Annotated in this window: 49 protein-coding genes and 1 tRNA gene (1 of these 50 cut by a window edge); 31 read left to right on the forward strand and 19 right to left on the reverse strand. The window is 52.4% G+C overall.

Annotated features, from left to right (window positions below; translation table 11 throughout):
- The 5 genes from dnaJ to greA form a co-directional block, all read left to right on the forward strand.
- Positions 1-874, forward strand: partial view of a molecular chaperone DnaJ gene (gene dnaJ, locus ONV78_RS19745; RefSeq protein WP_279505751.1) — the 3' portion only. Its footprint begins 254 nt before the window's first position; only the last 874 of its 1,128 coding nucleotides appear in the window; its start codon lies off the left edge, out of view; its stop codon occupies positions 872-874.
- 106 nt (positions 875-980) lie between these two features.
- The gene (gene dapB, locus ONV78_RS19750) at positions 981-1,784 is read left to right on the forward strand and encodes a 4-hydroxy-tetrahydrodipicolinate reductase (RefSeq protein ID WP_279505753.1); all 804 of its coding nucleotides are present in this window, start codon (positions 981-983) and stop codon (positions 1,782-1,784) included.
- A gap of 270 nt (positions 1,785-2,054) precedes the next feature.
- Positions 2,055-3,194: a glutamine-hydrolyzing carbamoyl-phosphate synthase small subunit gene (gene carA / locus ONV78_RS19755; RefSeq protein WP_279505986.1), complete on the forward strand. Its 1,140-nt coding sequence runs from the start codon at positions 2,055-2,057 to the stop codon at positions 3,192-3,194.
- Positions 3,195-3,313: 119 nt separating this feature from the next.
- On the forward strand, positions 3,314-6,541 hold the full coding sequence (gene carB, locus ONV78_RS19760; protein ID WP_216736904.1) for a carbamoyl-phosphate synthase large subunit: 3,228 nt from the start codon (positions 3,314-3,316) through the stop codon (positions 6,539-6,541).
- Positions 6,538-7,014, forward strand: coding sequence for a transcription elongation factor GreA (gene greA / locus ONV78_RS19765; protein ID WP_216736905.1), 477 nt, complete (start codon positions 6,538-6,540; stop codon positions 7,012-7,014). The genes carB and greA overlap by 4 nt, the downstream gene beginning before the upstream one ends.
- A gap of 48 nt (positions 7,015-7,062) precedes the next feature.
- On the opposite strand, the gene yhbY is transcribed toward greA, so the two are convergent.
- A complete protein-coding gene (gene yhbY, locus ONV78_RS19770) occupies positions 7,063-7,386 on the reverse strand; it encodes a ribosome assembly RNA-binding protein YhbY (protein ID WP_127973275.1) in 324 nt (107 codons plus the stop codon).
- A gap of 128 nt (positions 7,387-7,514) precedes the next feature.
- On the opposite strand from yhbY, the gene rlmE reads away from it, so the two are divergent.
- The 14 genes from rlmE (at position 7,515) to pnp (ending at position 22,787) form a co-directional block, all read left to right on the forward strand.
- Entirely contained in the window at positions 7,515-8,135 is a 621-nt protein-coding gene (gene rlmE, locus ONV78_RS19775; RefSeq protein WP_279505756.1) for a 23S rRNA (uridine(2552)-2'-O)-methyltransferase RlmE, read from the forward strand.
- 157 nt (positions 8,136-8,292) lie between these two features.
- Positions 8,293-10,215 carry an ATP-dependent zinc metalloprotease FtsH gene (gene ftsH / locus ONV78_RS19780; protein ID WP_279505989.1) on the forward strand — a complete coding sequence of 641 codons (1,923 nt, stop codon included), beginning with the start codon at positions 8,293-8,295 and terminating at the stop codon, positions 10,213-10,215.
- Positions 10,216-10,307: 92 nt separating this feature from the next.
- Positions 10,308-11,135 carry a dihydropteroate synthase gene (folP, locus tag ONV78_RS19785; RefSeq protein ID WP_279505757.1) on the forward strand — a complete coding sequence of 276 codons (828 nt, stop codon included), beginning with the start codon at positions 10,308-10,310 and terminating at the stop codon, positions 11,133-11,135.
- Between the two features lie 6 nt (positions 11,136-11,141).
- Positions 11,142-12,479: a phosphoglucosamine mutase gene (glmM, locus tag ONV78_RS19790; RefSeq protein WP_279505758.1), complete on the forward strand. Its 1,338-nt coding sequence runs from the start codon at positions 11,142-11,144 to the stop codon at positions 12,477-12,479.
- A 101-nt stretch (positions 12,480-12,580) separates the two neighbouring features.
- On the forward strand, positions 12,581-13,327 hold the full coding sequence (gene tpiA / locus ONV78_RS19795) for a triose-phosphate isomerase (protein ID WP_279505759.1): 747 nt from the start codon (positions 12,581-12,583) through the stop codon (positions 13,325-13,327).
- Positions 13,328-13,337: 10 nt separating this feature from the next.
- Positions 13,338-13,736: a preprotein translocase subunit SecG gene (secG, locus tag ONV78_RS19800; RefSeq protein WP_279505760.1), complete on the forward strand. Its 399-nt coding sequence runs from the start codon at positions 13,338-13,340 to the stop codon at positions 13,734-13,736.
- 8 nt (positions 13,737-13,744) lie between these two features.
- Positions 13,745-13,830: transfer RNA gene (locus ONV78_RS19805), tRNA-Leu, on the forward strand.
- 211 nt (positions 13,831-14,041) lie between these two features.
- Entirely contained in the window at positions 14,042-14,494 is a 453-nt protein-coding gene (rimP, locus tag ONV78_RS19810; RefSeq protein ID WP_279505761.1) for a ribosome maturation factor RimP, read from the forward strand.
- Between the two features lie 18 nt (positions 14,495-14,512).
- Positions 14,513-16,006, forward strand: a complete 1,494-nt coding sequence (gene nusA / locus ONV78_RS19815) for a transcription termination factor NusA (protein WP_279505762.1) — start codon at positions 14,513-14,515, stop codon at positions 16,004-16,006.
- A 24-nt stretch (positions 16,007-16,030) separates the two neighbouring features.
- Complete coding sequence (gene infB, locus ONV78_RS19820; protein WP_279505763.1) at positions 16,031-18,613, forward strand: translation initiation factor IF-2; 2,583 nt, start codon at positions 16,031-16,033, stop codon at positions 18,611-18,613.
- Positions 18,614-18,666: 53 nt separating this feature from the next.
- The gene (rbfA, locus tag ONV78_RS19825) at positions 18,667-19,071 is read left to right on the forward strand and encodes a 30S ribosome-binding factor RbfA (protein WP_279505764.1); all 405 of its coding nucleotides are present in this window, start codon (positions 18,667-18,669) and stop codon (positions 19,069-19,071) included.
- 35 nt (positions 19,072-19,106) lie between these two features.
- Positions 19,107-20,021 carry a tRNA pseudouridine(55) synthase TruB gene (gene truB / locus ONV78_RS19830; RefSeq protein ID WP_279505765.1) on the forward strand — a complete coding sequence of 305 codons (915 nt, stop codon included), beginning with the start codon at positions 19,107-19,109 and terminating at the stop codon, positions 20,019-20,021.
- Positions 20,022-20,082: 61 nt separating this feature from the next.
- Positions 20,083-20,352 (forward strand): 30S ribosomal protein S15, encoded by a 270-nt coding sequence (gene rpsO, locus ONV78_RS19835; RefSeq protein ID WP_127973264.1) that lies wholly within the window; start codon positions 20,083-20,085, stop codon positions 20,350-20,352.
- A gap of 323 nt (positions 20,353-20,675) precedes the next feature.
- Positions 20,676-22,787, forward strand: a complete 2,112-nt coding sequence (gene pnp / locus ONV78_RS19840; protein WP_279505767.1) for a polyribonucleotide nucleotidyltransferase — start codon at positions 20,676-20,678, stop codon at positions 22,785-22,787.
- Between the two features lie 100 nt (positions 22,788-22,887).
- Here the strand turns inward: pnp and ONV78_RS19845 are convergent, their stop codons facing one another.
- Positions 22,888-23,868: an alpha/beta fold hydrolase gene (locus tag ONV78_RS19845; RefSeq protein WP_279505768.1), complete on the reverse strand. Its 981-nt coding sequence runs from the start codon at positions 23,866-23,868 to the stop codon at positions 22,888-22,890.
- 140 nt (positions 23,869-24,008) lie between these two features.
- Between ONV78_RS19845 and ONV78_RS19850 the strand changes: the two genes are divergently transcribed.
- The gene (locus tag ONV78_RS19850; RefSeq protein WP_279505769.1) at positions 24,009-24,491 is read left to right on the forward strand and encodes a DUF3015 domain-containing protein; all 483 of its coding nucleotides are present in this window, start codon (positions 24,009-24,011) and stop codon (positions 24,489-24,491) included.
- Between the two features lie 83 nt (positions 24,492-24,574).
- Positions 24,575-26,467, forward strand: a complete 1,893-nt coding sequence (locus ONV78_RS19855) for a DUF4105 domain-containing protein (RefSeq protein WP_279505770.1) — start codon at positions 24,575-24,577, stop codon at positions 26,465-26,467.
- A gap of 56 nt (positions 26,468-26,523) precedes the next feature.
- Here ONV78_RS19855 and ONV78_RS19860 read toward each other — a convergent pair whose 3' ends face one another.
- The 7 genes from ONV78_RS19860 to ONV78_RS19890 all read right to left on the reverse strand — a co-directional run bounded on the left by ONV78_RS19860 (position 26,524) and on the right by ONV78_RS19890 (position 34,959).
- Positions 26,524-27,225: an ATP-binding cassette domain-containing protein gene (locus ONV78_RS19860; RefSeq protein ID WP_216736920.1), complete on the reverse strand. Its 702-nt coding sequence runs from the start codon at positions 27,223-27,225 to the stop codon at positions 26,524-26,526.
- Positions 27,225-27,980, reverse strand: coding sequence for a high-affinity branched-chain amino acid ABC transporter ATP-binding protein LivG (gene livG / locus ONV78_RS19865; RefSeq protein ID WP_279505771.1), 756 nt, complete (start codon positions 27,978-27,980; stop codon positions 27,225-27,227). Before livG ends, ONV78_RS19860 begins: the two co-directional genes overlap by 1 nt.
- Before the next feature lie 4 nt (positions 27,981-27,984).
- Positions 27,985-29,280 carry a high-affinity branched-chain amino acid ABC transporter permease LivM gene (locus ONV78_RS19870; RefSeq protein ID WP_279505773.1) on the reverse strand — a complete coding sequence of 432 codons (1,296 nt, stop codon included), beginning with the start codon at positions 29,278-29,280 and terminating at the stop codon, positions 27,985-27,987.
- On the reverse strand, positions 29,280-30,206 hold the full coding sequence (gene livH, locus ONV78_RS19875; RefSeq protein WP_279505775.1) for a high-affinity branched-chain amino acid ABC transporter permease LivH: 927 nt from the start codon (positions 30,204-30,206) through the stop codon (positions 29,280-29,282). The genes ONV78_RS19870 and livH overlap by 1 nt, the downstream gene beginning before the upstream one ends.
- A gap of 110 nt (positions 30,207-30,316) precedes the next feature.
- Complete coding sequence (locus ONV78_RS19880; protein ID WP_256446002.1) at positions 30,317-31,438, reverse strand: branched-chain amino acid ABC transporter substrate-binding protein; 1,122 nt, start codon at positions 31,436-31,438, stop codon at positions 30,317-30,319.
- Between the two features lie 464 nt (positions 31,439-31,902).
- Positions 31,903-34,323 (reverse strand): endopeptidase La, encoded by a 2,421-nt coding sequence (lon, locus tag ONV78_RS19885; protein ID WP_279505778.1) that lies wholly within the window; start codon positions 34,321-34,323, stop codon positions 31,903-31,905.
- 165 nt (positions 34,324-34,488) lie between these two features.
- Positions 34,489-34,959, reverse strand: a complete 471-nt coding sequence (locus ONV78_RS19890) for a YbaK/EbsC family protein (RefSeq protein WP_279505781.1) — start codon at positions 34,957-34,959, stop codon at positions 34,489-34,491.
- Positions 34,960-35,221: 262 nt separating this feature from the next.
- On the opposite strand from ONV78_RS19890, the gene ONV78_RS19895 reads away from it, so the two are divergent.
- The 3 genes from ONV78_RS19895 (at position 35,222) to ONV78_RS19905 (ending at position 37,428) form a co-directional block, all read left to right on the forward strand.
- The gene (locus tag ONV78_RS19895) at positions 35,222-36,085 is read left to right on the forward strand and encodes a co-chaperone YbbN (RefSeq protein WP_279505783.1); all 864 of its coding nucleotides are present in this window, start codon (positions 35,222-35,224) and stop codon (positions 36,083-36,085) included.
- Positions 36,086-36,115: 30 nt separating this feature from the next.
- Positions 36,116-36,463, forward strand: coding sequence for an HNH endonuclease (locus ONV78_RS19900; RefSeq protein ID WP_216736927.1), 348 nt, complete (start codon positions 36,116-36,118; stop codon positions 36,461-36,463).
- An 80-nt stretch (positions 36,464-36,543) separates the two neighbouring features.
- Positions 36,544-37,428 carry a transporter substrate-binding domain-containing protein gene (locus tag ONV78_RS19905; protein ID WP_216736928.1) on the forward strand — a complete coding sequence of 295 codons (885 nt, stop codon included), beginning with the start codon at positions 36,544-36,546 and terminating at the stop codon, positions 37,426-37,428.
- Positions 37,429-37,442: 14 nt separating this feature from the next.
- Here the strand turns inward: ONV78_RS19905 and ONV78_RS19910 are convergent, their stop codons facing one another.
- Genes ONV78_RS19910 through ONV78_RS19925 form a run of 4 tightly spaced genes read right to left on the reverse strand, consistent with a single transcriptional unit; the run spans position 37,443 to position 41,734 of the window.
- Positions 37,443-38,639, reverse strand: a complete 1,197-nt coding sequence (locus ONV78_RS19910; RefSeq protein ID WP_279505786.1) for an ABC transporter permease — start codon at positions 38,637-38,639, stop codon at positions 37,443-37,445.
- Position 38,640: 1 nt separating this feature from the next.
- Positions 38,641-39,855: an ABC transporter permease gene (locus tag ONV78_RS19915; protein ID WP_279505787.1), complete on the reverse strand. Its 1,215-nt coding sequence runs from the start codon at positions 39,853-39,855 to the stop codon at positions 38,641-38,643.
- 2 nt (positions 39,856-39,857) lie between these two features.
- Positions 39,858-40,604 (reverse strand): ABC transporter ATP-binding protein, encoded by a 747-nt coding sequence (locus tag ONV78_RS19920; protein ID WP_279505788.1) that lies wholly within the window; start codon positions 40,602-40,604, stop codon positions 39,858-39,860.
- Entirely contained in the window at positions 40,601-41,734 is a 1,134-nt protein-coding gene (locus ONV78_RS19925) for an efflux RND transporter periplasmic adaptor subunit (protein WP_279505789.1), read from the reverse strand. The genes ONV78_RS19920 and ONV78_RS19925 overlap by 4 nt, the downstream gene beginning before the upstream one ends.
- 259 nt (positions 41,735-41,993) lie before the next feature.
- Between ONV78_RS19925 and ONV78_RS19930 the strand changes: the two genes are divergently transcribed.
- Positions 41,994-42,335, forward strand: coding sequence for a PilZ domain-containing protein (locus ONV78_RS19930; RefSeq protein ID WP_279505790.1), 342 nt, complete (start codon positions 41,994-41,996; stop codon positions 42,333-42,335).
- A gap of 2 nt (positions 42,336-42,337) precedes the next feature.
- On the opposite strand, the gene ONV78_RS19935 is transcribed toward ONV78_RS19930, so the two are convergent.
- The 4 genes from ONV78_RS19935 to ONV78_RS19950 are packed head-to-tail and all read right to left on the reverse strand — an operon-like array spanning position 42,338 to position 48,062.
- Positions 42,338-45,178 carry an FAD-linked oxidase C-terminal domain-containing protein gene (locus ONV78_RS19935; protein WP_279505792.1) on the reverse strand — a complete coding sequence of 947 codons (2,841 nt, stop codon included), beginning with the start codon at positions 45,176-45,178 and terminating at the stop codon, positions 42,338-42,340.
- Complete coding sequence (locus ONV78_RS19940) at positions 45,171-45,851, reverse strand: lactate utilization protein (protein ID WP_279505793.1); 681 nt, start codon at positions 45,849-45,851, stop codon at positions 45,171-45,173. The genes ONV78_RS19935 and ONV78_RS19940 overlap by 8 nt, the downstream gene beginning before the upstream one ends.
- The gene (locus ONV78_RS19945) at positions 45,844-47,316 is read right to left on the reverse strand and encodes a LutB/LldF family L-lactate oxidation iron-sulfur protein (protein ID WP_279505795.1); all 1,473 of its coding nucleotides are present in this window, start codon (positions 47,314-47,316) and stop codon (positions 45,844-45,846) included. Before ONV78_RS19945 ends, ONV78_RS19940 begins: the two co-directional genes overlap by 8 nt.
- The gene (locus tag ONV78_RS19950; protein ID WP_279505797.1) at positions 47,313-48,062 is read right to left on the reverse strand and encodes a (Fe-S)-binding protein; all 750 of its coding nucleotides are present in this window, start codon (positions 48,060-48,062) and stop codon (positions 47,313-47,315) included. Before ONV78_RS19950 ends, ONV78_RS19945 begins: the two co-directional genes overlap by 4 nt.
- A gap of 580 nt (positions 48,063-48,642) precedes the next feature.
- Between ONV78_RS19950 and pdhR the strand changes: the two genes are divergently transcribed.
- The 4 genes from pdhR to ONV78_RS19970 all read left to right on the forward strand — a co-directional run bounded on the left by pdhR (position 48,643) and on the right by ONV78_RS19970 (position 54,901).
- Positions 48,643-49,410, forward strand: coding sequence for a pyruvate dehydrogenase complex transcriptional repressor PdhR (pdhR, locus tag ONV78_RS19955; RefSeq protein WP_011395212.1), 768 nt, complete (start codon positions 48,643-48,645; stop codon positions 49,408-49,410).
- Between the two features lie 152 nt (positions 49,411-49,562).
- Positions 49,563-52,217 (forward strand): pyruvate dehydrogenase (acetyl-transferring), homodimeric type, encoded by a 2,655-nt coding sequence (gene aceE, locus ONV78_RS19960; RefSeq protein WP_216736938.1) that lies wholly within the window; start codon positions 49,563-49,565, stop codon positions 52,215-52,217.
- A gap of 15 nt (positions 52,218-52,232) precedes the next feature.
- On the forward strand, positions 52,233-53,867 hold the full coding sequence (gene aceF, locus ONV78_RS19965; RefSeq protein ID WP_279505799.1) for a dihydrolipoyllysine-residue acetyltransferase: 1,635 nt from the start codon (positions 52,233-52,235) through the stop codon (positions 53,865-53,867).
- 320 nt (positions 53,868-54,187) lie between these two features.
- A complete protein-coding gene (locus ONV78_RS19970) occupies positions 54,188-54,901 on the forward strand; it encodes a tetratricopeptide repeat protein (protein WP_279505802.1) in 714 nt (237 codons plus the stop codon).
- A gap of 3 nt (positions 54,902-54,904) precedes the next feature.
- On the opposite strand, the gene ONV78_RS19975 is transcribed toward ONV78_RS19970, so the two are convergent.
- A complete protein-coding gene (locus ONV78_RS19975) occupies positions 54,905-55,819 on the reverse strand; it encodes a hypothetical protein (RefSeq protein ID WP_347815424.1) in 915 nt (304 codons plus the stop codon).
- 190 nt (positions 55,820-56,009) lie between these two features.
- On the opposite strand from ONV78_RS19975, the gene ONV78_RS19980 reads away from it, so the two are divergent.
- Both ONV78_RS19980 and ONV78_RS19985 read left to right on the forward strand, forming a co-directional pair.
- Positions 56,010-56,426 carry a hypothetical protein gene (locus ONV78_RS19980; protein WP_279505804.1) on the forward strand — a complete coding sequence of 139 codons (417 nt, stop codon included), beginning with the start codon at positions 56,010-56,012 and terminating at the stop codon, positions 56,424-56,426.
- Positions 56,427-56,467: 41 nt separating this feature from the next.
- Complete coding sequence (locus ONV78_RS19985) at positions 56,468-56,722, forward strand: zinc ribbon domain-containing protein (protein ID WP_279505806.1); 255 nt, start codon at positions 56,468-56,470, stop codon at positions 56,720-56,722.
- Between the two features lie 92 nt (positions 56,723-56,814).
- On the opposite strand, the gene ONV78_RS19990 is transcribed toward ONV78_RS19985, so the two are convergent.
- On the reverse strand, positions 56,815-57,627 hold the full coding sequence (locus ONV78_RS19990) for a hypothetical protein (protein ID WP_279505808.1): 813 nt from the start codon (positions 57,625-57,627) through the stop codon (positions 56,815-56,817).
- Positions 57,628-57,671 lie beyond the last annotated feature (44 nt).

A 57,671-nucleotide genomic window follows, 5' to 3' on the forward strand; every position in this document is an offset into this window, starting at 1 on the left:
TGGAGCCAGTTTCAGTGATATATTCGGCGACGTATTCGGCGATATATTTGGCGGGGGCGGCGGAGGTCGCACTCGGGCGAATCGCGGCTCAGATTTAAGGTATACGCTGGATCTCGACTTGGAAGAAGCGGTTCGCGGCACAACCGTGAAGATTCGCGTTCCTTCTCAAGTAGAGTGTAATGGTTGCGGCGGAAGCGGCGCAGAAAAAGGCACGCAGCCTGAAACCTGCGGCACTTGTAACGGCGCTGGTCAGGTCCGCATGCAACAGGGCTTCTTCTCTATCCAGCAGACTTGCCCTCGCTGTCGTGGCGCAGGAAAGATTGTTCGCAACCCATGTCGCTCCTGTCACGGCAGCGGCTATGTGGAAGAGCAGAAGACGCTTTCGGTTAAAGTTCCCGCCGGTGTGGATACTGGCGATCGCATTCGCTTATCCGGTGAAGGCGAGCCGGGAGTAAACGGCGGCCCGCCGGGAGATTTGTATGTTCAGGTCGCTGTGCGTGAGCATAAGATATTTACCCGCGATGGCAGAAATCTGTATTGCGAAGTGCCAATCTCCTTTGTCGACGCAGCATTGGGTGGTGAGCTTGAAGTGCCCACGCTTGATGGGCGGGTGAAGCTCAAGATTCCAGAGGAAACGCAAACTGGCAGGCTGTTCCGTCTGCGCGGAAAGGGTGTAACTCCAGTTCGTGGTGGCGCGCCAGGAGATTTGCTGTGTCGGGTAGTGGTGGAAACTCCTGTAAACCTGACCAAGAAACAGAAGGATTTGCTGCGCGAGTTTCAAGCCTCAATGGAGGAGAGCGGCGGACAGCAAGCGCCAAAAAAGCATAGTTGGTTTGAAGGCGTGAAAAGCTTTTTTGACGATATGAAGTTCTAGCAGTCTGCATGCGCAACGAAAAACCGGCGAACGCCGGTTTTTTTGTATTGGAGCGGTGGCGGAACGCCTATAACAGTAATATTCCAGAGAAAACAAAGGAATAAGCATGACCAGAGTAGCGATAGTGGGCGCTTCCGGGCGCATGGGCAAAGTGTTGGTTGAAGCGGTCTGCGATAACCCGGATGCTTCTTTGGGAGCTGCTTCTGTGCGAGTTGGCAGCTCTTTGGTTGGCGCTGATGCCGGAGAAATCGCTGGCGTGGGCAAAAAAAGCGTGGCCTGCGTCGATGACTTGGCGCAAGTGCTGGACGACTTTGATGTGATTATCGACTTCACTTCACCGGAGACCACGCTTGAGTTACTGGCGCTTTGTCGTAAAGAGGGTAAAGCGATAGTGATTGGTACGACGGGATTCAGTGAGTCGCAAAAAACGCTCTTGTCTGAAGCGGCGAAGGACTGTCCGGTAGTATTTGCCCCCAATATGAGCGTGGGTGTGAATTTACTGTTGAATATTCTTGCGCTGACCGCAAAAACGCTGGGTGACGATTACGATGTGGAAGTAATCGAGGCGCATCATCGTTTTAAAAAGGATGCGCCGTCGGGTACTGCGTTGAGATTAGGTGAGGTTGTAGCTGAGGCGCTGGGGCGCGACTTGAATGAGTGCGCCGTTTATGGTCGTGAAGGCATCACCGGGGAGCGGGATAAAAAGACTATCGGTTTTGAGACGATTCGCGCGGGCGACATCGTTGGCGACCATACGGTGATGTTTGCGACGATGGGGGAGCGTATAGAAATAACGCACAAGGCGAGCAGTCGCATGACTTTTGCAAAAGGCGCCGTTAAAGCGGCCTTATGGCTGCATGGCGTGGCTCCGGGGCTGTATGACATGCAGGATGTGCTGGGTCTGAAATAGGTCAATCTGTCTTCGTATTGGCTTGTATGCGCACTGGGTTTCGGGTGCGCGGAACTTGATAAAGAATAAAATTGCCAAAGATTATTGGAAAATAAATAGACAGTCATGACCCAATCCACTAGAATATTGGGGTTTGTGCGCAAGTTGCCCATACACATCGGACATCACTAAAAAGCGGGACGGAGTTTAAATCTCCCTCTCGCTTTTTTGCAAGTTGAGTCCACCTTCATAAGTGTTTGATTAGACGTTTTCAACTGGCGAGCTATGGAATTGACTACACCCGCAATACTAGCACTTGAAGACGGAAGCATATTTCATGGGATATCTATCGGCGCAGCCGGCGAAACCACCGGCGAAGTGGTTTTCAATACTGCGATGACCGGATACCAGGAAATTCTTACCGATCCTTCCTACGCAAAACAAATTGTCACTCTCACATACCCCCACATAGGCAACACCGGAATTAACGAAGAAGATGTCGAATCAGATCAAGTCTGGGCGGCAGGTCTGGTGATTCGCGATCTTTCAATGACAGTTAGCAACTGGCGCAGCCAAAAGAGTTTGTCGGAGTATCTCCGGGAAAACGGTATTGTCGCCATCGCTGACATCGATACCCGTCGCCTGACTCGTATTTTAAGGGAGAAAGGCGCGCAGAACGGATGCATCATGGCGGGCGAAGGGGCTTCGGCGGAAGCGGCGTTGGCTGCGGCTAAAGCCTTTCCCGGACTGAAAGGGATGGATCTCGCCAAAGAGGTGACTCGTACGGACGTCCTGAATTGGACAGAGTCGACTTGGGTTCTTGGAGAAGGATATCAGACTCTGGAGGATGCCGAGTTTCACGTTGTTGCGTACGACTTCGGCGTGAAAAAGAACATTTTGCGTATGCTCGCTGAGCGCGGCTGCCGCGTAACCGTGGTGCCGGCGAAAACGCCTGCGCAGGATGTATTGGCGATGTCTCCAGACGGCGTGTTCCTATCTAATGGACCAGGCGACCCTGAGCCTTGCGACTACGCTATTGAGGCCATTGCTGAGATTTTGAAATCCCAGACGCCTGTATTTGGCATCTGTTTGGGGCACCAGCTACTGGCGCGGGCCAGCGGAGCGCGCACAGAGAAGATGAAGTTCGGGCATCACGGCGCTAACCATCCAGTGCAGGACCTGCGCACGGGGCAAGTGATGATCACTAGCCAAAACCATGGCTTTGCGGTGGATGAATCCTCGTTGCCCGCCAACCTGGAGACTACGCATAAGTCTCTGTTTGACGGCTCATTGCAAGGAATTCGACGCACTGACGTCGCCGCCTTCAGTTTTCAGGGGCACCCTGAAGCGAGTCCGGGCCCGCACGACGTGGCTCCCTTATTTGACCAGTTCATTGACTCCATGCGGGAAGTCAAATACCGATCAGTCTAATACTCGGATTTCAGCGTCGGCGCCCGACGGCGCCGCGTCTGAACCGAAACAGGCGTAATTCTGGGTGATGTCGGCGGCCTGCGGGGCGTCGCAAGATTCGAGCGAGTAGAAGAGCACACATGCCAAAACGTACAGACATCAATAGTATCCTGATTATTGGGGCCGGTCCTATCGTCATCGGACAAGCCTGTGAATTTGACTATTCCGGGGCGCAGGCGTGTAAAGCACTGAGAGAAGAGGGATACCGCGTTATCCTTGTGAACTCCAACCCCGCGACCATCATGACTGATCCGGCTATGGCCGACGCGACTTACATTGAGCCGATTAACTGGCGCACAGTCGCGAAAATCATTGAAAAAGAACGTCCGGACGCGTTGTTGCCAACCATGGGCGGGCAAACTGCTTTGAACTGCGCGCTCGACTTGGCTCGTGAAGGCGTCCTTGAACAATATGGCGTAGAGATGATTGGCGCCACACAGGACGCCATTGATAAAGCGGAAGATCGTGAGCGTTTTGACAAGGCGATGAAAGCCATTGGCCTGGAGACTCCTCGTTCCGCTATTGCGCATAGCATGGAAGAAGCTCTGCAAGTGCTGGATCAGATCGGCTTCCCCGCTATTATTCGCCCCTCCTTCACAATGGGCGGCTCTGGCGGCGGCATTGCTTATAACAAGGAAGAGTTTACTGAGATTTGCGAGCGAGGTCTGGAGTTGTCGCCGACTCGTGAGCTGCTGATTGACGAATCGTTAATCGGTTGGAAAGAGTATGAGATGGAGGTTGTTCGTGATAAGAAGGACAACTGCATTATCATCTGCGCGATAGAAAACTTTGACGCAATGGGCGTGCACACTGGTGATTCCATTACCGTCGCGCCTGCGCAGACGTTGACGGATAAAGAGTACCAAATCATGCGTAACGCCTCGGTAGCTGTGTTGCGTGAAATTGGCGTAGAGACAGGCGGCTCCAACGTTCAGTTTGGTATGGACCCCGAAACTGGTCGCATGGTGGTGATTGAGATGAATCCCCGTGTGTCCCGTTCATCAGCGTTGGCGTCCAAGGCGACGGGCTTCCCTATTGCTAAGGTCGCTGCAAAACTGGCGATTGGATATACCTTGGATGAGCTGAGTAACGACATCACTGGTGGCGTCACGCCAGCTTCTTTTGAGCCGAGCATTGACTATGTGGTCACCAAAGTGCCACGTTTCACATTCGAGAAGTTCCCGCAAGCCAATGCGACACTGACTACGCAAATGAAGTCAGTGGGCGAGGTGATGGCGATTGGTCGTAACTTCCAGGAGTCGCTTCACAAGGCGCTGCGCGGTTTGGAAGTTGGTTCAGCTGGCTTTGAGCCCATAGTTGATCTTGGGTCTGAAGACGCTAGTGATGTTTTAACCCGTGGATTGAAAGTGCCCGGCGCCGAACGGATGTGGTTCATTGGCGATGCGTTCCGAGCAGGAATGAGCGTCAAGGAAGTCTATGAGTACACCAAGGTTGACCCATGGTACTTGGTGCAGATCGAAGATTTGATCAAAGATGAAGTAGCGCTCGGCAATATGGCGCTGTCCGACTTGACTGCGGACCGTTTGCGTCGACTGAAACGTAAAGGCTTCTCTGATCAGCGTCTTGCTGAGCTGCTGGGCATCAACGAAAAAGCGTTGCGTAAGCAGCGTTTGGAATATGGCATCAAGCCGGTATTCAAGCGTGTAGATACCTGTGCGGCGGAATTTGCTTCCTCTACGGCTTACATGTATTCCTCTTACGACGAAGAGTGTGAGGCGCAACCGAGCGATCGTGAAAAAATCATCGTGATCGGTGGTGGCCCTAACAGAATTGGTCAGGGGATTGAGTTCGATTATTGTTGCGTTCACGCCGCCTTTGCATTGCGCGATGACGGCTATGAAACCATCATGATCAACTGTAATCCTGAGACCGTTTCTACGGATTACGACACTTCTGACAGGTTGTATTTCGAGCCAATTACCTTGGAAGACGTTCTGGCTATTGTCCATTTGGAAAAGCCGCGTGGCGTAATTGTTCACTACGGCGGTCAGACTCCGCTTAAATTGGCGAGAGGGCTGGAAGAAGCGGGCGTACCAATTATCGGAACGACTCCTGATGCGATTGACCGTGCGGAAGACCGCGAACGGTTCCAGCAGATGGTGGTTCGCTTGGGCTTGCGTCAGCCGCCGAATGCGACAGCTCGCAGCCAGGAAGAAGCGTTGAGCAAGGCGAAGGAAATTGGTTATCCCTTGGTTGTCCGTCCTTCTTATGTGTTGGGCGGCCGCGCCATGGAAATCGTCTACGACGAAGTTGAACTGCAGCGCTATATGCGAGATGCGGTGCGTGTCTCCAACGATAGCCCTGTATTGTTGGATCACTTCCTGAATGCTGCGATCGAGGTTGATATCGATGCGGTTTCTGATGGCGAGAAAGTGGTGATCGGCGCCATTATGCAGCACATCGAACAGGCGGGAGTTCACTCTGGTGATTCGGCTTGTTCGCTGCCTCCGTACAGTTTGCCGGCGGATGTTCAGGACAAGATGCGCGAAACGGTCATCAAAATGGCCCTTGAGCTGCAGGTTGTGGGCTTGATGAATGTGCAGTTAGCCTACCAGGACGGCGAAATTTATGTGATAGAGGTGAACCCCAGAGCCTCTCGTACCGTGCCGTTCGTTTCCAAGGCGATCGGCGTATCGCTCGCCAAGGTGGCTGCACTGTGCATGGCGGGTAAATCTCTTGAAGCGCAGGGCTTTACCAAGGAAATCATTCCAAGCTTTTACAATGTGAAAGAGTCTGTGTTCCCGTTTAATAAGTTCCCAGGCGTAGATCCGATACTTGGCCCGGAAATGAAGTCCACTGGCGAAGTTATGGGGGTTGGGAAAAGCTTTGATGAAGCCTTTGCCAAGGCTGCGGCGGCTGGCGGAGACTTTTTGCCAACTGGCGGAACTGTGTTCCTGAGCGTCAGGGATGCGGATAAAGCGGGAGCGGTGTCTTTAGCTAAAGAGTTAAATGCTGTAGGCTTCGAGATTATGGCGACTGCGGGAACTGCAAAAGCGATCGAAGAAGCGGGCATTCCCGTAAAACGGATCAATAAAGTGCGAGAAGGCAGACCTCATATCGTAGACGCCATAAAAAATGAAGAAGTAGATTTGATTATCAATACTACGGAAGGCCGGAAGGCGATTGCGGATTCTGCGGAAATCCGTAAGTCGGCCCTACAATACAAGGTGACCTATACCACCACCCTGACGGGAGGTGAGGCATTCTGCCGTGCTATCAAGGTTGGGCAGGATCACGCTGTGAATCGTCTTCAGGATATTCATGCAACCATTCAAGGCGACAAATGAGCAAAATACCTATGACAAAAGCGGGGGAGCAAGCCCTGCGTGAAGAGTTGAATCGTCTGAAGACTGTGGATCGGCCGCGAGTAATCACGGCCATCGCGGAAGCCAGAGAGCACGGAGACTTGAAAGAGAACGCTGAATATCACGCTGCGCGTGAACAACAGAGCTTTATCGAGGGTCGCATTGCGGAAATCGAAAGTAAGTTGTCCATGTCCCAGGTGATTGACGTTACCTCTATTGAGAATACAGGGAAGGTCATTTTTGGCGTAACCGTGAATATCATCAATTTGGATACAGACGACGCCAGCTCTTATCAGATCGTGGGTGATGACGAAGCGGATATTAAGAAAGGCAAAATTTCAGTGTCTTCTCCGATTGCGCGCGCATTGATTGGGAAAACTGTTGGCGACGTTGTCGTTGTGCAGGTGCCAAGCGGCATGGTTGAATATGAAATTGATGGCGTGCAGCACCTGTAATCAGGGCGGCGCGTAAATAAAAAGCCGGCGTTAGCCGGCTTTTTTAATTTACTTGCTTGCGCCAGATTGATGACGTAAAAGGTTGGAAAGCTTGGGGTTGGGTCTGGGATTCTTGCGAAGCAATATCGCTGTGCGCCCAATCACTTGAACTAATTCCGAGCGGGACATCTCGCAAAGCTCTTTGATGACCTCGGCTCTTTCTTCTTTTTCGCCGACAGCAATTTTAATTTTGATCAGCTCATGGTCGTTCAATGCGCGCTCAAGCTCATTGATAACGCCTTCGGTAATGCCCGCGCCGGCGATAGTGACGATCGGCTTCAAGTGATGTGCGATAGCGCGGTACTGCTTGCGTTGCTCTATGGGTAGAGTCATGTCTGTGTGGAAACCTTCTTGCGTATGAAAAGCGTGTATAGTAGCGCACTATGGCGCACTTTCTGAACAAAAAAACACAGTATCAGCAAATGTGCCTATACTAAAATAATCGTGTCAGAGGCAATAAAGTGGGACGTTCTAAATCCAGCTCTCGGTGGCTGAATGAGCATCATAGCGATGTCTATGTAAAAAAATCCAAAGAGGACGGATTTCGTTCGAGAGCCAGCTATAAATTAATTGAGCTCGACCGGCAGGACAAATTGTTGAAGCCGGGAATGACCGTAATAGATCTCGGGGCGGCTCCTGGAGGTTGGTCTCAAGTCGTTGCTGACATAGTGGGGGATCAGGGAAAAGTAATCGCCTGCGACCTATTGGCAATGGACAGTATTGCTGGCGTGACGTTTTTTCAGGGGGACTTCACTGAGGAAGAAATGCTGGATGCGATTCTTAACGAAGTAAACGGTCGGCCTGTTGACCTTGTAATTTCCGATATGGCCCCCAATATGAGTGGGATGAAATCGGTCGATATACCTAAAGCGATGTATCTGGTTGAATTAGCGCTTGATTTGGCGTGTCGCGTTCTTAAGAAGAATGGATGCTTTGTCGCCAAGGTCTTCCAGGGGGAAGGCTTCGATCAGATTATGCAGGAGTCCAGGGGCAGGTTTAGTAGCGTGAACATACGCAAACCTGACGCGTCCCGTGCTCGGTCACGTGAGATTTACCTAGTTGCCAAAGGGTTCCGAGGATAAACTTTCGTAATCGTCCTGTTTAGTAAAATTAATGTAAATAGCGGCGATAATGGACATATAGTATGGTTTGGTGTTATCTAAACCCTGCGAATGCATAGAACCGAGCGACAAATCACTATTCGAGTCTGTAAGAAAAGAGGGATGGCCCTTGAACGATATGGCTAAAAATTTATTACTTTGGTTGATTATCGCAGCAGTGCTGCTGACGGTATTTAACAATTTCAATGTCCCCTCGTCCGCCCAAAAGCTCAATTACTCTGAATTTCTACAGATGGTCAACAGTGGCCAGGTGAAAAAAGTAGTCATAGACGGCGTGGCGATTGACGGGGAAAGACAAGATGGGTCTAGGTTCGCAACCATTCGCCCTGAAATTCCCGACTTGGGTTTAATTGGCGACCTTATGAAAAATGAGGTGGTCGTCGAGGGGCGCGAACCAGAAACTCAAAGTATCTGGACTCAACTATTAGTCGCCTCGTTCCCGATATTGGTCATTATTGCGGTCTTTATGTTCTTCATGCGGCAGATGCAGGGGGGGGCTGGCGGCAAGGGCCCGATGTCATTTGGCAAGAGTAAAGCCCGGCTTATGGGCGAGGATCAGATCAAGACGACCTTTGCTGATGTGGCTGGTGTTGATGAAGCTAAAGAAGAAGTAAAGGAAATCGTAGACTTCTTGCGTGACCCTAGCAAATTCCAACGCCTTGGCGGAAGAATTCCCCGTGGCGTACTGATGGTAGGCAACCCCGGAACTGGTAAAACTCTACTGGCGAAGGCCATTGCTGGTGAAGCGAAAGTTCCTTTCTTCTCAATTTCTGGCTCCGATTTCGTTGAGATGTTTGTCGGGGTTGGCGCCTCGCGTGTCAGAGATATGTTCGATCAGGCGAAGAAGCAGGCGCCTTGCATCATCTTTATCGATGAGATTGATGCTGTCGGTCGTCACCGTGGCGCAGGTCTGGGTGGTGGACATGACGAGCGCGAACAGACTTTGAACCAGTTATTGGTTGAAATGGACGGTTTTGAAGGTAATGAAGGCGTAATTGTAATCGCTGCGACCAACCGTCCTGATGTTCTCGACCCTGCGTTATTGCGTCCTGGTCGCTTTGACCGTCAAGTGGTTGTGGGGCTTCCAGATATTGTTGGGCGTGAACAGATTTTGAAAGTGCACCTCCGTAAAGTGCCGCTTGAGGATGATGTGAATGCGTCCGTTATTGCACGTGGAACGCCCGGGTTTTCCGGCGCGGATCTTGCGAACTTGGTAAATGAGGCTGCGCTATTCTCGGCTCGCGCTAACAAGCGCACTGTAGGCATGCATGAAATGGAGTTGGCGAAAGACAAAATCATGATGGGTGCAGAGCGCAAATCTATGGTTATGTCAGAGAAAGAGAAGCGTAACACGGCTTATCATGAGGCCGGCCATGCTATTGTTGGCAGATTGGTGCCTGAGCACGATCCTGTTTACAAGGTGAGCATCATTCCGCGTGGTCGTGCTTTGGGTGTGACGATGTTTTTGCCAGAAGAGGATCGTTACAGTCATAGCCGACAGTATCTCATCAGTAATATATGTAGCTTGTTTGGTGGTCGTATCGCCGAGGAGCTGACATTGGGAGTTGAGGGGGTTACGACCGGCGCTTCCAATGACATCAAGCGCGCCACTGGCCTTGCTCGCAATATGGTTACGAAATGGGGGTTGTCGGATAAGTTGGGGCCTCTACTATATGATGATGACAACGAAGAGGTGTTTTTAGGGCGTTCGGCTGGTCATGCTCAGAAGGTATACTCTCCCGAAACGGCGCAGCGTATTGATGATGAAGTAAGAACCATTATTGATGACTGCTACGAGCATGCGCGCAAATTGCTCGTTGAAAACATGAGTAAGCTGCACATGATGGCGGATGCTTTGATGAAATACGAAACGATAGATTCGGAGCAAATTGACGCTATCATGGCTGATCAAGAGCCGCCGCCCCCGAAAGGGTGGGGCGACTCTAATCCGCCTAGTGGCGCTCAGCCTGTAAAAGATGTCGAAGCAAATGCGAACCCTCCGAAAGGTGGTGAGATTGGCGGAGCGGCCGGATCTCATTAATTCAATAAGCATTTCAGTCTAGCTAAAAGACCCGGTTTTACCGGGTCTTTTTATTTTGTATAACCCTCTCCAGATTTCGAATGAGATAACGAATGAAGCTGACACTTCCAAACTCTATATTGGACTTGAGCGCCCCTGTGGTAATGGGGGTATTGAATGTCACTCCTGATTCTTTTGCTGACGGGGGACGGTTTTTGTCCCCGGATGACGCTTTAAGGCAGGTTGAAAAGATGGTTTCTGATGGCGCCGTCTTTATAGATATTGGTGGTGAGTCCACCAGACCGGGAGCAGCTCCGGTGACGGTTAGTCAAGAGTTGGATAGAGTTTGTCCTTTAGTTGAGGTTGTTCGCGCGCGTTTTGATGTGCATATTTCCGTAGACACCAGCACCCCGGAAGTAATGACTGAATCTGTGGCGCTCGGGGCGGACTTAATTAATGACGTGCGTGCATTGACTCGGGATGGCGCTTTGGAGGCGGCAGCATCTTCAAAGGCGGCTATTTGTCTGATGCATATGAAAGGCGAGCCCGGGGCTATGCAGGATAATCCAACCTATACTGATATTGTTAATGAAGTCTCGTCATATTTGGATGCGAGGCGCTCCGCCGCCCTCGAGGCTGGAATCGATATAGATAGAATAATGTTAGATCCGGGGTTTGGTTTTGGCAAAACCTTGGAGCACAACCTCACCTTAATGAAGCATTTGCAAGCGTTTGTGGACATGGGGTCCCCGGTATTGGTGGGAGTATCACGCAAAAGCATGCTGGGAATGATAACCGGTAAAGCGGTGGAGGAGCGCTTAATTGCAAGCGTTTCCGCTGCGGCAGTCGCCATATATAACGGCGCTCGAATAATTAGAGCGCATGACGTCGGAGCCACTGTCGATGCAATTAAAGTGGCTGCAGCGATTAGAGGAGTCTAAACAGATATGAGTAAAGAGTATTTTGGTACTGATGGGATACGTGGAAGAGTAGGTGAAGGCCCTATTACCCCGGAGTTTATGTTGAAACTGGGGTGGGCGGCTGGACGTGTTTTTCGTCAGGAAGGGCGTCGTAACCGGGTCCTCATCGGTAAGGATACTCGTATATCTGGATACATTTTTGAGTCCGCGCTGGAGTCTGGGCTGGCTGCAGCTGGTGTGGATGTGGCGATGCTAGGGCCGATGCCAACCCCTGCTATTGCGTACCTTACTCGTACATTTCGCGCTTGCGCTGGAATTGTCATCAGTGCGTCACACAACCCTTTCAATGACAATGGGGTTAAATTTTTCTCAGCAGAAGGAACCAAACTTCCTGACTCAACGGAAGAGCAGATTGAGCATTTCATTCGGCAGCCCATGGAGATCGTGCCGTCAAGCCAGTTAGGTAAGGCAGCTCGGTTTGAAGATGCAAAAGGCCGATATATAGAGTTCTGTAAAAGTACAGTTCCGTTTCATATGTCTTTTGCTGGGATGCGTGTTGTTCTGGACTGCGCGCAAGGTGCAACCTATCAGGTCGCGCCCAGCGTGTTTAAGGAGCTTGGCGCCAAAGTAGAAACTATTGGTGTGACGCCTGATGGTTTGAACATTAATCATGAAATAGGTTCTACGCACCCTGATCAGCTGGCGGCCAAAGTTGTTGAAACCTGCGCAGATCTGGGGATTGCCTTCGACGGTGATGGGGATCGTGTTGTCATGGTTGATCACAAGGGTGAGATTGTTGATGGCGACGAGATTCTGTATATCATTGCGCGGGATAAGATGCGTAAGGGGCGCTTAAAAGGTGGGGTTGTTGGAACGCTGATGACGAACTTCGGCGCAGAACTTGCGTTTGGTGAGTTGGGGATTCCCTTTGAGCGCGCTAATGTTGGCGATAGATATGTTATGGAAGCGTTGTTGCGCAACGACTGGTGCTTGGGTGGCGAAGGCTCCGGCCATATTGTTTGTTTGGACAGGACTACAACGGGAGATGGTATTATTTCCTCTCTGCAGGTTTTGGCTGCGCTTTCTGACTTAGGAATTACGCTCCACGAAGCTAAAAAAGGTATGAGTAAGCTCCCCCAGCATATGATAAATGTAAGGGTGAGCCAGAAAGTGGATATAAAAGGACATGCGACAATCCAGTCTGCAATTGCTAGTGCAGAAAAACAATTTGCAGGCAAGGGGAGGGTGTTGCTGAGGGCGTCAGGGACAGAGCCAGTTATTAGGGTGATGGCTGAGGGCGAAGATGAGACGAAAGTCCGCGCTATAGTTGCGGAGCTGGCCAAAATAGTTGAAGGGTCTGTGTGAATACCTCGAGCGCATTGGGTTGTTAGATAATAACGGCGCGCTACTTGTAACTTATAGGGAGTTTGGTTAGTATGTGCGCCTCGCGCGAACTGGAGGGTTGAATGCGAAAAAAACTGATTGCCGGAAACTGGAAATCTAATGGAAGTCTTGAGCGTAATGCGGATCTATTAGACGGTATAGTTGGCGCTAAGGTGCTAGGCTCAGTGGACGTAGTGGTTTGTCCTCCTTTTCCGTATCTTCCAAGTGTTGGGGATGCAGTTTCTGGCTCGAAGATCGAGTTAGGGGCTCAGAATTGCTCCGCCACTGAAGATGGTGCTTATACAGGTGAAGTTAGTGCAAGGATGTGCGCCGATATAAAGTGTTCGTGGGTAATCTTGGGGCATTCGGAGCGCAGGGCGTTATACGCTGAAAGCGATGATGTCATCGCCTGTAAAGTTAAGCGAGCCGTTGATTCAGGATTGAAGCCGATACTGTGTATTGGTGAAACGTTGGAAGAGCGCGAGTCGGGACAAGCTGAAGAGGTTGCGCTTAAGCAACTTGATGCTGTCTTCTTATCTGTACCGCCCGATGATTCTTGGGTGGTAGCATATGAGCCGGTATGGGCTATAGGTACAGGTAAAACTGCGTCGCCAAATGACGCGCAGAGTATGCATAAAGCGTTGCGGGATAATATCCGCAAACATTTTCCGCAGATTGCGGATAAAATTAGAATTTTGTATGGCGGCAGCGTTAAGTCGTCAAATGCGAAAGAACTGTTCTCAATGCCGGATGTAGATGGGGCGCTGGTTGGTGGCGCCTCGTTAGTCTCGGAAGAATTCGTCTCTATTATCGAGGCTGCGGTAGAGTAAGGTAGATTAAATGGAACTGTTTGAAACCCTGATTGTTATAGTTCATGTGATCGTTGCAGCTGGCGTTATTGGCTTGGTGTTGATTCAGCAGGGTAAAGGCGCTGACATGGGCGCTTCCTTTGGCGGCGGAGCCTCTCAAACAGTTTTTGGTTCTGGTGGTAGTGGTTCTTTTTTGACGAAAATGACAACTACGTTAGCCATTGTTTTCTTTCTGAGTAGTTTTGCATTAGCTTATGTTGCTAAGCAGAAAGCTGGTCAGGTCACTGCAAGCGGAGTTCCTGTTGTTGAAACGGTTTCTGGCTCTTCCTCAGAGTCTGATGAGCCTTCAACTGAAGCAGGATCTGCAAATGCTGGTGACTCTCAGAGCGCTTCGGAAGCTCCTTCCGATAGCAAGCCTGAGTTAGAATAAAGGTTTATGCCGAAGTGGTGAAATTGGTAGACACGCTATCTTGAGGGGGTAGTAGCTTATGGCTGTGCCGGTTCAAGTCCGGCCTTCGGCACCATATTAAAGACAGGCGAGCCCGTTGCTCGCCTTCTTTGCAGCAACTATAATTTTGCTGCCGTATTTTCTGGGATACGCGTTGTAAAACCCCTTTTCAGGGGTTTTTTATTAACTGCACTATGGTGTGGTCGGAGGATGGGCTTAGTGCCCATTTTTTGTTTGGCGACTTAGCGTAGGTTACGCTGGGTGTGCTCCCTATCGGAGATAATCTATTGGCTCGTAAAGACGATCTATACCAACTTCTCAAGCCTGTGGTAGAGGGAATGGGCTGCGACTTTTGGGGGATGGATTTCATTGCCCAAGGGAAGAGAAGTTTGTTGCGAATCTATATCGACAAAGAGTCCGGGGTGCTGGTTGATGACTGTGAAAAAGTGAGTCGTCAAATTAGCGCTATCTTGGATGTTGAAGATCCGATAAAGGGGGAGTATACCCTGGAAGTTTCTTCACCAGGGTGGGATCGGCCGCTCTTTAACATTGAGCAATATAAGGCATATATAGGCTCTGTTGTTGAGGTTAGGCTGCAAGCGCCTTTTAATGGGCGGCGTAAGTTCAAGGGCCTTTTGGCGGCTGTTGAAAATGATGAAATAGTGCTCCAAGTGGACGCGGAAGAATTTATATTTCCTGTGGAAACGATAGATAAAGCGAATGTTGTGCCGCAGTATTGATGGGATTACGGGGTAAAGATGAACAAAGAAATCTTGTTGGTTGTGGAAGCGGTCTCCAACGAAAAAGGGGTAGATAAAGACGTCATTTTCGAAGCTATTGAATTGGCTTTGGCTACCGCTACTAAAAAGCGCTATGAAGACGAAGAGGCCGATATTCGAGTGGATATCGATAGAAAAACTGGTGAATACCAGGCGTTTCGTCGTTGGTTGGTGGTGGATAATGATGCTGTTCCTGCTTTAGGAACTGAACTTACTTTGGAAGAGATACATGAAAGTGGTCTTGATCTGAAGCCTGGCGACATCCATGAAGAGGAAGTCGAGGCAGTCGCTTTTGGACGAATTGGCGCGCAAGCAGCCAAACAGATCATTGTTCAAAAGGTGCGCGAGGCTGAGCGGACTAAAATCGTCGACAGCTATCGAGAAAAAGTCGGCGATTTGGTAAATGGCGTCGTCAAGAAAGTAACCCGAGATAACATAATTGTTGACTTGGGCGCCAACGCCGAAGCGCTGTTGCCAAAGGACCAGTTGATCAGCAGAGAGACCTATCGTGTAGGCGATCGTGTTCGCGCATTGCTGTTGGATATCCGAATGGATAACCGAGGTCCTCAATTGATTTTGAGTCGTGCTTGCTCTCAAATGTTGATTGAGCTTTTCCGAATTGAAGTGCCTGAAATCGCAGAAGAAGTTATTGAGATAAAAGCCGCTGCACGTGATCCTGGTTCGAGGGCGAAGATTGCGGTTAAGACCAATGATGGACGTATAGATCCAGTCGGCGCTTGTGTAGGTATGCGAGGCTCGCGAGTACAAGCGGTTTCCAGTGAACTTGGCAACGAGCGTATTGACATTGTTCTGTGGGACGATAACCCGGCTCAGCTGGTTATTAACGCCATGGCTCCAGCAGAAGTAGCCTCTATTATCATTGATGAAGATAGTCACACTATGCAGGTGGCTGTTTCAGAAGATAATTTGGCGATGGCGATTGGACGTAGCGGGCAGAATGTCAAATTAGCCTCAGAAATGACTGGATGGGAAATCAATGTTCTAACTGAGGAACAAGCTGGACAGCAGCAGGAAGAAGAGTTTAGACGCTATGTCGACTGCTTTATCGACCAGCTGGGCGTAGAGGAAGATTTGGCGGAGGTATTGGCTTCTGAAGGCTTTACGTCGTTGGAAGAGGTCGCATACGTCCCGATGGAAGAGATGCTCGCTATCGAAGATTTTGACGAAGATCTGGTGACTGAGCTTCGTAAACGAGCGAAAAATGTTCTGATCAATCAAGCACTAGCAAGCGAAGAGCAACTGGAAAAAGCGGAGCCTGCGGAAGACCTGTTAAACATGGAGGGGATGGACCGGCACTTGGCGTTTGTGCTCGCAAGCAAAGGTATTGTCACGATGGAAGACTTGGCCGAACAATCTGTTGATGACCTCCTCGATATAGATGAAGTTGATGAAGAACGAGCTGCGCAGCTAATCATGACGGCGCGTAAACCATGGTTTGAGGAACAACAGTAATTCGGGGGCAAACAGGAGACAAGCATGGCAGAAGTTACTATTAAGCAGCTTGCCGAAGACGTCGGGGCTCCCGTTGAGCGTCTGTTAAAGCAGATGGTTGACGCGGGTCTGGAAAAGCGCGGTGAAGGCGATATTGTTACTGACTCAGAGAAACAAAAACTATTGGCGTTTTTAAAACAAAGCCATGGCGAATCATTTTCTGAGCCAAAGAAAATCACCTTGAAGCGTAAGACTACCACTACGCTGAAAGCCTCAGGAACAGGGGCGAGTCGCTCTATTAACGTTGAAGTGCGTAAGAAGCGGACCTACATCAAGCGTAGTGACACCGTCAATGAGATAGACGCGCAGAAGCAGCAGGATATACAGAGAGCTGCTGAAGAAGCCGCGAGAGAACGAGAGACAGAGGATGAAGCAGCGCTTCAGAATGAGTCGGTTATAGACGCTACTGCTGAAGTCGTTGAAAGCGCACAGCAGGAAGTGGTGAGCACTGATACTCAAGAAGTCGAGATAGCGTCAGAAGCAACAGCCGATGAGGCAGTTGGCGTCGCAACTGCTGAAAGTGGGCTGGAGAAAGCTGGTGGGACGGCTGACCAGGAAGAGGATGACGCTGAAAAGTCAGAAGCAAGAAAAACATCTAAGCATAGACGCAATAAAGAAGACTCAGAGGTGCGTCGAGAGCCTGCCGACGCCGAAGACCTTAAGCGTCGTGAGAAACATAAGCCTAAGCCTGCGCCTCAACTCAAGTCTTCAAAAGTCATCGCAGTTGAAGAGGATGACTCAAGTGAAGATGCCCCTAGGCGGGCTCGTCAACGTAAAAAGAAGAGCAAGGTGGTTCAGGACCGTTCTGTCCAACCAATTGTTCGGGAGGTTGTGATTTCGGATACTATTACAGTCGCAGAACTAGCCCAGAAAATGTCCGTGAAAGGCGTAGAAGTTGTTAAACGCCTGATGGGTATGGGGATCATGGCGACTTTAAATCAGGCAATCGATCAAGATGTCGCTCAGCTGGTAGCTGAAGAAATGGGTCATAAAGTCAAGCTGCTTCAAGAAGATGCGGTAGAGACGGAAGTACTTGAGTCCATCTCTTTTGAAGGCGAATCAAAATCGCGCGCTCCAGTTGTCAGTGTCATGGGGCATGTTGACCATGGTAAGACCTCGCTGCTCGATTACATTCGTCGTGCGAAGGTGGCGGCTCAGGAGTCCGGTGGGATTACTCAGCATATCGGCGCATATCATGTAGAAACACCTCGAGGAATGATCTCGTTTCTGGATACGCCTGGGCATGCCGCGTTCACCGCTATGCGTGCTCGCGGGGCGCAATGTACTGATATTGTTATACTTGTTGTCGCTGCAGACGATGGTGTCATGCCGCAAACGCAAGAAGCGGTTCAGCACGCAAAAGCTGCTGGCGTGCCACTGGTAGTAGCCGTCAACAAAATGGACAAAGAGCAGGCAGATCCAGATCGTGTTAAGAACGAGCTGTCTGCTCTTGATGTTATCCCTGAAGAGTGGGGTGGCGATGTTCAGTTTGTTCCTGTTTCCGCTCACACTGGTGATGGTATTGACGACCTTTTGGAAGCGGTACTGCTACAGTCGGAAATGTTGGAGCTGACGGCGGTGCCTGATGCACCTGGTAAAGGTGTGGTCATTGAGTCCAGTCTGGATCGTGGTCGCGGCTCTGTTGCTACCGTGCTTGTTCAAAACGGAACTCTGCGCCATGGCGATATCGTTTTGGCTGGAGAGTACTATGGTCGAGTAAGAGCCATGGTGAACGAGAATGGTCAGAATGTTCAGGATGCTGGCCCTTCAATTCCAGTGGAAATTCTAGGGTTGAACGGCACTCCCGATGCGGGCGACGAGTTTATTGTTGTGCCTGACGAGAAAAAAGCGCGTGAAGTTGCCGAATTCCGTCACAATAAAGAGCGCCAGACCCGCCTTCAGCGTCAACAGGCTGCGAGCCTAGAAAACCTGTTTGAAAACATGGGTAAAGGCGGCGTAAAAGAGCTAAACATTGTATTAAAGACAGATGTGCGTGGCTCTTTGGAGGCGTTGATTGGCGCTCTGACCGAAATTGGTAATGAAGAAGTTCAGGTCAAGATCGTAGCGAGCGGTGTTGGCGGCATTACTGAAACGGATGCTAACCTGGCGCTTTCTACTCAGGCGATCATAGTGGGCTTCAATGTGCGTGCAGACGCAAGCGCTCGTAAAATCGTTGAAAAAGAAGGCATAGAGCTCCGTTACTATAGCGTCATCTACAACATTATTGATGATGTTAAGAAGGCTCTAACTGGTATGTTGGCGCCGGAGTTCCGGGAAGATATCGTCGGCACCGCAGAAGTGCGCGATACGTTCAAGAGCCCGAAATTTGGACAAGTTGCTGGCTGTATGGTTCTGGAAGGCGCTGTATATCGCAACAAGCCTATTAGAGTATTGCGCGACAACGTGGTTATTTTTGAAGGTGAGCTTGAATCTCTGCGCCGCTTCAAGGATGACGTAGCAGAAGTGCGTGCAGGTACCGAATGTGGTATCGGTGTTCGCAACTATGAAGTTAAAGTCGGCGATATTATCGAAGTATTCGACAAGATAAGAGTTGAGCGTTCTCTGTAACGCTCATTCATTTCTTGTGTAGTCGCTGCATGCAATTAAGAGTAAAGACATAGATGGCTCGAGAGTTCAGTCGATTAGACAGAGTTGCGGAACAAATTCAAAAAGAGCTTGCGCAGCTGATTCAAAGGGAGTTGAAGGATCCCCGTTTAGGAATGGTTACTGTAAACAGCGTTAAAGTGAGCAAAGATCTCTCTTACGCTGATGTATATGTAACTGTTTTGAATCTGAAAGATGTGGAAGATGGCGATGCTTCTAAAGCTTCTCTGAAAGTTCTAGAGAGCGCTGCAGGGTTATTGCGTTCCGAGTTAGGACGTGCAATCAAGCTTAGAGTCATGCCTCAACTACGTTTCCATTACGACGCTTCCGTCAGTAATGCTCAACGATTAGGGGCGCTGATTCAGAAAGCGCGCGCCAAAGATGGCGGTGCTACTGACACTAAAGACGATAGTCTCAACTGAGGGTATCGTTGGTAGTGGCAAGGCGTAAGAAAGGCGTGCCTTTAGATGGCGTATTGGTTGTCGATAAACCGCAAGATTGGACTTCCAATGCGGTTTTGCAGAAGGTTAAATATGCGCTGAATGCGCAGAAGGCGGGCCATACGGGTGCCTTGGATCCTCTTGCGACTGGGGTGCTTCCATTGTGCTTTGGTGAGGCGACCAAGTTTAGCCAGCTGCTGCTGGATTCAGATAAAGAGTATGTGACCTGCGCTTACCTTGGGCGCACTACCACTACGTCTGACGCTGAGGGCGATATCATTACCGAGTCGCCTGTTCCTGATTTGTCTATTTCCGAACTGAAAAACATCCTCAAGCAATTTCGAGGGAATCTAAAACAGATTCCCTCCATGTATTCTGCGCTTAAACACAAAGGAACTCCGCTTTATAAGCTTGCCAGGCAAGGTATTGAGGTTGAGCGGGAAGCGAGAGATATTGTGATCCATGAGCTTGAGCTTCTGGAATATACTCAACCATATTTACGCTTGCGGGTTCTCTGTAGTAAAGGGACCTATATTCGAAACCTTGTAGAAGATATTGGTGAAGTTATAGGATGTGGGGCCCATGTGGCGGAATTGCGTCGTACTCGTTGCGGACCATTTGCACTGGAGGATAGTGTCAGCTTTACACCATTTGAGGATGAAAGCGGGCGCCAAATTGCGGCAGAGAGATATCAGCAACGTTTGCTGCCTGTCGATTCATCGGTCCGGCAATTCCCTGAAATATTGCTTGATGAAGCTAATACGGGCTCGATTATCCAGGGGCGAACGGTTAAAATATCGCCTCTCTCAAGCGAGGGTAGGGTGCGTTTGTATTCTAACGAACGTAGGTTTATCGGCTTGGGAGAAGTGATGAGTGACGGAACGGTAAAACCCGTTCGGTTACTGAATGTGAGCGCATTAAGCGCTGAATAAATGGGGCGGCTGTTAATATGCGCGGTCGTTTCCGCATTAATCGCATATTTGGAGAAAAATCATGGCATTATCTGCTACCGAAAAGTCGGCTATTGTTAAGGAATACCAAGTAAAGGAAGGTGATACTGGTTCTCCTGAAGTTCAAGTGGCTCTGTTGACTGCAAATATCAACAAACTGCAAGAACACTTTCAGGCGAATAAGCATGACCACCATTCACGTCGTGGTTTGATCCGTATGGTTAACCAGCGTCGTAAGTTGCTTGATTACCTGAAAGGCAAAAATACCCAACGCTATGTTGATCTGATCCAGAAACTGGGTCTGCGTCGCTAAGAAGACAAAGGTATTGCTTTAGTATCCGGGGTATCAAATATTTGATACCCCGTTACTTTTTGAGGAACCTCCGATTTATTCGATACTTGATGATTTTTTGAAGGCGCTGAGCCGGATGAATTGAAGCAAGAGGGTCGGGCGCTGACGGAAATTTTCTGTACACACCTGCTCCTTAAGTGTTGGAGAAGTCTGCGATCTTGTTGAGAGATCGAATAAATCAAAGGTTCCTTTGTTGGGTATCTAAGGCTCGAATCGGTAAGTAGCAGCTGATTCCGGATTAAAACTTAAGCTTAAAAATTAAAAAACACTCGTAAGGAGTCAAAGTGAACCCAGTTCGTAAAACATTTCAATACGGCAACTCAACAGTCACTCTGGAAACTGGCCGAATAGCTCGCCAGGCTACTGGAGCCGTGTTGGTGACAATGGACGATACTGTTGTTTTGGTCACCGCTGTTGCAGAGAAAGAAGCCGTTCCAGGTCGTGATTTCTTCCCTCTTTCTGTTCACTATCAAGAAAAAACCTATGCTGCTGGCCGTATTCCTGGCGGTTATTTCAAGCGTGAAGGACGCCCATCAGAGAAAGAAACTCTGACCTCGCGTCTGATCGACCGTCCTATTCGTCCGCTGTTTCCAAATGGTTTCATGAATGAAGTGCAAATCATCTGTACCGTTATGTCCGCGAACAAGGATGTCGATCCAGATATCGCATCCATTATTGGCGCTGCAGCGGCATTGGAAATATCCGGCGTTCCCTTCCAGGGCCCATTGGCGGCTGCGCGCGTTGGCTACTCTGAAGAAGACGGCTACCTGTTGAACCCTGGTTTTAAAGCAATTGAAAACTCCAGCTTGGATATGGTTGTTGCAGGAACCGAAGATGCGGTTCTGATGGTTGAATCTGAAGCGAAAGAGTTGACTGAAGACCAGATGCTTGGCGCGGTATTGTTCGCTCACCAGGAAATGCAGGTGGCTGTGCAGGCGATCAAAGAGTTCGCTCAGGAAGCTGGTAAGCCTAAGTGGGATTGGCAGGCTCCAGAGGTTAATGCTGAACTTTTAGATGCGCTGAAGGCCAAATTTGCAGGCTCTATCAGCGAAGCATACGGCATCCGAGTTAAAGCGGATCGTTACGCCAAGTTGGGCGAGCTCCGTCAGCAGGCTGAAGAAGCGTTGGCAGGTGAAGAAGAAGGCAAATTCGAAGCTGAATTGGTCAAAAAGTATTTCAGCAAGCTTGAAAAGGCCTGTGTCCGTGAGAGCATTCTGAAGGGCGAACCACGTATTGATGGCCGCGACACTAAAACTGTTCGTGACCTGAAAATTGAAGTTGGCGTACTGCCGAATACCCACGGCTCTGCACTGTTTACTCGTGGTGAGACTCAGGCTCTGGTGACGGCGACTCTGGGCACCATGCGTGATGTATTGATGGTGGACGCGCTGGAAGGTGAGAAGAAAGACTCGTTCATGTTCCACTATAACTTCCCTCCATACTCTGTGGGCGAAGCATCCCGAGTTGGCGGCGTAGGTCGTCGCGAGATTGGTCACGGTCGCTTGGCGCGTCGTGGCGTACAGGCGTTGATGCCGAATCTTGAGGAATTCCCCTACGCAGTTCGCTGTGTTTCTGAGATCACGGAGTCAAACGGTTCTAGCTCAATGGCCAGTGTATGCGGCAGCAGCTTGGCTCTGATGGATGCCGGTATCCCTGTGAAAGCACCAGTTGCAGGTATTGCAATGGGCTTGGTTAAAGAAGGCGAAAGTTTCGCTGTATTGACCGATATCCTGGGTGATGAAGATCACTTGGGCGACATGGACTTTAAAGTGGCGGGAACCGAGAAGGGCGTCACTGCACTGCAGATGGATATCAAGATCAACGGCATTACCGACGAAATCATGGAAATTGCGTTAGAGCAAGCTCTGCATGCGCGACTCCATATCCTCGGTGAAATGAATAAAGTGATTTCCGCTCCTCGTGACTCCGTTGCGGATAACGCGCCGAAGATGGAAACCATCAAGATTGATCCAGATAAAATCCGCGACGTTATTGGTAAGGGCGGTGCAACTATTCGTTCTATTTGTGAAGACACAGGCGCTTCTATCGATATCGACGACAGCGGTACTGTGCGTATCTACGCGGAGAGCAAACTGGCGGCGGATGAAGCAATTTATCGCATCACAGAGATTACTGCTGAAGCGGAAGTTGGTAAGCTGTACCGCGGTAAGGTTGAGCGCATTGTTGAGTTCGGCGCATTTGTGAACATCTTGCCTGGTAAAGACGGTCTGGTGCATATTTCTCAGATCGCGCAAGAGCGCGTTGAGAATGTCACTGATTATCTGAAAGAAGGCCAGGAAGTCGTTGTTAAGGTGCTGGATATTGACGCTCGCGGCCGTATCAAACTTTCTATTAAGGAAGTGACTGAAGACGAAAAAGCTTCAATGGCTGGTTAATTCCACTCTTCCTAAGAAAAAGCCGCATAATGCGGCTTTTTTTATGCCCGTGACCCGTCCTGAATAGAGGCTGCGTCTATTTCAAGACTGACAGCCAAATTTAGAGTGGCGATTTCTCGGGATTGGCGAGAAAGTTCAGTAAGACTTGGCGATATTCTGGAATGCTAAAGGTAGCTGTGTGAGGCGTATCGGTGCTTAAGAAGTATTTGGGATCGCCTGCGTGCTGAAATACTCTCTCTCCATGGTGATAGGGAATGACTTGATCTGAGGTGCTGTGAATTATCAATAAAGGGATGGGAGAGATATTTCTAACGTAATCTACAGGGTCATAATTCGCTGGAAGCATATAGGAAAAGGGATATTGAAAAGCCCAGGTCAGCCAACCTGCAGCAAGCTTCTCACGTGCTATATCTCTCAGTTCGCTAAAAGGAGCGTCGGCGATGACGGCGGTGGGTTTTACATCATTGAGAGGAATCCGTCCTACAAAATTGATAGTGAGCACTGCGCCGATACTTTGTCCAAGCACAAAAAAAGGCGTGTTTGCATCTGAATAATGTGCTTTCAACCATTCGTAACCAGTTCCTACATCACTAAGAGCGCCAGCCATATCTGGCTTGCCTGAAGATAAACCAAACCCCCGGTAGTCCAGACAAAACACGTCATAGCCCTGCTGAGGAAGCCATATCACGTTGCCGCAGTGAGTACTTATATTCTCAGCATTTCCATGCAGGAAATAGACAACGCCACGCAATGGCATAGAAGCATGAAGCAACCATCCATGAAGACGCTCGCCATCTGGCGTGTCGAGAAATATGTTCTCATAACGAACTTGCGCTTGATCGGGTGTGCGATAGATATGCTTGTCGGGGTAAAAAAGCAGTCCACTGCAAGCACTAAGAAAAAGTAGCGCCCCTAATAATCCAAGTTTGAAAACAGTTTTCGTATAAGTATTAAATTTATCTGATCTGACGTTCACAATTTGATCTGCCTGTATACCTGAACTAGGCTTACCTCGGGCCATGTGATGGCGCCAAGTCTGTACGCCCTGGTGAGAAATGACCAAGCGTTTCTGTTTCAGCATAGCTGTTTGATGCCTATTTCAGAAAGAGTTTGTCGCAACTCGTTTAAACGAGTTGGTTGGCGTTTGTTGCCGGGATGGGCGCTGATATTTGCACAAATGGTACGCGACGAGAATAAGCTAACGTTGAAAGAGGAATCGTTATGAGAAAAATGATGCTCGCTGTTGGGTTTTTGTCGATGACTTCAGGCGCATTTGCCGAAGCTCCAGGGGGGCCGGACTGTGGATGGGGTAATATGCTGTTCGCAGGGGAAAGCGGATTGCCTATCCATCTTTTGGCCACCATTACTAATGGCACTTCGGGTAATAACACATTCGGCATGACTTCAGGAACCAACGGATGTTCGGCGAATGGCGTGCTGACCTATGGTGGATCGTCCCTGGTTAACCTCACGCCAATTATGGATGAGTTTTCTGAGGATGTAGCGCGCGGCCATGGAGATGCTTTGACCACTGTTGCTGTCGCTCTAGAAGTGAAGCAGGAAGACCGTGCGCGTTTTAACCAGGTTATGCATGATAATTTTAATCAGCTATTCCCCAGTGAAAACGTAACGGCGGAGCAAGTGATGCAGTCCGTCATAGATGTGATGAAGACAGACACGAGGCTTTCCAAGTACGCCGCTTGAAGTCAGAATATGAAGCGACGCCCGGTGGTCCGGGCGTTGATTCTTTCTCTAACCTGATCTCAATTAAGAGCGCATGACGCCCTATGCGGTTGAAGCATTCTCTGTTCGTTTTCCTTTCTGCTGTATTTCTTTTAATCAGTTCTGCATTTGCCGCTCTTTCTGATGTCACTGTAGATACCTTGAAGAGACAACAATCTTTGTTAAACACCTTGGCTTCCTCTTCTGAGTGGTTAGGGTTGTTGCATTTTCGCACTGACTCCTTGAGCCCGACCGGCTATTCAAGTTTCATCGATGATCCAAGCTTCTTTTTGGCGGATACAGGGAAGGTTGATGCCAAGGCGGAACTTGAGGCGACCCTACAGGCGATGGTGAGCGAGAATAGAGGTATAAGAGAAAGTGTTGTCTGTCGCTTTCCTTTGCGTAAAAAATGGCTTGAGGCGCAGCTACCGAATATTTCCACCTTGCAGGCGCCTTTGTCATGCCCTGAATACCTTCAGTGGAGAGAGGAGGTAAACGCAGCCAAAGTCTCTTTGATTTTCCCAGCTGCCTACTTAAATAGTCCATCGTCAATGTTCGGACATACTTTTCTGAGATTTGATCCCGCAAACGTTGAAGACGATTCGGAATGGTTGTCCTGGGCGCTAAACTTCGGGGCCACTATCAATGGCGACGATAACTCCATTTTCTTTGCATATCGAGGCCTTGCCGGCGGCTATCCAGGTCAGTTCAGCATGATGCGTTACTTTGAAAAGATCAAAGAGTATAGCTACATGGAAAACCGGGACATGTGGGAATATCGTCTGAACTTGACTCCCGAGGAAGTAGAGCGGATGTTGATGCACTTATGGGAGCTGAAAGACGTGCGTTTCAAGTATTATTTTCTGGATGAAAACTGCGCCTTCCGTCTTCTTGAGTTGCTGGAGATAGCACGTCCGTCTTCGCCTCTGTCATCGAAGTTTCCGTTGACTGCAATTCCGGCCGACACCGTACGCGCGGTCATAGAAGGGCGTTATGTTGCGGAACGGCGCTACCGCCCCTCTGAGGCCGTGCTGTTGAAGGAAAGAATACGCCGGTTGGATGAGTCCGAGAGAGAATTGGCCTACCTGGTGGCGGAGAACCCGGAGATGATGTCGTCCTTGGACTTCAGCGCTTTACCGCCTTCCCGGCAAGGAGCGGTGGCGCAGACCGCATATAGCTATAATCGCTACGAACAGAGAAAGACCCAAAGGAGTCCGGATCTGGCGCGCCGTAGCTTTAAACTGCTGCAACGGATAAGCCAACTGCCGGCAGATAGTGTTGAGCCAGCTATCCCTGAGCCACCCGAAACTGGGCATGGCAGCACCATGATGGGCATTGGCGGCGGTAGTCGTGATGGTGATGCTTTTACTCAGCTTCAATTCAGATACAGCTATCATGATTTACTGGATCGTCAGGAAGGCTATCCCCGCGGCGCTCAAATAATTGCAGGCGACGCTCAGTTCCGCTTTTACGAGAATGACAATTGGGAGCTGCATCGTTTCGATATTATTAATATCATCTCGCAGTCACCGGTTAATAAGTTTCTGCGTCCATTGTCATGGAAAGTTCAAGCGGGCTTTGAGCGCGTCTGGAGTGACTTTGGCGGTGACAAGGCCTATCAAGTAAATGGCGGCGCTGGGCGCAGTTATGACGTAGCGGAAGGATTGAGTCTGTTTGGCTTTTTGACCGCGCGTTTGGAGCATGATCCGGAGTATAAAACCTGGATCACCCCGGCGGCGGGAATAAGTACGGGCTATTTATTGAATTTGCCCTGGGGTTTTCAGTCCACAAGAGTGGAAGGCGAGTACTTTAGTAGTGATGAAATACGCTATCGTGGGGTGCTGGAGCAAAACTTCGATCTGGCGCAAAACCATGCTTTCAGAGCGCACTTGTCTCAAGAATGGAATCGCAGTGACGGCAGATGGGAGGCTGAGATAGCCTACCGATATTACTTTTAAGGAAAGGCGGCGCTCAGGGGTAGCCTGCGACGCCGCCGGATAGATGAGGCGGTTGTTTAGCCGCCTAGGTAAGCTTTGCGAACGTCCTCGTTCACCAACAGGTTTGCGCCGGTATCCTGAAGCACGACTTTGCCGTTTTCCAATACATAACCACGATCCGCCAAACGCAGGGCTTGGTTGGCGTTTTGCTCCACCAGAAAGATGGTCATGCCTTCTTCTCTGAGCTTGCCGATGATCTCAAATATCTGGTTGATGATAATCGGAGCCAGACCTAATGACGGCTCGTCCAGGAACAACATTTTAGGATGGCTCATCAGGGCGCGCCCGATCGCCAGCATTTGCTGTTCACCGCCAGACATTGTACCTGCACGTTGGCTGTGGCGTTCGCGTAAGCGTGGGAACAGGTCATAGACGTATTCCAGCGTGCGCGCAAAGTCGCTCTTGTCAGAGAAAAACGCGCCCATCTGCAGGTTCTCGACTACCGTGAGGCCAGAGAAAACACGGCGACCCTCAGGCACAATGGCGATGCCGCTGCGCATGATTTCAGATGTCGGCGTTTCGGTGATGTCCTTACCCATGAAGGTGATGCGGCCATCACTGGCTCTCGGGTCGCCACAGACCGTCATCAACAACGTGGTTTTACCTGCGCCGTTGGCGCCGATTAATGAGACGATTTCACCTTGATTGACTTCCAGACTGATGCCGTGCAGAGCTTCGATCTTGCCGTAGTGAGTGTAAACATTCTCGAGTGTAAGCATTAGTCTTCTCCCAAATACGCCTTGATGACATCAGGGTTCGTTCTAATTTCATCAGGCTTGCCGTCGGCCAGAGGCGTGCCTTGGCTGACAACATAGATGCGATCAGAAATGCCCATTACCAGCCCCATATCGTGTTCAATTAACAGAATGGAGACGTTGTAGTCATGCTTCAGGCTGACTATCAGCTCGTCGAGATCCCGAGTCTCTTTCGGGTTCAAGCCGGCTGCGGGTTCGTCCAACATCAACAGATCCGGTCCTGTTACCATGCAGCGAGCAATTTCCAGACGGCGTTGTTGACCGTAAGCGAGGTTGCCCGCTTCGCGGTTGGCGAGTGGCAGCAGATCGACTTTTTTGAGCCAATAGGCGGCTTTCTCCATGGCCTCGCTTTCTTTCTTACGATAAGAAGGCGTCTTCAATAAGCCAGAAAGCAGGTTGGTGTTGACGTGACGATGCTGCGCCACCAACAGATTTTCAATCACTGTCATGCGGTTGAATAGACGCACGTGTTGGAACGTGCGAACCATACCAAGGCGGGAAATCTTGAAGTCAGGTAACCCTTGTACCTGCTTACCTTTAAAGGTGATTTGCCCCGAGGTCGGCTTATAAAAGCCTGAGATGCAGTTAAAGACAGTCGTTTTACCTGCGCCGTTAGGGCCGATAATGGAAATGATTTCCCGTTCGTTGACGTCCAGCGACACGCCGTTTACTGCGAGCAGGCCGCCGAACCTCATGGATAAATCGCGAACAGACAGCATTGTCCTACTCCTGTTTCAACTGCAGATGTGGGCGTTTCATCGGGATCAGGCCTTGCGGACACCAGATCATCATCAACACCATGACCATACCGAACGCGAGTAGGCGATACTCGTCGAATTCCCGCGACAATTCTTGAAGCAGCACCACCAGAACGGCTGCGACCATGACGCCGATTTGCGAGCCCATACCGCCAAGAACAACGATGGCGAGGATAATAACGGACTCGAAGAAGATGAACGACTCAGGGCTGATATGGCCTTGGCGAGCGCCATACAGGGAGCCGGCAAAACCTGCGAATGCTGCGCCGATGGTGAAGGCGGACAGCTTGATAGCAGTACGGTTCAAGCCCAGCGAGCGACATGCGATCTCATCTTCACGCAGGGCTTCCCATGCGCGCCCTACAGGCATGCGAATCAGGCGGCGAACGATGAAGATCGTCACCAAAGCCAACACTAGTGCGATCAGGTAAAGCACGATAACTTTCAAAGATGAGTCGTAAGGAACGCCAAAGAACTCATGGAATGCAACATTGCCTTCGGCGGCTCTACGGCTGAATTCCAGGTTAACGATGGAGAATTCAGGATCGAACTGCAGCATTGGAATCGTTGGCTTAGGAATGCCGCCAATACCGTTAGGTCCTCCAGTCAAACTGGTTAAGTTGTTCAAGAGAATGCGGATGATTTCTCCAAAACCTAAAGTCACGATGGCGAGATAGTCGCCGCGTAATCTCAATACCGGGAAGCCCAGCAGGAAACCGAATGTCGCAGCAAGCAACGCTCCGATAGGCAGACACACCCAGAATGACCAACCAAAGTATTGCGATAACAGGGCGTAACTATAAGCGCCGACAGCATAGAAAGCCACGTATCCCAAGTCTAACAAGCCAGCCAGACCGACTACGATATTCAGACCAAGGCCGAGAATAACGTAGATAAGCGCCAAAGTAGCGATATCCGACCAGATGCGTCCGGTGTTGAAAGGAATCAGAACTGCGGCGATAAGCAGGACGACAAAAAAGATTTTGCCAGCCATGTCGCGCTTTTCTTCTGGCGGCATTAGCTTGGCCAGAATATTTCCTTTTGGCTTGACCGCCGCCTTGGCGGCATTTAGTTGCTCTCTAAACAGCTGGCTCAGGAAAACCGCTGCAGCGGCGAGGAAAATGTACACGTAGGTGCTTTGCGTAGCGCCTTCGAGTACGAGTTTGGTGCCTTCATGAGTCAGCTTCAGGCCTAAAATCGGCAAGGACAGAACCAGAGTAATGACGGCCGTGAATAAAGCGAATGGCAGATTCTTGCGCATTAGATTTTCTCCACTTCCGGCTTGCCGAGTATGCCTGTCGGCTTAAACAACAAGATCAGCACCAGTAGCGCAAAAGAGACAACGTCTTTGTACTCTGTGCTGAAATACGCGGCGGTCATACTTTCGGTGACGCCGAGAATGATGCCGCCCAGCATTGCGCCAGGGATACTGCCGATGCCACCAAGAACGGCTGCAGTAAAGGCTTTAAGGCCTGCAATGAATCCGACGAATGCATTTACGACGCCGTAGTACATACCGAGCAGCGTGCCTGCAACCGCCGCCAGCGCTGCGCCAATGACGAAAGTGGAAGCGATAACGCGGTTGGTGTCGATGCCAAGCAGGTTCGCCATTTTCAAATCCTGCGCGACGGCGCGACAGGCTCTACCCATTCTGGAGCGAGAGATAAACAGCGTCAGCACTGTCATGGAGATGATAGTGACGATGAAGATCAGAACCTGAATATAGGAAAGGGACGCCTGGAAGCCGTCTTCCGGACCGAAGTTCCAGCCGCCGCTGATCTGAGATGACATGGCGATATCCCGTGAACCTTGTCCTAAACGAACATAGTTCTGCAGGAATATGGACATCCCGATGGCCGAAATAAGAGGGATCAAACGGTTGCCGCCGCGCAGAGGGCGGTAGGCGATGCGTTCAATGGCCCAACCGAAGCTACTGGACACCAACATGCTTGAAAGCAGGGCGACCAGGAAGATTAATGGAAGAAACTCAATGCCCAGCATGGCCATACCAGAAATAGCCATGAACGCGACGTAAGTTCCTATCATGTAGACTTCGCCGTGAGCGAAGTTGATCATTCCTATGATGCCGTAGACCATGGTGTAGCCTATGGCGATGAGAGCATAAGTGCTCCCAATGGTAATTCCGTTAATTAATTGCTGAATGAAGTAAAGAATCACTTCTAGCATGGGTGTTACTCCGGAAGATTTGAACCGGCCTAGAAACTGACAGGCTTTGCTAATAAAAACACCCTCTTTCGGCGAACCGAAAAGAAGGTGTTGTTATGAAGCGATACGGTTTATTTTACTACGGTTTTGGAGCCGTCTGCGTGCCAGGTATAGATTTCGAAGTCGAAACCTTTCAAGTCGCCTTTTTCGTCAAACGCAATTTCACCCATGGGGGTTTTGAAGGAGTGGCTACGAAGGTAAGCTTGGATCGCATCAGTATCGGTAGAACCTACGCCTTTGATTGAGTCAGCAATAACCTGAACTGCTGCGTAGGAAGTCATTACGAATGCGCCGCTGGCGTCTTGGCTTTTCGCTTTGAATGCGTCAACCAGCGTTTTGTTTTCTGGTCTCTGATCAAAAGCGGGTGGCAGAGTTACGTACAGACCTTCGGAAGCTTTACCTGCGATCTGGCTGATGTCTTTGTTGCCCACGCCTTCAGGACCCATGAACTTGATGTTCAAGCCTTTCTCTGACGCTTGACGCAGAATCTGGCCCAGCTCAGGGTGGTAGCCGCCGTAGTAAACAAAGTCTACGTTTTCTTTCTGCAGTTTGGCGATCAGAGGAGAGAAGTCTTTGTCGCCTTTGTTAACGCCTTCAAACAGAACGACGTTGACGTTTTTCTCTTCCAGCGTTTTCTTTACCGCAGTTGCGATGCCTTCACCGTACTGTTGCTTGTCGTGAATAACTGCAACGCGCTTGGGCTTGACTACAGTCGCGATGAATTTGCCAGCGGTCGGACCCTGATGGCTATCAAGACCGATGGTGCGGAAAATCATCTGGTAGCCGCGCTCAGTGATGTCCGGGTTGGTGGAAGCTGGCGTGATAGTGATGATGCCTTCGTCTTCGTAGACGTCGGAAGCCGGTTGAGTAGAACTGGAGCACAAGTGGCCCACTACAAATTTAACACCGTCATTAACGATTTTGTTGGCTACGGCCACCGCTTGCTTGGGTTCGCAGGCGTCGTCGTATCTAATCGCCTCAAGCTTGTCGCCGTTTACGCCGCCAGCAGCGTTGATCTGCTCAACAGCCATTTCCGCGCCGATTACCTGCATGTCGCCATACTGAGCAACGTCACCGGACTGCGGGCCGGCGATGGCGATTTTGATAGTCTCTGCGTTAGCCAGGTTCAAGCCGCCCATTAATAAAATTGAAGCGCCAACACCTAATACTTTCCGAGCGATCTGTTTCTTCATTATTGTCTTCCCGATTTAAGTTATTAGTTATCCCAGGTTCAGACGCCGCCGAGTAGAGTGAGCTCTAAGGCTCTTTTTCGGACGGGGCTTCATACTGGCATATTATGGTCTAATCGTTAATAGACTTTTATTTTAAGGCCATTGGCCTATTGACCAGTTGGAATACTAACCTCAAAGCGTCGCGGTGAAAAGATGCGCATTTGTCTTGGATATAAGGATTTCGCGCAGTTTTTTCGGAGGCAAAAATTTAAGGCAAAAAAAAAGGTGCTTGGATAGCACCTCAAACGCTTTTCTATACTAGAAAGACAGGACAAAACATCATCACAACTGGTAAAGGTCAGTATAAAACTCCACCACAAAGCCGCATAATACGTGATTTCCGATACGGTATGCGGCCTAGGAAAAAGATGCGCTCCAGCGCATTATTTAGCATCCATTTCCAGGATGATGAAGTGAGATGACCGCTATCCAAACATGACTTTGTAAACGTCCTGGAATGTGCTGGCGAAATGCATCGTCAAACCAGAGCGAATGTGTTCCGGCAGTTCATCATAATCACGTCGATTGGCCTCGGGCAGAATGATTTCATTCACGCCGCTGCGTTTCGCCGCAATCACTTTTTCGCGAATGCCTCCTACCGGAAATACCTGGCCGGTCAGGGTTAACTCTCCCGTCATCGCAACATTGCTTTTGGGCGTTTGATTGCGGGCCAGGGACAGTAATGCGGTCGCCATCGTAACGCCCGCGCTGGGGCCGTCTTTTGGCGTGGCGCCTTCCGGCACGTGAAGGTGGACGAAGGCGCGCTCAAAGAATTCGGGATCGCCTTTGAATTCTTTCAGGTGAGCGGAGACATAGCTGTAAGCGATTTCCGCAGACTCGCGCATGACATCGCCAAGCTTGCCGGTCAATTTAAAGCCCCGGTTACTGGAATGAATTAATTGGGCTTCAACCGGAAGCGTGGCGCCGCCCATAGCGGTCCAGGCGAGTCCGGTGACCACGCCAACGCCGCGCAGATTTTTCTCTTTGCGGAATAGCGGTTGGCCAAGAAAGTCGACGAGGTTGTTAACGCCTATCCTTATCGGTTCTTCTGGTTTCTCCATCAAGCGGACTATGGACTTGCGGATCAGCCGATGCAGTCTTTTTTCCAGATTGCGCACGCCGGCTTCTCTGGCGTAGCCGTCGATCAGTTGGCGCAGCGCTGCGTCAGTGATGGATACCTGTTTCTTTTTCAGCTTCATGCGTTTCAGAAGCTTCGGCCAAAGATGGTTTTTGGCGATGGCTATTTTTTCTTCCGTGATGTAACCGGACAGACGCAATACATCCATTCGATCCAACAGCGGGCCCGGAATAGTATCTAACTGGTTGGCGGTGCAAACGAACAGTACTTTCGACAGGTCCAACCTGACATCCAGGTAGTGATCCAGGAACTCGTTGTTCTGTTCCGGGTCCAGCGTTTCCAGCAAGGCGCTGGCTGGATCGCCTTGGTAAGAGGCGCCAATTTTGTCGATTTCGTCGAGCATGATGACGGGGTTGGCGGAGCCGACGTCTTTCAGCGCCTGCACCATTTTGCCCGGCATTGCGCCAATGTAAGTACGTCGGTGGCCTTTGATTTCCGCTTCATCGCGCATGCCGCCCAGACTGAAACGGTAGAACTTTCTGCCCAGCGCCGCTGCAACGGATTTTCCGATAGAGGTTTTGCCGACGCCGGGTGGTCCGATCAGCAATAGAATCGAGCCGGATACTTCTCCTTTAAATGAGCCTTCCGCCAGAAATTCGATAATTCTGTCTTTAACGTCATCCAGCCCATCATGCTCTTTGTCGAGAATCTCCCGGGCGCGGGCGATATCGAGTTTGTCCTCAGTATGGACGCCCCAAGGAACCTGGGTGAGCCAATCAAGGTAGTTGCGGGTGACGCCATACTCCGGCGAACCGGTCTCCAGCATGGACAACTTTTTGATTTCTTCGTCAAAGCGTTTGCGTACGTCGTCTGGGGGATGACGTTCACTCATACGCTGCTGGAATTCCTCTACGTCCGCCGTTCGATCGTCTTTAGCGAGCCCAAGTTCCTTCTGGATAACCTTAAGTTGCTCACGTAAAAAGAATTCGCGCTGACGCTCGTTGATCTTCTGGTTCACCTCGGCGCTGATCTGGGTTTGCAGCTTGGCGACTTCCAGTTCCTGCTTCAGCAGAATCAGTACTTTTTCCATCCGCCTGAGCAGCGGCACAGTATCGAGTATCTCTTGCAGCGCAGGGCCTTCCGCCGTGGTGATGGCGGCGGCGAAGTCGGTTAATGCGGAGGGCTCGTCAGGACTGAAGCGGCTCAGATACTGTTTCAGCTCTTCGCTGTACAGCGGGTTAAGCGGCAGCAACTCCTTGATAGTGTTAATCAGAGCGATCGCATAAGCCTTGAGTTCTTTCTCCGACTCTTTCGCCGGCTCAGGGTATTCGACTTCCACCAGATAGGGCGGCGTACGACGCAGCCACTGCGTGATGCGGAAGCGTTGTAAACCCTGGGCGATAAACTGCAGTTTGCCGCGTTCGTTAACGACATTATGCGCTTTCACCACACAGCCGATATGGGCGAAGTCATTGGTATCCGGCGGCTCATCCGGGGAGGGGATTTTCTCTACGTAAGTCAGTCCCAGAATCTGGTGTTCGGTCTTGCCAACGCGTTTCAGGGTTTCTTCCCATAGGTTGGCGTTAATGACCAGTGGTTGAACTTGTGCAGGGAAGTAAGGCCGGTTGCTGATGGGAAGCAAATAAATGCGCTTGGGCATTACCTGGCCGGGAAGCACCAGCGCGCCGCCAGGGCGGCTTTCCTCGGCTTCGTCCTTGCCTATGTATTCGGAATGCTTTGTATCGGAGTCAAAATTACTTTCTGTCATGTGCGGTGATCTTGTCAGTAATGAATAACCATGTGCTCATGGCGAAATAGATGGGGGACGAATAACGCGAGTTAAAGTGAGGCGCGCCAATAAAATAGGTGAGTAAGTTGTAATGCTGGCTGGAAAAATTAGCGGAGCGCCCATGGAACGGGCGCTCTGGCGACGTTAGTTATGCGCGCTGAATGTGCCGTGGGGACAGCTCTTCATCATCTCCATGAAATCATAGTGAGAGATATGAACCAGCTCATGATGATCGCCGCCTTCCAGATAGAAATCCGGTTCATAAGCCAGTTGCTCATCCCAGATAGTCGGCATGCCGAACGCCTCTCCGACAGCGGGAATGGCGCCGGCGGAACAATCACCGAACAGCTCACATAACTCTTCCTCACTGGCCAGGTCTAATTGACGTTTCATCGCTTGGTTGATTTCGCGCAGATTGAGGTGATTGGTGGATGGAATGGCGGCGATGACGTAGCCTTTCTCATCCTTGAGCACGACTGCTTTCACCATTCTTTCCACGGGAACATGCGCCGTTTGCGCACTGGCCATGGATGTTTCACTGTACGGATGGGTAATGACCTCATAATTCACGTTATGACTGGTCAGAAATCGTTGGAGCGTATTGGAAATAGACATATTGTATCCTCCTCAGCATGACAGCCGCTGGTGGCGGCTATGTTGCACATATGGCGGTTTGACCGTCGGGTTCCGGTGTCGCCCTGCTGTACATCTGACGATTCTGGTTAAATTATAGTCTGTCAGAGGTGGTGGGACCATGACGCCTTGTTTTTGCACCAGTTCGCCCACACATTGTTTAGCATTGTTTCTTCCCGACAATTCAGGCGCACGAAGTCCTTCGTCGCGTCTGGCTTTTTTATAAACCGGAGTCATATCTGACATGGCCGAATCTCCCTATATCATCGAAGCGACCCTAGAAAACTTTCAGGCGGAAGTGCTGGAAAAATCCATGCAGGTTCCCGTATTGGTGGATTTCTGGGCGGACTGGTGCGCCCCTTGTAAGCAACTGATGCCGATTTTGGAAAAGCTGGCGACGGAGTATAAGGGCGCTTTTATTCTGGCCAAGGTGAATGCGGATCAGCAGCAGGAACTGGCGTCCCATCTGGGCGTGCGCAGTCTGCCTACGGTTAAGTTGGTCCATCAAGGCAAGTTGGCGGGGGAGTTCAGCGGAGCGCAGCCGGAATCCAAAGTACGCGAACTATTGGGCCGCTACATTCAAACCCCGGGCGCTGAGTTGCGTGAGCAAGCCCGTGCGCTGGTTGAACAAGGCCAGGCCGAGCAGGCCCTGGCGATGCTGACGCAGGCGAATCAGGCGGACCCCAACAACATGGAGGTTCTGGTGGATATCGCCGCAGTGAAAGTTGCATTGGGAGAAAAGGACGAAGCATCAGCGATTCTGTCCAGTTTGCCGGTGGATATCCAGGGGCGTCCTGACGTCAAACAGTTGCTTGCGCGTATACGCTTTGTGGAAAAGGCCGGCGCGATTGCACCGCTGGCGGATATCCAGCAACGTTTGCAGGCGAATGAGGCCGACGCCGAAGCGCGCTTTCAGCTTGCTTTACACGCCATCATGAACAATAAGTTTGAGGATGCGGTAGAGGCTCTGTTGAACCTGATGCAGACGGATCGGAGTTACGGCGATGACGCCGCCAGGAAAACGCTGATAGAGCTATTCGACATGCTGGGCGCCGCGCATCCTTTGGTGCGGACATACCGTCGCAAGCTGTACGCTTTACTTCACTGAGGTTGTACGACACTGAGAACAGATTCGAAAATGTTGGATTCAGAACGGAATTATCCCCGTGACATTGACGGCTGCCAGTTGTGCCGTCGTGAAGTGTCATCTCTGACTCGCCATCATTTGATTCCCAAGACGCTGCACGGCAAGAAAAATATTCGCCGTCAGTATGATCGGGATTATCTCAACAAGGCCATTGTCTGGGTTTGTCGCCCTTGCCACAGCTTCATACATGGATTGAAGTCTGAATCTGAGCTGGCGGCCCATTACAACAGTCTTGAAAGCCTGCGGGCGCTGCCAGAAGTGCAAGAGTTTGCGCAGTGGCTTGGCTCCAAGCCCGCCGGTTTCTCGCCTAAGAAAAAGCTGCGTAAGAAAGGGGGCTGAGCCTGGAGAGCGTGACTGCTCGCCGGGCTTTGCTAAGCTTAAGGATAAACGCCATCTGCATTTCATGATGGGGCTCCGTTATGAAGTTGATCATTGTTGGAATCGCCTTTTTCGCCTGTCAGATCGCCTGGGCCGCCGGGCCGTTGAAAGTCATTTTTCCCGCTTCCGAATCCTTGCAGGACACCCGGTTTATCGATCTGGTGGAGATGTTGAAAGTCTCCCTGGATAAAACCGTGGAGCAGTACGGACCTTATCTGCTGGAGGAGACGCCTCTGGCGATGAGCGAAGCACGCTACCTTGCGGAATTGGACAGGGGCTCATCCGTTCTTAATGTAGCCTGGAGCTCCACCTCTGAGGAGAAGGAGCGTTTGATGCGGCCCATCCGAATTCCCTTACGTAAAGGGCTGCTGGGTTATCGCATCAGCCTGATCACGGAGGAAACTCAGGCCAAATTCGACGCCCTCGAAAATCTGTCCGATCTGCGCTTGCTAAGCATTGGGCAGGGCCTGGGGTGGGGAGATATCCAGGTTTACGAGAAGAACGGTTTTCAGGTGGTGACGGCCAGTAGTTACGAAGGTTTGTTCAAGATGCTGGCGCAACGCCGATTTGATCACTTTCCCCGAGGCGTGAATGAGATTTTCGCCGAGTATCAGGCGCGGCGGGATTATCTGTCTCAAATTCAGATTGAGCAGCACACGCTGATCTATTATCCCTGGCCATACTATTTCTTTGTTTCCAAGCAGAACGCCAAGCTGGCTGAACGTATTGAGCGGGGGCTGAATATCATGATCGCCGATAAGACGTTTGATCAGATTTTTCTCAAGCATCATGGCGATTCCATCAATAAAGCGCGCTTGTCCGAGCGCCGCGCTTTCGTTATCAAAAACCCGCTTTTACCAAAGGAGACGCCAGTACGGCGCAAAGAACTCTGGTACGACCCATTGAATTTGATGTCGCAGATATAGCCGCGTTTATTCTTTTATTCTGTTCTGAGCGCGTCAATAGGATTCAAGCGCGAGGCCTGTAGCGCCGGAACGACGCCTGCGATAAGCCCAATCAGCGAAGACAGTAATAGCGCAATCAATAGAAACGGCACATGGGGGCGGATAGGGAATTCCGGGGCGAACAGAAAAGCCAGCGTCGTAAAGACGCCCATAAGCAGCAGCCCACATATCCCGCCTATTGTCGAAAGCGTGACAGCCTCCGCCAGGAACAGACTGAGCACTTGCGCGCGGGTGGCGCCCAGCGCACGCAGCAAACCGATTTCACTGGTGCGCTCCCTCACGCTGGTGGTCATGGTGGTGAGAATGCCTACGCCGCCGACCAGCAGAGAAATAGAGCCTAGCAATCCGACGGCTAATGTCAGCACCGATAATATGCTGTTCAGACTGGTGAGCATTTGATCCTGTGTGATCAGCGTAAAGTCTTCGCGGCCATGGCGTTGAATCAGCATCTTTTTAATCAGGGCGGACATGTAAGTGGAATCTGTGGCGGGGGAAAAAATAACGTCAACCTCCATCAAGCCTTCGCGGTTAAAGAGGTCCAGCGCCAGATCGGCGGGGATATAGGCGGTGTCGTCAAGATCGAACCCCAGCATATCTCCCTTGGGCTCAATTACTCCAATCACGCGAAAGCGCATGCCGCCGATGCGGATAAGCTGACCCAATGGGCTTTCGCCTTGAAACAACTCTTGTTTAACCTTGTGGCCGATGACCGCATAAGGGCTGGAGCGCGCATCGTTGTTACGGGGCAAAAAACGACCCTGCGCCACGGCGAAACGCCAGGCCGCGGGCATGTCCGCGCTGACGCCGAAGATATCCACGTTACGGGTGCGCTGTTTGTATTCTATGGCTCCGGCCCCTTGCACAACCGGCACCACATATTCCACATAAGGCGCCTGGCGCAGGGCTTCCGCGTCCTGTAATGAGAGGGGGCGTACGGTGCTGAGAATGCCTCCCATGCCGCCAGTTACATTTTTACCCGGATTAATCGCGATGATGCGAGCGCCAAACTGGGAAAATTCGTCCATCACATAGCTGCGCACGCCTTCTCCGATAGAAGTGAGCAGGGCGACTGCGGCGATGCCGATGGTGATGCCGAGTGACGTGAGCACCGCGCGGGTGCGGCCAAAGCTGATGGTGCGGGTCACTATTTTCAGTAAATCCGGCGCTTTCATGTCAGGGGCCTTGCTTGTGCGTCAGCGCTTCGACGGGCGCCAGGGCGGCGGCCTTGCGGGCGGGCAGATAGGCGAATAGAAGCGCGGTGACAATCGCAACGCTCACCGCTGCAATCTTCACCCACACTGGCGAGCCCAGCGGAATCTGGTCGTAGAGCAGGCGGCCCGCCGCCAATAAGGACTCGCTTATCAAGAGCCCGATCAGGCTGCCGATTATCGCCAGCAATAGCGCCTCGCTCAGGAATAGACGGCGGACAGTCGCGGCGCTGGCGCCAAGTGCTTTAAGGAGTCCTATTTCCGCCGTGCGTTGACTGACGCTGATCAGCATGACGTTCATAATCAACACCCCCGCCACGGCCAGACTGATCCCGGCGATGCCGCCTACTGCCAGCGTCAGTGTGCGCAGAATCTCATCGAAGGAAGAGAGTAACGCGTCTTGCGTGATCAAGGTGATGTCTTCCTCGCCGTCGTGTCTTTCCTTGATGATGCTGAGAATGGCGTTGCGAGTGGGCGTCAGTTCCCGCTCTGAGCGGACTTCCGCAAACAGTCGAAACAACCCTTCCTGGTTGAATAGCATCTGGGCGCTGGCGACGGGGATCAGCATCGCTTCATCAAAGTTCAGGCCCATGGCGACGCCTTTGCCTTCCAGTATGCCGATCACCCGAAAGCGACGATCGCCGGCGCGCACCCATTGACCCAAGGCGGGCTCAGGGCCAAATAGCTCGCGTTTAAGTGTTTGCCCCAGCACGCAGACCGCGTCGGCGAATGTTGGATCTCCCGGCGGCAATGGCCGCCCTTGCAGCAGGCTCAGCTTGCGGATTGCAAAGAAGTCATGGGTGGTTCCCACCACAAAGCTTTCCCGCAGTCGGCTTTGATATGACAGCTCCGCCATACCGGCGATAAGCGGCGCTGTGCGGTTGATTGCTGAAAGGCGCGTTAGCGCCCGCATGTCCTCCAAAGTTAGATCCCGTGGGGCTTCCCCGGTTATCGGAGGCATGCCGCCAGTGGTCTCTTTTTTGCCAGGCATGATGATTAGCGTGTTTTTGCCGAGAAAGCTGAACTCGCCCAAGACAAACAGGCGCGCGCCTTCTCCGAGTCCGGTCAGCAGGTTGACCGCCGCCACGCCAATAATGAGCGCGATCATTAACATGATCGTGCGAAAGCGATGCCCGACCATGACCTGGAAGTTGAAGCGGGCTAAGTCCATGGCGCGCATGGCTAGTCGCTCACATCGCTTTGGCGCAGGTCGCTCTGAATGCGGCCATCCACCATTCGCAGTTGGCGTCTGGCGCGTTTGCCCAACTCGACATCGTGAGTGACCACCACCAGGGTGATGCCCTGAGCGTTCAACTCTTCCAGTAAAGTGACGACGTCAGCGCCGGACTGGGTGTCCAGGTTTCCTGTTGGTTCATCCGCGAGGAGCAGTTTGGGCTTCATGATGATGGCTCTGCCGATAGCGACCCGTTGTCGTTGCCCGCCGGACAGCTGATTGGGCAGGTGACTGGCGCGGGCGGTCAGGCCCAGTCGCTCCAGCATTTCAGACACCATGTGTGCGCGTTCTTTTGGCGCTGTACCGGCAAGAATCAGCGGCAACTCAATATTCTCCCGTGCGCTCATGCGGGGGATAAGATGATAGGACTGAAATACGAATCCGATATTCTGCTGACGCAAACGCGCCCGCTTTTCCTCGTTGAGATCCTGGGTGGGCTCTCCGTTCAGCAGATAGGCGCCGGCGTCCGGTCGATCCAGTAATCCGAGGATATTCAGCAAGGTCGACTTACCGGAACCAGAAGGTCCCATGACGGAGACATAGTCGCCGGCCAGCAGTTCCAGGCTGACGGCATCCAGAGCCTTGACGGTCTGTTCGCCAAGTTGGAAATGCCGATTGATCTCATGCAAGGCGACGACCGGCTCCGCCGACTTTGGCTGTGATGGAGGCGTTGACGAACGATTCGCGACGCTCATGGTTGCGGGCGCACCTGCACGCCATCTTCCGCCCCTTCCTGATCTAGTGCGGAGAGGACGCGATCGCCTTCGTTCAGGCCGCTGACAACCTCTGTGTACACCCAGTTGCCGATGCCGCCCTGGAAGGAGACTTTATGCAGACTGTGGTCGTTCGGATCGAATTTCAGGACGGCGTCGCCTTCCAGTATCATCTCTGTGGGGAGGCGCAATACGTTTTCCCGGTTATCGATAATGACCTCGATGTCCGCGCTGTAGCCCACCAGTAAATTCATGTCCTTGGGAAATTCACTGATTTCCACTTCCACATCCACGGTGCGGGCCTGCTTTTCGTATTCCTGCACATAGGGCGCGACCCGCGTCACCACCGCCTGCAGCGCACGGCCGCGAAAGGCGTCCAGGGTCACGCGCGCAGGCATGCCGACCTTGATGCGCGCCGTGTCGACTTCATCTATGGGGGCGCGTACGTACAGGCAACTGTCGTCTATCAGGTCAACGGCGGGAGGAGTTGGGACGCCGGGTGGGGATGGCGTTACGTATTCTCCGATCTCGCCATTAATTTCCGCAATGACGCCGCTGAATGGCGCCCGTAACGCGCTACGCTCCAATTGGGCGGCCTGCAGCGCTACGACAGCCTGACTTTCTTCAATCTGCGCCGCGGCGGCCTTGCAGGCGAGGGCGGACATTCCCGCTTGGGTGCGAGCGGCGTCCAGAGTATCTTCAGAGGATAATTTTTTGCTGGCCAGGGTCTGTTGGCGTTGCAGCTCTCTCTGATCCCGCTCGGCGCCGAAACAGACTTCCGCCTTTTTCCGCTCGACGATGGATAATCCGGCGCGGGCCTGATCATAGAGCGCGCGCAGATCCTTGTTCCAAAGCTCCAAAAGCAGTTGTCCAGATTCGACTCTGTCTCCCGCCTTCACGTGGAGGGCGGATACCGCGCCGCCAGTCGGCATGGAGAGTTTGGAGCGCTGGCAGGCGCGCACGGCGCCGGCGCGGGTGTTGGCGACGGTGCTTTCCACCGAGCCTTTGCTTAGTGTGTACAGGGACACCGGCAATGGTTGCGGACGCCATTTCCAATAACCCAGCCCGAGTATCAACGCCGCAGCAATCAGCGTTATCAAAGCCTTTTTCACTACTCCCCCTGTGTCGCTGGCGCGGATTCGCCGGTCAATGACGTAGAAGCCATTGTGTCCGATCGCCCGCGCGCCTAACCCGATACAAATCAAGTTAGCACTGAATTGGCGTTGGCGTAGGGTCTGCTAATCTTTAGTATATGCAGGCTCGATAAGAAAAGGCTAAGGCGCGACTCAATGGCTGGAGCGACAGACTTGAGAATGGAGTTCATGCGCCGGTATTGCGACACCCACTAAGCTGGCGAAACCGGAGAATGCGATGAGCGATGCTCCTGAGCATGATGGTCGACGCAGTCCCAGGCGGAACGCGTCATGGCGGACGATAGTCAAAACTCCCGACAAAAAAATGTACATGGGCAAAATCGATAACGTGTCCGCCCACGGCTATCTGTTTGAGTTCCCAGTTCCGGTGCCGGTCGGCGCAACGCTGATCATGAAAGTCGAGATCGTGCATCACGCCAAGCGTTGGGAGAGCATTGCGTCAGTCATCGTGCGACACGTCGTCGTGCGCACCTCGTCCTATCTGGTTGGCGTGGAGATCACCGATATCGACGATGAAACCGCCCGCTTTCTTAACGATTACGCAAACGGGCATGCGTAGCTTTACACCCTTGCCGCCCCCGCCAATTTTTCGCTGACTCTGTCCACCAGATAAACAATGCTGTGATAGTGCACCCCCGAATGCAGCGATAATCCGATTTCGCAGCTACGGCTATTGGAGAAACCTTCTCCGCATCCCTTTTCCTGTATTTGCGCTTTCAGCGGCGCCAAGGCTGACGCGTTCAATTCTGGGTGACTGAAACCCCTGTCGCCGGCGAAACCGCAGCAGGTGATATGTTCCGGCGTCACCACTTCATGACAGCAGCGTTTAGCGATCGCCAGGAGTTTGTCGCCAATCCCCATTTTTTGCGCGCTGCAAGTGATATGAATGGCGACAGGCGCATCTTCTTTTTGAATGCTCAGGCGATCGAGCACGTAGTCGTGAATAAACTCGACAGAATCGTAAATCTTTAACTTCTTCCCGGCATCGGTTTGTTCAATCGCTTCCTTTAATTTCTGTGTGCATGGGCTGGCGTCGCAAAAGACGGGGAGCTGTCCGTTGTCGCTGGAAGTCAGCAGCGCTTGCGCCAGCTCTTCGGCCTTTTGCTGCGCGCTGTCGGGGAAGCCTTTGCTGGCGAAGGGCAAACCACAACAAAGTTGATCGATATTGGACGGGAAGCGAACCTGAAAGCCTGCCTTTTCCAGCAAGCGCAAACAGGCTTCCGTGAGCGAGTGGGTTTCCGCATCGCCCCGGGCGGGTCCCATGGTGCGGGACGCGCAACTGCTGAAATACACCACGTCCGCCGTCTTTTCATCTGTCCGACATGAACGGGCGGCGGTGGGAAGATAAGGATGCCAGAGCGGCGTCCGTTCTTTGCTTAGCTTGCGGGCGGCGTGGCTTAGCGTGGTCATCGCCCCTGAACCCAAAACCCGGTGCATGGCGTCGGCGCCGCCGAGGCCTAAGCGTGTGGCTTTGGTCAGTGTGGAAAAGTGTTCGGCGGCCCATTGGGCTTTACCGGCTTGCGCAGCGTTTTTCTGTTTGCGATGCAGACGAGTGAGGTCGCCGGTATTAATGCTCACCGGGCAACTGAGCGCGCATAGACCGCACGCGGCGCAAGTGTCGTCGCCGGCGTAGTCATAAGCGTCCATTAATGTCCGTAATTGTTCGGCGTCCTCTCCGCTTGCCTGCAGGCGGGCGATTTCCCGGGAGGCGACGATGCGCTGGCGCGGCGTTAGGGTTAGTTCGCGAGAGGGGCAGGCGGGCTCGCAAAAGCCGCATTCGATACATTTATCCACCAGCGGGTCCGCTGCGGGGAGCGGCTTGAGATGACGCAAGTGCGCCTCTGGGTCGTCGTTGATGATGACGCCTGGGTTCAGAATGCCTTTGGGGTCGAACAGGTCTTTGATGCGACGCATGACGGCGTAGGCTTCCGCCCCCCATTCCAGCTCAACAAACGGCGCCATATTACGGCCTGTGCCATGCTCCGCTTTCAGGGAGCCGCCGAAGCGCACCGCCACCAATTGCGCTACGGCGTCCATCAGTCCGCGATAACGCTCAATGGCGAGATCGGAGGAAAACTCCTGGGAAAACACAAAGTGCAGGTTCCCTTCCAGTGCGTGGCCAAAAATCAGCGCGTCAGGATAATCATACTCGTTGAACAGGCGCTGCAACTCCAGGACGCCTTCCGCCAGGTGCTCAATCGGGAAGGCAATGTCTTCGATGATAACCGTCGTGCCAACGTCCCGGGCGGCGCCCAATGCGGGAAACAACCCTTTGCGCAGGTTCCATAACTGCGCGCAATGATGGGAGTCTTTGCTGAATGGAACCTGGTTAAGCAATGAAAACTCATTGAGCAGTTGCTGGATCTGTTCGATCTGGTCGTCCAGCATCAGGGCGTCAGCGGCGCGGGTTTCAATCAACAGCGCCGCCACGCCGGGGGGCAGATCGCTCACAAACTCCGGCGTGCCGGGCTTGCTTTGTACGGAGGTGAGGCCGCGTCGATCAATCAGCTCCACGGCCGCTACGGGGGATGTCTTCAACTTCGACACCGCCTGACATGCGACATGGATGTCTGGAAAAAACACCAGGGCAGTGGCTTTGTCAGGATGATCCGCCACGGTGTTATAAGTAATGGAGGAGATGAATCCCAGCGTCCCTTCGGAACCGATTAGCAAGTGCGCCAGAATATCCACCGGGTCGGTAAAGTCCAGAAGCGCATTGATGCCGTAGCCGGTAGTATTTTTCAGGCGATACTTGTGTCGAATTTTCGCCGCCAGCTCCGGATTGGCGAGAATCTCCGCACGCAGACTCGATATGCCTTGCAGCAGTGTTGCGTGCGTCTGTGCAAACGCCTTGCGGGAGTTCTCATCGACAGTATCCAGGACCGTTCCGTCCGCCATTACCGCACGGATATGCGCCAGAGTATGGTAGCTGTTCTGTTGCGTTCCGCAGCACATGCCGCTGGCGTTGTTCGCTGCGATGCCGCCGATTTTCGCCGCATTGATGGACGCAGGGTCCGGGCCGATTTTGCGTTGAAAGGGCGCCAGGTAGCGATTGGCGTGAGCGCCGATCACGCCCGGCTGCAGGCGAATACGGGCTCCATTCTGCTCGATTTGATGCTCTCGCCATCCCTGCAGCTGCACCAGCACCGAGTCTGTCACCGCCTGACCGGACAAGCTGGTGCCCGCCGCCCTGAAGGTCAGCGCGATGCGGTGAGCGTCGGCCTGTTGTAACAAGCGGATGACCTCGTCTTCGTTTTCCACCCGCAACACCAGTTGCGGAATCAACCGATAAAAGCTGGCGTCCGTTCCATAGGCGAGACGACGCAGGGGATCGTCAATCACTCTGGCGGCGGGAATGAACTGGCGCACCGCCTGAGAGAAGCGGGTGAAGGGCTCAGACACGGACGCTTTCCTCCGTAACTATCAGAACGACGATCAGGCGTTTGGGCCCATGGGCGCCGTAAGCCAGCGTCTGCTGAATATCTGCGGTTTTGGAAGGGCCGGAGATGAGCAGCAGGTTTGTCGGCAAAGCGGATTCGATTTGGGTTTGATGAAGCGCTTCGGGTAAGTCCGCATACAAGTCTTTGGCATGGATAATCAGGCTGTGCGTGGGGGGAACCAAAGACAGAGCGCGGGGCTCATGGGGCCCGGTTTTCACCATCAAGCTTCCCGTCTCGGCGATTCCCGCTATGGCGGCGCCAAAGCCTCCCTGGATGTGGTTGAACAGCGCGTCTTTACAGCTCTCGATGCTGTTCTCGTAGGCTTGTAACTGTAGTTCGGGAAACTCATGCGCTGCAGATTTTAGGCTTTCTCCATGGGGCGTGTTCGGGGCGTAAATCACGCTATGGACGCCTGTTTCCCGCCACAGAGATAAAAGGCGCTGTGTCCAATCCTCTTGTGTCGCCGTGATCACTTCAGCGTGCGCCGCATGCAGGTTTTCGGTAAACAGCTGCACTTTCTCCGCCATACTGAGCGACGTCGATGTGGCGGTGGAAGCCGTTTCCTGCGGAGGCTGGGAAGGTTTCGACTGCCGATAAGTGCGTAAACGGTTGAGGATGGCTTCGCGACTACTCATGCCGACCGTGCTCCTGTGATGACGCGTTTGATTGAGAGCGCTGCGCCGCCAGTTCATGTAACGAGCGCGCGGCGGGTTTGGGAGCGCTGCGATAGCGGGTCCAGGGACCGATGTGTTTGGGCGTCAGCGCACGCAGTCGGGTAGCAAGCAGTAGCGCCAGTTTGTACAGTCCAGGTTTGCGCGACAACAGCGCCCATAACTTCCAGGTAACCGCTTCCGAGCGTTTGCGTAATGAACCCTGGCCTCTTGGGGCGGGTACGGGCGTTGGCTCGTTGTTGTTGTTGGACTCATAACGCAGGCGACGAATCAGATCCGCTAATGGAATCTTGACCGGGCAGGCTTCGCCACAGGCGCCGTTGAGTGAGCAGGCCTTGGTGATGGCGCCTGCCGTGTGCAGACCCCAAATCTGCGGCGACACCACCTGGCCAATGGGGCCGGGATAAGTGGTTCCATATGCATGGCCGCCAATGCGCGTGTATACCGGGCAGTGATTCATACAGGCGCCGCAGCGAATGCAGCGCAGAGTTTCTTGCAGTTGCTTATCCGCATAGATACGCGAACGTCCGTTATCCAGCAGTACAACATGCACTTCCTGTGGACCGTCTTTTTCATCCGGCTTGCGCGGGCCGCTGATCATATTGAAATAAGTAGTGATGGCCTGTCCGGTTGCTGAACGGGTAAGCAGGCGCAGCAAGGGAGGAATATCCCGTAGCGACTCAACCACTTTTTCAATGCCGCAGAGCGCGATATGCACAGGCGGAATAGTGGTGGTCATGCGACCATTGCCTTCATTTTCCACCAGACAGAGCGTGCCGGTCTCCGCCACGGCGAAGTTCACGCCGGAAAGTCCCACCTCCGCCTCGAAAAACTTCTGTCTCAATACGTCGCGGCCAATGCCGATCAGGCGGTCGACGTCTTCGCTATATTCCACGCCATCTATCTTCTGATTGAACAGGCGGGCGATTTGCTGCTTGTTCTTGTGAATAGCGGGCATGATGATGTGCGAGGGCGTCTCGTCCGCCAGTTGGACAATGTATTCGCCCATGTCGGTTTCCAGGCACTCGACGCCATGATCGGCCAGAAAATGATTGAGTCCAATCTCCTCCGACGCCATGGACTTTCCTTTCACCATTCGGGTGGCGTCATGCTTGTGCATGATCTCCAAAATGATGGCGTTGGCCTCCTGTGAAGTCTCCGCCCAGTGCACCTGTATGCCGTTTTCCGTACAGCGTTGCTCGAACTGTTCCAGTAGCTCAGGCAGCTGGCTCAGGCAACGATTGCGGATGGCTTCGCCTTGGCTGCGTAAGGCTTCCAGGTCCTCTTTGTCGGGAAACATGGCGGCGCGTTTGCCCATCAGGAAGTCCATGGCGCCGCGGAAGTTGGCGCGCAGTTCCTGGTCCTGCAGGGCGTCGTCGACGCGTTTGTCGAACTCAAGGTTGACCGTGGCGGGCTCGAAACGGCTCATTGCGTACGCTCCCATATAAAGGAAGCGATATGTTGCGCCGGGAGCTTATCTTTGCGCTTTTCCAGAGCGCCGCTGATATTCATCAGACAGCCGCAGTCGCCAGAAACCAGATCATTGGCGCCGGTGGCGAGCAGGTTGTCGCACTTATCCTGCACCATCGCATTGGAAATGTCCGGCGCTTTCACTGCGAACGTGCCGCCAAATCCGCAACATTCGGAGGCGCGCTCCTGTTGTACGATGGCTACGTTGCTCATCTGGCGCAGCAGGGAGATGGCGTCTTGCGCTGTCTTCGTACCGCGCTGGGCGCTGCAGGAATTATGGAGGGCCACAGTGGCGGCAGGTCCATGATCCACAAGGCGAATTTTACAGACATGCACCAGAAACTCGGTGAGCTCATAGGTGCGCGCAGCCAAATCCAGCGCCTGTTTATGCAGGGGCGTATTGGCGAACAGGTCCGGATAGTGATGGCGGAACATATCCGCGCAAGAAGCAGAAGGGACTACAACAGGCAGTTCTTCTCCCAGACAGGCGATTTGCGCCGCCGCCACCTTGCGCGCCTCATTGTCGTACCCTGAGTTATAGGCGGGCTGGCCGCAGCAGGATTGCTGTTGCGGATAGACCACCTTGACGCCTTCGCGCTCCAGCAATTGAATGCCCGCCATACCCGCTTCGGGGTAGAACAGATCAATGAGGCAGGTGCCGAAAAAATACACCTGCTCGGGTTTTTCCGGATAGGCTCGTTGCATGTCTGATCTCTGCGTTGTCTTCCCCTGAGCTAAATCTAACGGTCAGTCTTGGCTGCCGTGGATTTTGTGCGAGGAATTGTGGTTTTAATGATTGGTAATACCAATTTACCAAAAGTGCTGGAGCTAAAATAACGCGGTGTTCCCGCTGGTGTCAATTAGCGGCAATAAACCTCGTGCATGGCTAATAAATGTACTGGTTAGTGGGGTGTTAATACTTTGGTCTAAGCAATAATGCGTTTGCAGGACAGTTGTGTTAGCCTGCGCGTCGTTTGGATTGGTCATACCAGTTTGTTGGTCATGCCGTCAGCGGCGAATCCGCCGCAGTTTCCAAAGAAACACCAGGATTATAGGCGGCGCGCGGGGCGCCGGGGCTATTGGAAAGTGGCCGCATACGCCTCCCGTGCTAAGCTTACTTGCGTACATCGCTGCGCGCATGCTCGGCCTTTCAAGCGCCTGCGGCTAAATGTCCTGACATCCGCCCGCGAGGAACTTGATTCCACAGACTGCGGGGTAGGGAGCGTCGGAAAGTGAAACGTTTAGCGTCTGTCTGGAGCCATAACACCGTCTCGGTGACATTTTAATGCCTGTAATGAAGCCCCTCAAACAACCCAAGTTGTCGGATGTGATCGTCGATAGCCTGGAGCAAATGATATTGGAAGGCAGCCTGAAACCAGGTCAGCGGTTGCCTCCCGAGCGGGCGTTGGCGGTGCAGTTTGAAGTATCCAGGCCCTCTGTGCGAGAGGCTATCCAGAAACTGGAGGCCAAAGGGCTGGTGGTGAGGCGTCAGGGCGGGGGCAATTTTGTGTCCCAGGAACTGGGCGCCAGTTACACCGAACCGTTGTTCGCCCTGATCGGGCAGCATCCGGAAGCGCAGTATGACCTGTTGGAGTTCCGTCACGCGCTGGAAGGCGTGGCCGCTTACTACGCCGCGATTCGCGGCACGGGGGCGGATCGCAAAATTATTGAAAAACGCTACAATGACTGGCTGAACTATCACGAACAACGCGTATCTGATTTAGAGGCGAAAGCGGATGCGGAGTTTCATCTGTCCATCGCGGAAGCCGCTCATAACGTCGTGCTGCTTCATACTATGCGCGCATTGTTCACCTTGTTGAAACAGAATATTGTTAGCAACCTACATTACCTCTACGAAGAAGAGGCGATGCGGCTGAAAATAAAAGAGCAACACTTTCGCCTGAAAGAAGCCGTACTGGCGAGAGATCCGAACGCCGCCCGAGCCGCGGCTCACGAGCATCTCGCATATGTGGAAGAAATCGTATTGGAAAAAGGCAAGGCCGATTCCAGAAACATGCGCTCCCTGCGGCGCCTGCAAAATCTGGATGAATAAAAAAATCCTGCCGCGCGACTACTTTTTAAAAGATCCTGATGTGGGTCGATGGGGACTCCGGAACATTTTTTTATGGTGCGTGGGCGCTCACGAGGCGTCGGCGCGTCCGGTAACACAATTACAATCAATCTAGCTCTACAGGAGTAACCTCTATGCATGATGATGCCGATCCTATTGAAACCCAGGAGTGGTTGGATTCGATGGAATCCGTCCTGGATACTGAAGGCGTCGAGCGTGCAACCTACCTGCTGACACGGTTGGCGGAGCGGGCGACGCGCGACGGGACGCAACTGCCTTATTCCATTACGACACCCTATCGCAACACTATTCCGCATACTAAAGAAGCGCGTATGCCTGGCGACCTGTTCATGGAGCGCCGCATTCGTTCATTGGTGCGCTGGAACGCCCTGGCGATGGTGTTGCGTGCGAACAAGAAGCCTGGCGAGTTGGGCGGACATTTGTCCTCGTTCTCCTCCATCGCCACTCTATATGATGTGGGCTTCAACTATTTCTTCCACGCTGGCGACGACAAGCGTGAAGGCGATCTGGTTTACTTCCAGGGCCACACTTCCCCTGGCGTATACGCGCGTTCTTTCCTGGAAGGCCGCTTCTCTGAAGAGCAGATGGACAACTACCGCAGCGAAGTTGACGGTAACGGTCTGTCCTCTTATCCGCATCCCTGGCTGATGCCTGATTACTGGCAGTTCCCAACTGTATCCATGGGCCTGGGGCCGCTTCAGGCGATCTACCAGGCGCATGTCATGAAATATCTGCACAGCCGTGAGCTGACCAATATGGAAGGCCGCAAAGTGTGGTGTTTCGTTGGCGACGGCGAGTGCGACGAGCCTGAAACTCTGGGCGCCATCGGTTTGGCCGGCCGTGAAAAGCTGGACAACCTTATCTTCGTCATCAACTGTAACCTGCAGCGTCTGGACGGACCGGTGCGCGGCAACGGCAAGATCATCCAGGAACTGGAAGGCATCTTCCGCGGGGCGGGTTGGAACGTATTGAAAGTCGTTTGGGGACGCCTGTGGGATCCTCTGTTCGAAAAAGACGACCACGGCCTTATGCAGAAGCGTATGGACGAAGCGGTCGACGGCGAAATGCAGAACTTCAAATCCAACGGCGGCGCTTACACCCGTAAGCACTTCTTTGGTAAGTACCCAGAGCTGCAGAAAATGGTTGAGAACATGTCCGACGAGGACATTTACAAGCTCAACCGCGGCGGTCACGACCCCTATAAAGTGTACGCAGCCTATCACAATGCGGTGAATCACAAAGGTCAGCCGACGGTTATTCTGGCGCACACCGTTAAAGGTTATGGTTTCGGCGAGCAGGGCGAAGCCCAGAACACCACGCACCAGTTGAAGAAGCTGGATATGGAGACGGTCAAGAAATTCCGTGATCGCTTCGGCGTGCCGATCTCCGACGATGAGATCGAGAACCTGCCTTACTACCGTCCGGCGCCGGATTCTCCTGAAGCGCTGTACATGAAGAAAATGCGTGAGAGCCTGGGCGGCTTCCTGCCCAAGCGCCGCAAAGACAGCCAGCCGCTGCAGATCCCAGGTCTGGATGCATTCGACGCTGTACTGAAAGGCAGCGACGGTCGCGAAATCTCCTCCACCATGGCGTTCGTACGTGTACTTAACGCACTGGTTAAAGACAAGCAGATCGGCGGTCGCGTTGTTCCGATCGTTCCTGACGAAGCCCGTACCTTCGGTATGGAAGGCATGTTCCGTCAGTTGGGTATTTATACTTCCGAAGGTCAGAAGTATGTGCCGAACGACCGTAACCAGATCATGTACTACAAGGAAGACAAGCAAGGTCAGATCCTTGAGGAAGGCATCAACGAGGCGGGCGCCATGTCCGCGTGGATTGCTGCGGCGACGTCCTACAGCACCAACGATTACCCGTTGATCCCGTTCTACATTTACTACTCCATGTTCGGCTTCCAGCGCGTTGGCGATCTGGCCTGGGCTGCTGGCGACATGCGCGCGCGCGGCTTCCTGCTGGGTGGCACCGCTGGCCGCACCACGCTGAACGGCGAAGGTTTGCAGCACCAAGATGGCCATAGCCACATTATTTCGGCGACCATCCCGAACTGTGTTTCCTATGATCCGACTTACGGCTATGAAGTAGCGGTTATCGTTCGCGACGGTCTGCGTCGTATGTATGGCGAAAACGAAAACGTCTACTACTACCTGACGCTGATGAACGAGAACTACGAGCATCCCGCCATGCCAGAAGGCGCCGAAGAAGGCATTCTGAAAGGGATGTACCTGTTCGAAGAAGGCGCGAAAGACGGCAAGGCGCGTGTTCAGCTGCTGGGTTGCGGCGCTATCTTCAACGAAGTGCGCGAAGCGGCGAAACTGCTGAAAGACGACTTCAGCATCGACAGCGATATCTGGTCCGTCACCAGCTTCACTGAGCTGGCTCGCGAAGGCCATCACGTACGTCGCTGGAACATGTTGCATCCGGAAGAACCACGTCGCGAGAGCTACGTGAAGCAGTGTCTGAAAGATCGCGAAGGTCCTGTTATCGCGTCTACCGATTACATGCGTCTGTTCGCCGATCAGGTGCGTCAGTTCATTCCGCAGCAGACAGTTCACGTACTGGGCACGGACGGATTTGGCCGCAGCGACACTCGCGAGAAGCTGAGACAGCACTTCGAGGTCGACCGTTACTACGTAGCTGTCGCAGCGCTGGATTGTCTGGCTCGGGAAGACAAGATCGAACGTTCAGTGGTGACTGAAGCGATCCGCAAGTACGGCATCGATCCTAACAAACCGAACCCAATCTACGCCTGATAGAAGGAGACTGACGTGAGTAATATCGAAGTCAAAGTTCCTGACATCGGCGGAGCGTCCGATGTTGAGGTTATTGAAGTCTGCGTGAAACCTGGCGATGAGGTGAACGCGGAAGACTCTCTGATTGTTCTGGAGTCTGATAAGGCCACTATGGATATCCCTTCTCCTCAGGCGGGTAAAATCGCTGAGTTGAAAATCAAGGTAGGGGATAAAGTATCCGAAGGCGACCTGATTTTATTGATGGCGGGCGAAGGCGCTGCGGAAGCGTCTGAACCTGCGCCGGCGCAGGAAGAGAAGCCAGCCCCGGCCCCAGCGCAAGAGCCGGAACCCGCTGCGCCTGCAGCGGCTCCCGCGGCCTCAGGCGGCGTACAGACGATTCCTGTACCGGATATCGGCGGCGCTGAAGGCGTAACGGTTATCGAAATTTCCGTCAAGGAAGGCGATACCGTTAAGGTTGACGATCCTATTCTGGTGCTGGAATCAGATAAGGCGACGATGGAAGTGCCATCCCCTGTCGCTGGCGTTATCAAGAAGTTGCTGATCAAAGCCAACGATTCCGTCAACGAAGGCGACGCCATGGCGGAAATCGAAGTAGAGGGCGCCGCACCTGCGGCGGCTCCTGCTGAGCAAGCTCCCGCGCCGTCCAAAGCGTCCGCGGAGCCTGCTAAAGCGGCTCCAGCTTCAGCGCCTGTTAGTGCGCCGGCGCAGCAAGAGTCCGCTCCTGCGACGTCCGGCAAAGTGCACGCTGGCCCTGCTGTGCGTCGTTTGGCGCGTGAGTTCGGCGTTGACTTGGCGATGGTCAAAGGCACGGGGCCGAAAGGTCGTATCCTGAAGCAGGACCTGCAAACCTTCGTCAAGAACGGAATGCAGCAGCTCAAGGCTGGCGCTGCCGGCGGCGCAGTCAGCTCTGGCGCGGGCTTGCCGACGGTGAAACTGCCTGACTTCTCGCAATTCGGACAGATTGATCGTCTGCCGATGAGCAAGATCCATCAGGTGACCGCCGATAATATGGCGCGCAATTGGTTGGTGGTTCCTCATGTCACGCAGTTTGACGATGCGGACATCACCGATTTGGAAGACTTCCGCAAAGCGCAGAAGACGGCTGGAGAGAAGAAAGGCGTCAAGCTGACTCCGCTGCCCTTCCTGCTGAAGGCGTGCGCCTATGCGCTGGAAACTTATCCGCAGTTCAACGTGTCGTTGGATATGGATAAGAAAGAAGTTATTCAGAAGCATTACATCAACATCGGCGTGGCGGTGGACACCCCAGCAGGCCTGGTGGTGCCGGTTATCCGCGACGTCAACAAGAAGAGTCTGTGGGAACTGGCGCAAGAGTGTGCGGAAATGGCGGCCAAGGCCAAAGATCGTAAGCTCAAGCCGAACGAAATGCAGGGCGGGTGCTTCACTATCTCCAGCCTGGGCAGCTTGGGCGGCACTGCGTTCACGCCTATCGTGAATACGCCTGAAGTGGCGATTCTGGGCGTGTCCAAAGCGCAGATGAAGCCTGTGTATGAGAACGGCGGATTCGTGCCCCGTTTGATGCTGCCGCTGAGCTTGTCCTATGACCACCGCGCCATTAACGGCGCTGACGCTGCGCGTTTCACCTCTTTGCTGGGTGAATTGCTGGGCGATATCCGTAAGTTGCTGCTGTAGTTCTTATAGCGCCAATAACGTGAAAAAGGCCGGGATATCCCGGCCTTTTTGCGTTCTTGCGTCGCCTTTCCAGCGCGGACCTCTTCTCTTTAGCCTTCATTGAGCAATCCATCACAGCTTTAATGTCTGCGCGGAATTTCGCTTGTTCTGGCCAAACGGCTTTGCTAGTTTTTTCTGATCGTCGGCTGCGCGCGGTGATCTCAAGGCGGAGAAGCGCGGGCGCATCCTTAGGCGTTATCGAACAAGAAGTATAAAATTGCGTCACCTTGCATTGTTATCGACGAGGCGAGGGTGACAAGGTCGTTTCTCGGGGACAAGACATGGTCAGACGAATCTTCACGCTCATCACCACCGCAATCGCTGTCGTACTGCTTTCTACTCAGGCGGCGTTCGCCGTCACTATGACGGAAGTGGCGGAGGCCATTAAGAAGAACGACATGGATAAAGCGTTCGATGGCCTGCAGGTGTTGGCGAATCAAAAACATCCTGACGCTCAATTCCTGCTGGCGATGATGTATGAGAAAGGTCGCGGCACGGAAGTGAATCAGGAAAAGGCGGCGGAATGGTATAAAGCCGCGGCGGAACAGGGCCACCCTTCAGCACAGAATAATCTGGCGCAGCTCTATAATCAGGGGCGCGGCGTGCCTCAAGATTATAAAGAGGCGGTAAAGTGGTTCTCCAAAGCCGCTGACGCTGGCAACGCCACTGCGCAATACAATCTCGCGCTGCGTTACGCCAAAGGCGAGGGAGTAGAGAAAAATTTGGGCAAGGCGTTTGAGCTTTACCGCAACTCCGCCGAACAGAACAATGTATTCGGCCAGTTTAATCTGGCGTACTCCTACGCCACTGGCGAAGGTACTGATAAAAACATGGTGGAAGCGCTGCGCTGGGCCATGTTGAGCGCTGAGAAGAAGTTTCCTCGTGCCATTCAATTCGTCTCTTTCCTGGGCTCAAAAATGTCACAGGAAGAAATCTCCAAAGCGGAAAAGCTCGCCAACGAATGGCGTAAAGACAAAGGAATTGGCGCTCAATAAAGGTCAGCTTCCGTCGTAAGCACTGGCTTTGTGGGCGCTTGCGGCATTGTCCGCGTCGCTGTGCTGTAAGGGATTGGCGTACCACAATCTTGGATTATTCAGCGGCGTATCGGCAGGTAGTAACGGATTCTCCAGGTCGATGACCGTACGTTCCTGCAAGCTGGCGCGCTCAATCGCCTGCAAATAAAACTCATTGAACAGGCGGGTGAACTCGCCGTTCGCCATCATTTTCTCCAGCCCGTCTTTGATCGCCCGGTACAGACTGGGATTACTGCGGCTGACAAAGTAATACACCGCCGCAGGATAGCGGATCAATAAGTGCGGCTCTGCGCGCAAACTGGAGTAAGTTTCCAATTCCGGCCAGATCTCGATCAGCGCTCGGGAGAAGGCGTCAACCCGCTCCATTTCGATCATTTTAAACATGGAGTGATAGTTGGCGTTGCTCTCGACCTGCAAACCGTTGTGCTGAAAAATGTCCAGATCCGGCCAATCATGGCCTTGCACGAAGGTGACTGTCCGTAACTCCTCTAGTGAATGGATGCGGGAAAACTTCTTGATATTGTTGGGATGGACAATACAAAGTCGCCAACCGATCAGGCCTTTATAAATCGGGATGCGTATGGGGGAGAGTTCTGTTTCCCGCTCTTTGCTGGTCATGGCCCAGAGAACGTGAATGCCCTGATTGTTACGGATCAGGTTGATGGCGCGGCCCTGCAGAATAATATCCTGGCTGGATTTTAGTTTGATGTCTGCGCCGCTGGTTTGAAGCGCCATCTCCAGAAGTCGAACAGGGTATTCATTGCGTTCATCGAACTGGGTATGGGAACGTGCGTAAATGGCGACCTCCTGCGCCGACGACCAGTTCGGCGTCAGCATCCAGAGTAGAACGCCAAACAAGACCACCCTTTGTGCCATCACTCCGCAGACCTCGCAATGAAACCGCCTTACCTACACAAAAAGTGTAGTTAATACTGAGTCTTTGTCGTTAATTAGAGGCGCCCTGCAACGCTAATGTGATTTCCTGATTCTAGTTGGCGTATTACACTTCTCACATTGGTCGCTGCGGACAATGGCGCAGGAGCGCCCACTCACCGATGTAACAGGGTGTATGAGCCATCTGGCCGCATTACGGGGTTGGTCATACGGCCGTGCTACGGTAGAGCCTGGAGCGATGTTCAAGGTGCGAACGCAAATCGTGAAGCCATTAATCGTTGCTATGATCATGCTTTTATTCGCTACGCACAGGGCATGGGGGCAGGGTACGATGGAGCTGTCTTTGCGCTACGGCGAAACCCTTCGCTACGAAGGCATGGAGTTTGAGGTCGCCTATATTATCGATACGTTGAGAGCGGATAAGCGCGTCTCGGAGTATTTGATTGGGCTGCATATCATCCACAATGCAGAACGCGAACTCATTGAGCTTTCATCGGAAGAGCCCACCTATTGGCGCGAGTATGTGCTGCGATACAGCTATGCCGACCGTGAGCACGTCAGAGTTCACATCATGTCTGAAATGTCTCGATAGTCCGGCGCATTGATTATTGCGTTGCACGGAGAAAACAGGTTATGAAAAATCAGTGTCAAAGCTGCGGTATGCCGATGAAGCAGGACCCCAAAGGCGGTGGAACGGAAGCCGATGGCCGCCGTAGCGAGAAATACTGTAGCTATTGTTTCGTCGATGGAGCCTTCACCCAGCCCAGCTTTTCCGCACAGGATATGCAGGCATTCTGCATTGAGAAAATGAAAGAGATGGGGTATCCCAGAATCATCGGTTGGCTGTTTACGCGCGGGATTCCCAAGTTAGAGCGTTGGTCAAAGTAGTCGGATAGACAGGATAAGTAAGAGGGCGGCGATAGCGCCAGCAGGATGTGGTGAGCAGAGCGGCTCAGTCAAAGTAGAGGGAAGCGAAAGCGCTATCCCTCGTTCTTGGAGAAGTAATGCAAATTAGTCACGGTGTTGTCCACCGCCAGGCGTCGCACTTCCTCCATTTGTTTGGAGTAAAGAGGAGAGCCTTGTTTGAGTTCTCCATCATTCAGGCGTAATTCATTTTTCAGACGGCGTTTGCGTTTTTGTAATTGCGCCATTTCTTCCGGCGGCAACCCCAGCTTATCGTCAAAAGCTTCATAGGCCCGAATGGTCTCATAGGCGCGCTTATATTCCTTTTGACTTTCCAGTAACGCAGAGAGTTCGTTGACCGGGAAAATCACGCGGCGCCAGTGATCCGCCAACGGGTTTTCAAAATGCAAATCAATAATGTCGTTGATGGCGTCCTGATAGAAAGCCAGCGCGATGCTGGGCTGGCGCTTGCTGAAATGAGCCGCCTCTGTAATTTTGTAGGCGATCTCATTATCACGCTGGATGATCGGGTCGATCAGGCTCCAGTCCAGCCCATCCGGGCGCACCTCTATCAGGGCGGTTTTCAACTGGCCTTTCTTGGCGGGCAGAAAGGACAAACCAGGACGGTTGATGATCTTGGCGCGTGCCTTTCCGCCGGCCTGCAGGTATTTGGCGATCAGCGTATTGCAGATCTGTCCCAGGCGCGTCCCGGTATCCAGGCGCGCTTCCAGCACATCGGAGCCTGCGCTGGCTTCCAGCGCGCGTTTAAATATGACGGCTTGTCCTTTACGCCAATCAGCGTCAGGGTTATCGATGACGACTGACAGCGTCAGCTTTTCTTCGACCCGAAAAGGGTCCACCGCCGTTGGCGGCGTACGGGTTGTATTCATTGCGGCGATCCTGCGAATTGTTCCGAATTGTTATTATTTTGTCA

The sequence above is a fragment of the Hahella sp. CR1 genome (assembly GCF_029813005.1).
Lineage (GTDB): Bacteria > Pseudomonadota > Gammaproteobacteria > Pseudomonadales > Oleiphilaceae > Hahella.

What these genes read in the sequence shown, in the direction of transcription:
- dapB (WP_279505753.1), top strand. Translation starts at nt 981, where the DNA reads ATGACCAGAGTAGCGATAGTGGGCGCTTCCGGGCGCATGGGCAAAGTG.
- carB (WP_216736904.1), top strand. Translation starts at nt 3,314, where the DNA reads ATGCCAAAACGTACAGACATCAATAGTATCCTGATTATTGGGGCCGGT.
- greA (WP_216736905.1), top strand. Translation starts at nt 6,538, where the DNA reads ATGAGCAAAATACCTATGACAAAAGCGGGGGAGCAAGCCCTGCGTGAA.
- yhbY (WP_127973275.1), bottom strand. Translation starts at nt 7,386, where the DNA reads ATGACTCTACCCATAGAGCAACGCAAGCAGTACCGCGCTATCGCACAT.
- ftsH (WP_279505989.1), top strand. Translation starts at nt 8,293, where the DNA reads ATGGCTAAAAATTTATTACTTTGGTTGATTATCGCAGCAGTGCTGCTG.
- folP (WP_279505757.1), top strand. Translation starts at nt 10,308, where the DNA reads ATGAAGCTGACACTTCCAAACTCTATATTGGACTTGAGCGCCCCTGTG.
- glmM (WP_279505758.1), top strand. Translation starts at nt 11,142, where the DNA reads ATGAGTAAAGAGTATTTTGGTACTGATGGGATACGTGGAAGAGTAGGT.
- tpiA (WP_279505759.1), top strand. Translation starts at nt 12,581, where the DNA reads ATGCGAAAAAAACTGATTGCCGGAAACTGGAAATCTAATGGAAGTCTT.
- secG (WP_279505760.1), top strand. Translation starts at nt 13,338, where the DNA reads ATGGAACTGTTTGAAACCCTGATTGTTATAGTTCATGTGATCGTTGCA.
- nusA (WP_279505762.1), top strand. Translation starts at nt 14,513, where the DNA reads ATGAACAAAGAAATCTTGTTGGTTGTGGAAGCGGTCTCCAACGAAAAA.
- infB (WP_279505763.1), top strand. Translation starts at nt 16,031, where the DNA reads ATGGCAGAAGTTACTATTAAGCAGCTTGCCGAAGACGTCGGGGCTCCC.
- rbfA (WP_279505764.1), top strand. Translation starts at nt 18,667, where the DNA reads ATGGCTCGAGAGTTCAGTCGATTAGACAGAGTTGCGGAACAAATTCAA.
- rpsO (WP_127973264.1), top strand. Translation starts at nt 20,083, where the DNA reads ATGGCATTATCTGCTACCGAAAAGTCGGCTATTGTTAAGGAATACCAA.
- ONV78_RS19845 (WP_279505768.1), bottom strand. Translation starts at nt 23,868, where the DNA reads ATGCTGAAACAGAAACGCTTGGTCATTTCTCACCAGGGCGTACAGACT.
- ONV78_RS19850 (WP_279505769.1), top strand. Translation starts at nt 24,009, where the DNA reads ATGAGAAAAATGATGCTCGCTGTTGGGTTTTTGTCGATGACTTCAGGC.
- ONV78_RS19855 (WP_279505770.1), top strand. Translation starts at nt 24,575, where the DNA reads ATGCGGTTGAAGCATTCTCTGTTCGTTTTCCTTTCTGCTGTATTTCTT.
- ONV78_RS19860 (WP_216736920.1), bottom strand. Translation starts at nt 27,225, where the DNA reads ATGCTTACACTCGAGAATGTTTACACTCACTACGGCAAGATCGAAGCT.
- livG (WP_279505771.1), bottom strand. Translation starts at nt 27,980, where the DNA reads ATGCTGTCTGTTCGCGATTTATCCATGAGGTTCGGCGGCCTGCTCGCA.
- ONV78_RS19870 (WP_279505773.1), bottom strand. Translation starts at nt 29,280, where the DNA reads ATGCGCAAGAATCTGCCATTCGCTTTATTCACGGCCGTCATTACTCTG.
- livH (WP_279505775.1), bottom strand. Translation starts at nt 30,206, where the DNA reads ATGCTAGAAGTGATTCTTTACTTCATTCAGCAATTAATTAACGGAATT.
- ONV78_RS19880 (WP_256446002.1), bottom strand. Translation starts at nt 31,438, where the DNA reads ATGAAGAAACAGATCGCTCGGAAAGTATTAGGTGTTGGCGCTTCAATT.
- lon (WP_279505778.1), bottom strand. Translation starts at nt 34,323, where the DNA reads ATGACAGAAAGTAATTTTGACTCCGATACAAAGCATTCCGAATACATA.
- ONV78_RS19890 (WP_279505781.1), bottom strand. Translation starts at nt 34,959, where the DNA reads ATGTCTATTTCCAATACGCTCCAACGATTTCTGACCAGTCATAACGTG.
- ONV78_RS19895 (WP_279505783.1), top strand. Translation starts at nt 35,222, where the DNA reads ATGGCCGAATCTCCCTATATCATCGAAGCGACCCTAGAAAACTTTCAG.
- ONV78_RS19900 (WP_216736927.1), top strand. Translation starts at nt 36,116, where the DNA reads ATGTTGGATTCAGAACGGAATTATCCCCGTGACATTGACGGCTGCCAG.
- ONV78_RS19905 (WP_216736928.1), top strand. Translation starts at nt 36,544, where the DNA reads ATGAAGTTGATCATTGTTGGAATCGCCTTTTTCGCCTGTCAGATCGCC.
- ONV78_RS19910 (WP_279505786.1), bottom strand. Translation starts at nt 38,639, where the DNA reads ATGAAAGCGCCGGATTTACTGAAAATAGTGACCCGCACCATCAGCTTT.
- ONV78_RS19915 (WP_279505787.1), bottom strand. Translation starts at nt 39,855, where the DNA reads ATGCGCGCCATGGACTTAGCCCGCTTCAACTTCCAGGTCATGGTCGGG.
- ONV78_RS19920 (WP_279505788.1), bottom strand. Translation starts at nt 40,604, where the DNA reads ATGAGCGTCGCGAATCGTTCGTCAACGCCTCCATCACAGCCAAAGTCG.
- ONV78_RS19930 (WP_279505790.1), top strand. Translation starts at nt 41,994, where the DNA reads ATGAGCGATGCTCCTGAGCATGATGGTCGACGCAGTCCCAGGCGGAAC.
- ONV78_RS19940 (WP_279505793.1), bottom strand. Translation starts at nt 45,851, where the DNA reads ATGAGTAGTCGCGAAGCCATCCTCAACCGTTTACGCACTTATCGGCAG.
- ONV78_RS19945 (WP_279505795.1), bottom strand. Translation starts at nt 47,316, where the DNA reads ATGAGCCGTTTCGAGCCCGCCACGGTCAACCTTGAGTTCGACAAACGC.
- ONV78_RS19950 (WP_279505797.1), bottom strand. Translation starts at nt 48,062, where the DNA reads ATGCAACGAGCCTATCCGGAAAAACCCGAGCAGGTGTATTTTTTCGGC.
- pdhR (WP_011395212.1), top strand. Translation starts at nt 48,643, where the DNA reads ATGCCTGTAATGAAGCCCCTCAAACAACCCAAGTTGTCGGATGTGATC.
- aceE (WP_216736938.1), top strand. Translation starts at nt 49,563, where the DNA reads ATGCATGATGATGCCGATCCTATTGAAACCCAGGAGTGGTTGGATTCG.
- ONV78_RS19970 (WP_279505802.1), top strand. Translation starts at nt 54,188, where the DNA reads ATGGTCAGACGAATCTTCACGCTCATCACCACCGCAATCGCTGTCGTA.
- ONV78_RS19980 (WP_279505804.1), top strand. Translation starts at nt 56,010, where the DNA reads ATGAGCCATCTGGCCGCATTACGGGGTTGGTCATACGGCCGTGCTACG.
- ONV78_RS19985 (WP_279505806.1), top strand. Translation starts at nt 56,468, where the DNA reads ATGAAAAATCAGTGTCAAAGCTGCGGTATGCCGATGAAGCAGGACCCC.
- ONV78_RS19990 (WP_279505808.1), bottom strand. Translation starts at nt 57,627, where the DNA reads ATGAATACAACCCGTACGCCGCCAACGGCGGTGGACCCTTTTCGGGTC.